Here is a 57,671-nt window from a genome sequence, read left to right as displayed (position 1 = left end):
CGAGATACTCGCCGATGATGCCGAGAAACAAAGCATTCAGCGTGATCGACATCAGCATCAATATCGTCGTCGTCGCAAAGCCGGCGGGCCAGGCCGCCCCGAAGGTGAGCCGCCACAGCAGATAGACGAAGATCAGCAGGAAAGTGATGCTGCCGACCAGAAGGCCGACCGCGGACGCGATGCGCAACGGTACCAGCGAATGATTGAGCAGGCCGTCGACCGCGAGTGCAATCATCGGCCTCAGCGAGAATTTGCTCATGCCCGCGATACGCTCGCCCCGATCATATTCGATGCCGACCTGGGAGAAACCGAGCGCGCTGATCAGGCCGCGTATATATGGGGTGGTATCCTGGACGAGCTTCAGCTCCTGCAGGATACGCGCATCGACCAGCCGGAACTCGCCGGCATCGATGGGCAGGTCATCATCGCTGAGCGCATTGATGAAACGATAGAAACCGCGCCGCGCCAGCGCCGTCGCCCAACTATCGCGCAACGACCGGCGAATGCCGTAGACCACCTGATGGCCTTCGCGCCACCGCGCCAGCATCTGTGGTATCAGTTCTGGCGGATCCTGCAGATCGCAATCGAGCTGGATGGCACAGGCGCCCGTCGCGCTCTGATAGCCCACCAGCACCGAACGCTGATAGCCATAGTTGCGCGAGAAACGGATGACGCGCACCCGCGGATCCGCCGCGGCGATCGTGCGCAGGATCGAAAAGGTACGATCGGTGGAATGATTGTCGGTGAAAATGATCTCGCACTCATAGTCCGGAAGCCCGGTGAAGACATCGACGATGGTCGCGTAGCAGCGCTGGACCGTCGCCTCCTCATTATAGGCGGGCACCACGATCGAAACGCGGGTCGGAACCGAGGTCAGGATGTTCATGCCGCCACCGTCATCATTCTGGGCCGGGCTTCTTCGATGAGCGCCGCCAGCCCTTCGCGCAGCGGAACGCGGGGACGCCATCCGGTCGCCCTGCGCAGCCGCTCGATCGACAAGCGCAACGTCACCGGCTCATAATCGTCGCCGCCGGCCAGCAATCGCAGACTGCATCCGGCGAGATCGGCAATGGTTTCGGCCAGCGCCTCGACGCTGACGTCGTAACCCGAGCCGATGTTGATGACCGGGCAATCCGCCGGCATCTCCCGAGCGAGGCCGGTCAAGACCTCGACGACATCGTCGACATGGATGAGATCCCGTCGATCCTTGGGACGCCTGAGCGATATCGGGCGATTGGCCACGCAGGCCTCGATGATCGACGGCACGAGAAAGTCCGACGCCTGACCGGGGCCGTAGACGAGCGCGAGACGCGCGGTGACCAGCGGAAAGGGAAGCCGCGGCGCGATCGCCTGGGCATAGTGGGTGGCCGCCACCAGCGAGGCCGCATAACCCGTTTCCGGGCGTTCGCGCTGCTCCTCGTAGAAAGGCAGCGCTGCCGCGCCATATTCAGCGATCGATCCGGTCCGCAGGAACAGACGCGGGGGTACCTCCATCCCGGCGGCCGCTTCGACCAAGCTCAGGAAATCGGTGAGGCTTTCCAGCGATTCCCTGCTCTGCGCGAGCGTCGGATCGTGGCGGCTGGCGGTGTTGCCGACGAGATGGAAGATCCCGGTCGGCCGCACCGCCGCGAGGCAGGCGCGGACCGCCGCCCCGTCCGACAGCGACAGCCGATGGAGCGTGACCGCAGAGCCTATCGGCTCCAGCCGGACGGCCGCGCTGGACGGGCGCAGAAGCACATGCACCTCATGCCCCTCCGCCACGCAGCGGCGGACGAGATGCGACCCGATGAAACCGGTGCCGCCGGTGATCAGGATGCGTGCCGCGCCGGCCATGTCACGCCACGGCGGCGCGCAGGAGGGGCCGTTCGGCCCACCGGTTCGCGAAGGCCCGGAAGGTGGCGTGCATATGATCGATCTGCGCATCGTCGAGACCGTGATGGCAGGCGAGCAGGATCCCGCCGCGCATCACAGCATCGGCAACCGGGCACCCCGCCTCCGGCTGGCGGAACGCTATGCCCTTCATCGCCGGCTGGCGCGCGATGTTGCCGGTGAAGACGGGACGTGTCTGGATGTCGTTGCTCTCCATCCAGATCTGCATTTCGCGCCGGGTGAAGGGTGCCGTATCCCGCAAGGTGAGCGGGAAGGCCAGCCAGCCGGTGCGCGCACCCTCCAATTCCCGCGGCAACAGGAACCAATCCTCATATTGCTCGAAAAAGTCGCGCTGGCGTGCGAAGTTCGCGATGCGACACTCTATGTTGGTCTGCAGCCTATCGAGCTGGACGAGTCCGAATGCCGCACCCATTTCCGATGGCTCGAGATTGTAACCGAGCGCCTCGAACATGAACTTGGCATCATATTCGATGCCGTCGATATCGACGTCGAACCGGGTTTCGATGGATTCGGATTCGACGAACAAGGACGAGGTCCGTCCCCAGGATCGCAACAGCCGTGCACGGCGGGCGAGCTCATCGTCGCGCACGCAGAGCATGCCGCCATTTCCCGCGGCATTGATCACGTGCGAACCATAGAAGCTGGTCGTGCTGATATCGGACCGGGAGCCGGTACTGCGGCCTCCGAGCGTCGCACCGAGCGTGTCGGCGCTGTCCTCGATCACCATCAGGCCGTGCGCGTCGGCGATCTGGCGGATGCGATCCCAATCGGGCAGATTGCCGATCAGCGAGGGGATCATCATCGCGCGCGTCTTCGGCCCGATCATCGCCTCGATCGCTTCGGCATCGATATTATAGGTCGCCTCCGCGGCATCGACGAAGGCCGGGACGAGCCCCTGCCGCACGATCGGCGCGACGGTGGTCGCGAAGGTGAGCGCCGGCGTGATCACCTCGCTGCCCGCGGGCAGGCCAAGCAGCTCCATCGCCAGATAATTGGCCGAGGACCCCGAATTGACCATGATGCCGTGCGTCTTGTCGAACAGCGCGGCGACGCGCTCCTCCATCGCACGGACATTCTTTCCCATCTGGGTGGAGCTGCGCAGGGCGGCGGTGACCGCCTCGATCTCCGCTTCTCCATGTACGCTCTGTCCGTAATTCACCCGCATTGAAGAAGCTCCCCCTGATTGGACGATTGCAGCGCCGAATAGGCGTTCAGCTGGTCTCGGCTGGCGGCACGCATGTCGGCATCGCCGCGCAAGTGGGCGGCATACCAGTCTGCGGTGAAACCGAGCATGGCGCGGCTCGATAACCGGGGCCGCCAGCCGAGTTCATGATGGGCCTTGCTGCTGTCGAGACGCAGCATGACCGCCTCGCGACAGTCATCCCCGCCCCCGCCGAAGCGGATCGGCAGATCGAGCGCCGGGGACGCCGCCATGATGGCCCTGGCCAGCGTCTCAACGTCGATCGCGCCGTCGCTCGAAGGCCCGAAATTCCAGGCGTCCGCGAACCGCGCGCCATCGTCCTGCATCAACCGCGCGGCGAGCAGCAAATAGCCGGAAAGCGGCTCGAGAACATGCTGCCACGGCCGGATGCTGCGCGGATTGCGCAGGATCAGCGCCGGGCCGCCGCTGGCGGCACGCACGATGTCCGGAACCAGCCGGTCCTCCGCCCAATCGCCGCCGCCGATGACATTACCCGCGCGCACCGTGGCGAGACGCGGCCCTGCCGGATCACGGAACCAGGTCCGCCTATAGCAATCCGCGACGATTTCCGTACAGGCCTTCGAGGCGCTGTACGGATCGCCGCCGCCGAGACGGTCCGTCTCGCGATAGGGCCAGTCCCACTCGCGATTGTCATAGCATTTGTCGCTCGTCACGACGATCACCGCGCGCAGCGAGGGCATTGCCCGGGCAATGTCGAGAATATGGGCGGTACCGGTCACGTTGGTGGCGAAGGTTTCGGCCGGAAAGCGGTGCGAGCGGCGCACGATCGGCTCGGCCGCGAGATGCAGCACGAGCTCCGCATCGATGCCGCGCGTCGCCTCCGCCAGCGCGCCGGCATCGCGGATATCGGCGAAGCGGCTGTCGACCAGCTCGCCAAGGCCGACCGCGTCGTAGAAGGTCAGCCCCGACGGCGGCGGCAGCGACACGCCGACGACCTCTGCACCGAGCGCCTCCAGCCAGAGGCAGAGCCATCCTCCCTTGAAGCCGCTATGTCCCGTCACCAGCACACGCTTGCCGGCCAGCGCATCCCCCAGGCGCGCGTCGTCCCAAGCCGCCTCAGGCATAGATCATCGGCCGGGCGGCGGCGACACTGGCCTCGCGCTCGAAGCTCAGCCAAGGCGGCGTACCGGCACAGAGCCGCTCGAGCTGCTCGCGATCGCGCACCGTATCCATCGGATGCCAGAAGCCGCGATGCTCATACGCGAAGAGTTGCCCGTCCTGCGCCAGGCGGGCGAGCGGCGCCTGCTCGAGCGGCTCATGATCGCCATCGAGATAGTCGAAGACGCCCGGTTCGAAGACGAAGAAGCCGCCATTGATCCAGGTCTCGTAGCTGGTGACCTTCTCCGCGAAACGGGCGACGCGGTTGCCCTCCAGCTCGAGGCTACCGAAACGGGCCGGTGGCTGCACCGCAGTAACCGTGGCGAGGCCGCCATGCGAGCGATGAAGATCGAGCAGCGCCTCGATATCGACATTGCCGACGCCATCGGCATAAGTGACCATGAAGGTCTGGTCCCCGATCCAGTCGCGCAGTCGCTTGAGGCGACCGCCGGTCATGGTGAGTTCGCCGGTATCGACCACCGATACGTTCCATTCGACGTTGCGGCTCGGCTTCAGCTCCACGCGGCCAGTATCGATCCGGATGGTGAAATCATTGTTGAGGAGATGCATGTTGTTGAAGAATGCCTTCATCGTCATGCATTTGTAGCCACAGGCGATGATGAAATCATTGTGCCCCCAATGGCTGTATATATCCATCACGTGGAGCATGATCGGTCTGCCGCTGACTTCGACCATCGGCTTCGGAATACGTACCGTCTCTTCGGAAAGGCGAGAGCCCAATCCACCCGCCAGCAGAACCGTTTTCATCGCTACTCCCCCCAATAATCTGGAGATTCCGGATTGTCGTGAATGATACCGAAACTCGGCGACGACCGGCGGGCGCAGTGGCATTAGACCAGCAGCCAATCGGGAGCGGCCACAACCCCATCGAGCGCAACACCTCTCTAAAGAATTAGACCTTCGTCGCCGTGAAAGGACACTTCTTTCCGCCTGTCAGGCGGCCGTCCTGGATGCCGGCCGGCTCGCCGCGACGAGCGGCCGGACGAAAAGCGAGGTCCTGGGATCGCCAGTGTCCACCTGGCGATAGCCGCGGGACCGGGCGAATTCGACGAACGCCGGATCGAGCGCGGGCTCGCGCCCGGTGATCACCGCGGCTGGCGGATCGGCATCGAGGAACCGGGCGAGATCGCTCGGCGACGTCGTCGTGAAATGACGCCGGTCGGCCTGCGAAAGATAGTCCGCCACACGATAGACGAACGGACCCGCGGCGAATTCGCGATAGATGGGCATGCCGCCTTCCACCACGACGATCGGCGCGAGCGTCGCCACCTTGCCGGTTGCCGCCGCGTCGGGAAGCAGGCTGCGAATATGCTTGCCCTGATTATGCAGTATGTTTCCCGTCCATACCGACGGCCGCACCGCATCCGGAATATTCGGCAGCACCCGCGGCACGATGATCAGCAGCGCCGCGGCTCCGGCCGCAGCCGCGATCAGGCGCACGGTGCGCCGGCCGCTTTCATCCAGCTGACGGAACATGAGGATGAACAGCAGGATCGCGAAAGGCAGCGGCGGCTCATAATATTGGGGGAAGGCGGGTGTCGGCGCGAAGGAACCGGCCGCCGCGAACAGCGCGATCAGGGCGACAAAAGGGATCGGCCACCAGCGCATCGCGGCCGGATTTGTCCGCCGCAGGATGAGCCCGACGCTGACGACGAGGACGGTGGTCAGCAGGCCGCCGCCGGCAAACCACACGCCCTCCGCCACCAGCATCTTCGCTGCCAGCGACATCGCCTTGGGATCAGTCGACTGCTGCCAATAAGCGAGATGCCCCCCGGTGAAATAGCGTACCGTGTGTGCGTAGAGGCCCGCCGGATCGCTGAAGAGCACAATGAAACCGGGCAGCCCGCCGATCAGTCCACCGACCGCAAGGGGCAACAGGATCTCGCGCAGACGGATAGGGACGCTCAGCCCCTCCTTCGCCACCAGCGCTGCCAGCAGGATCGGGGGCACGAGAAAAACGTAGCTGATCTTGAGGATCACTGCGAAGCCGATGGCGATGCCGGCCGAGAATATCAGCGACGGACGCACCCCATCGCCTTCGAGCGCGACGATCAACAGATGGATGCCGAGCAGCGCGAAGGGGATGGGAAGGAAATTATTGGTGACGAGCATGCCCGCCGGTCCGAGCAGCGCCCCTGCGGCAAGGAGCAGCACAGCCGCGACTCCGATGCGCCTGTCGCCCGTGTGATGCAAGGCGACGACCCAGGTGAGCAGCAAGGTCGCGAGCCAGCACAGGAAGATCAGCAGGCGGCCTGCCTGGAGGAAATGATCGGTCCCGCTCAACGCATAGAAACCCCCCAGCAGCAGCGGGAGCCCGGGGAGATGATTATATCCGAGCGCTTCGTAGAGCGGCTGGCGCAGGAACAGCCGGGCGGCCACGACATGGATCTGCTCGTCATGATTGAGCGGAAAGGTCATGATCCGGCCGAACAGGCCGATGACGAGGCTCAGCGCCGCGCAGCGCGCGATCGTCTGCACGAGAGCGGCGTTCGACGCCGGACGGGATGGCGACGTGCGAAGCACCGTCTCACTGGAAATGGCTGTCATTGACGTGGCTCCTTGCCGGCGACACTTGGCCACCATGAGAGTCTGCGGCGATCGCGCCGGCCAGCATGTCGGCGTAGACCGACATGATCGCTTCGGCATGCCGCGCCTCGCCGAAGCGCGATTGCGCGTCGGCGCGCGCGGCTACCGCAAGGCGGGACCATCGCGTCGGATTGGCGATGAGGGCGAGGCAGGCTGCCCCGAGCGCCTCCGCATTTTCGGCAGGCACGAGCAGGCCGGTGCGATCATGATCGATCGCCTCGATATTTCCGCCGGACGCGGTGGCGACGACCGGCGTTCCGACCAGCATCGCCTCGACCAGCGTGCGTCCGAACGGCTCGTCCACCGCCGGCACCATCAGGAGATCGCAGCCCGCCAGCCAGAAGGGCCCTGGGCTGCGATGGCCGAGGACATGCACGGCATCTCCGACTCCCAACGCCGCGGCGCGCTCCGCGACCCGCATTTCCATGCCGTCGAAGGATTGGCCGAAGATCACGCCGCGTACGTCCTCCGAAGGCGTGGCGCGGCGCATGGCAGCGATGGCGTCGACGAACAGCAGCGGGCGCTTGCGATCGATCAACGCACCGAAGAAACCGACGATGCGCGTGTCGGGCCGCACCCGCGGCAGGAGGCCGAGCAGCGCCTCGTGCGCTGAACGGCGGTCCATCTCGATCGCGGTATCGAATGGGCTGTGGATCACGCTGGTGCGCGGTGCGGCCGAATACCAGCCCGGGCGCGGGGCCGCGAATTTCGAGACGGTCACCACCTTGTCCGCGATCGCCGGCGCCAGCAGGCGCAGCCCCATCGCCCGCGGCGAGCCGCGATGATGCCAGAGCAGCTTCACGCCCGCGATACGCGCCGCCAGCGCCCAGGTCGCCAGCGTCCGCCCGTCGTTGCAATGGAGGATGTCTACCTTCCAATTGCGCAGAAAGCGCGCGAGGCGCGGTGCCGCGGTCATCAGCTTCAGCGCCGAAACCGGCCTGACGGGTTGGCCATGCACCAATTCGGCCGTGATCGGGGCGGCGCGATAGGCAATTCCGGCGTCATCGAACAATTCCGCGATCCGCCCGCGGCCATGCTGTAGAAGCACGATCGGCTCGAAGCGGGACGGATCGAGATGACGGATCAGGCCCGCTGCCGAGACGTGGCTTCCGCCGACATCCGAGCCGACGAAGGGAAAACAGACCCGGCTCGCCATCACGCCGCAGCCGCGGCCGGCGGCACGGGGGTCGACAGCACGAGCCGTTCGATTTCGGAACCGCCGGCGGATCGTTCGACGAGGACAAAGCGCCTTCCGTCCGGCGCCACGCGAAACAATGTCGACGCCGTGCCGCTGCGGCTCGTTCGCCCGACGAGCAGCCACGCGCCCGGCCCTGCCAGATAGCGCGCGACGTTGGTGAGCGCGAGCCGCAGCGCCGCTTCGTCGAAATAGCCGCGGTTGAGGATGTTCGCCGCCCGGATGAAATCGAACCGGCTCTCGAAATGCTCGGTGCGCTGAAAGATGTCGTTCTTTTCGATCGAGATATCCGGATGGCGGAGAAGCCGAGGGGTCAGCAGGCGCACCGCATGCCCCTCGCGGTCGCCACGTTCGAGTTGCCGGCGGATCGCGCCCCTCGTCGCCATACGCAGCAGGCCGTGGACCCCGATCATCCCGGTGAAATAATCCGCCCGGCGCGTCCAGGCGCGCAGCGCCCTGCCGAACATCTCATATTGCATCGGATTGCCCTGCTCGTCGACGAGCACCTGCATTCCGCCGCCGACAGGCAGCAGATAGGCGGTGAGCGACAGGTCCGTTCCCGTGATGCGCGGGTTCTGGCCGGCACGGTTCAGGCACTCGCTCAGCGCCAGGGTCGTGGCGCCGGACGAAATGCCGATGTCCAGCACTTCGCGGAGTACGGTGCCTGTCTTCCGGAAACGCTGCGCGCAGCGTTCGTCGAGTCTTTCGAAGCGATCGCTCGCCGTACGTTTGAACGTGTTGTTTCCGGTCTTCAGCGCAGTGAAGAACCGATCTTCCACTTCCGGGGTCAATTGACCGGGATCGGTGGAGAAAAATCTGCTTGCGGTGATGGTCATCAACGCCCCCTTGTCGAGGCCATCATACTGCCTGCACCGGGCCAAAAGGCGCGCTCTTCTGAGTTAAATCTTAAGAACGCGCGCCATTGGCGGAAAGACGGACCATCGATTTGGCAGGCAGAATTTCGTGAAGGACCACGATGCAAACCGAACAGCGAGGGGAGACCGCACCCCGCCATTTCATTGCGCGAGCGCTGCGGACGCTGCGGCATCGCCGGATGGCGGCGGTCTTCCATCTGCTCACCGGCACGTCGGCCTCGGTGGTGCTCAGCCTCGTCTCGATCGCGCTCGCCGCACGATCGCTGGGGCCGCAGGATTATGGCGTCCTGGCCCTCATCCTCACCCTAGGGCAGGCTTGCGAGCGGCTGCTGAGCTTCCAGTCCTGGCAGCCGATCATCCGCTATGGCGCGCCGCTTGACGAGATCGAGCGGCGGGACGACCTGCGCTCGCTCTACAAATATGGACTGGCGCTGGACTGCGCGGGAAGCAGCGCAGCCTGGGCCATGGCAAGCCTCCTGGCGATTCTCGGCCATTTCGTACTGAACATTTCCTGGCCGCACGTGGCACTGGCGCTGCTGTTCATGGTTTCGCTGCTTTTCAACTTCAACGGGACCGCTACCGCGGTCTTCCGGCTTTCGGATCGCTTCCGCGTCTATGCGCGACTGCAGATCATCACCTCGCTGGCCCGCCTGTTGGCCAGCGGACTGGCCTTCTATGCCGGCGCGGGACTGCTCGGCTGGATCCTCGTCTGGTTGCTCACCCAGATATTGGGATCGATGCTGAACATCCTCGTTTCGATCGCGATCCTGCATCGCCGCGGCTTGCGCCGCATCTGGTCGGCCAGGCTACGCGGCATCACCGCACGCTTCCCCGACATCTGGCGCTTCACCTGGGGCGCGAACGTCTCGCTCACCATCTGGAGCAGCGCGCAGCAGCTCGATACGCTCGTCGTCGGCTGGCTGGTGGATCCGGCGGCAGCGGGCATGTACCAGCTCACCAAGAAAGTGAGCCGTGTCGTCCAGCAGGTCGGCAGCCAGGTGGAAGCAGTGGTCTATCCGGATCTGAGCCGGATGTGGGCAGCGGGGCAGCGTTCGAAATTCATCGGGCTGATCCTGCGGATGGAGCTGGTGCTCGCGAGTTTCGGCGGCCTGTGTTGCGTCGGGGCGTTCCTGCTGGGCCATTATGCGATCAGTGCGACCGCCGGCGCCAAATTCGTCGCGGCCGCGCCGTTGCTGACGGTCCAGATCTTCGCCGTTTCGCTGACCATCAGCGGCGCCGCCAGCCGGGCCGGGCTGCTCTCCATGGGCCTGCAGCCGGCCGTGCTACGGACCGTGCTGGCCTCGACGCTGGCCTTCTACCTGATGGTCGCGCCGCTCATCGAGCTGTTCGGGGCGATGGGCGCGAACATCGCCCAGGTGATGTTCGGCATGATCTGGCTCGGCGGCCTCTCACTCGCCCTGCGGCGCGGGCTGAAGCAGGCGCGGCCGGCGCCGGCGCCGGCGCTCGCAGTAGCCGACGCCTGACGCGGAGTCAGGCGGGAATGCTGAGCGGCATCGCGACCCTCTCCCGACGGTAATCGCGATACCAATCGACGAAGGCGCGGACGCCAGCCGTCACCGGCGTGCCTGGAACATAGCCGGTAAGCGCTTTCAGCAGGGCCGGATCCGCGAAGGTCCGCGGCACGTCGCCCGGCTGCATCTCCATCATGTTGAGCGCGGCCTTGCGGCCCAGGCACGCCTCGATCGCGGCGATGAAATCCATGAGCGGCGTGGGGTGGCCGCCGGCAATGTTCACCACCCGATAGGGCGCGTTGCGCGAGAGCGTGTCGGCGACGGCCGTCTGCCGATTGGCCTCGTCCGGCACGATGCCGATCAGGCGTACGATCGACTCGATGAGATCGCCGATGAAGGTGAAATCGCGCGCCATCCTGCCGTGGCCGTAGACGTCGATGGGACGGCCGGCCGATATGGCGTCGACGAACTTGAACAACGCCATGTCGGGCCGGCCCCACGGCCCGTAGACGGTGAAGAAGCGGAACATGGTGCTGGGAATGGCGAACAGATGCGCATAGCTGTGCGCCATCGCCTCCATGCCTTTCTTGGTCGCAGCATAGAGGCTCAGCGGCTCGTCGGCGCGGTCGCATTCGCCGAAGGGGATATGCGCGTTCGCTCCATAGACGGACGATGTGGAGGCCATCAGCAGATGCCGTGGCGCGATCTCGCGGGCCAGCTCGAGCACAGACCAGGAGCCCATCAGATTGCTCTCGATATAGGTCTGAGGCGCCTCGATCGAATAGCGCACCCCGGCCTGGGCGCCGAGATGGACGATCACCTCGGGTTCCCGCAGCCGGGCAGCACCGGCCAGCGCCGCGCGATCTTCCAGCATGCCCTGGACGAACCGGAAATCGGCCGAGCGCTCGAGCAGGGCGAGGCGATCCTGCTTGAGCGCGACATCGTAATAGCTGGTCATGCCATCGAAGCCGGTTACGGAGTGCCCGTCATCGAGCAGACGTCGCGCCAGATGGAAACCGATGAAACCGGCCGATCCGGTCACCAAGACATGCATCTATTCGTCCTTTCCCGATAGTCTGCCCGACCGGAGCCCGGCATCAGGGCCTCACCCAGCCGAACGCCGCCGGCAACACACCGGCGGCGCCCATCGGATCAGCAGCGAGCCTCGTTCATGAGAGCAGCGGATTCGCGACAGAGCGGCTTTCGAGGCGGTTCACGCCGGCTTCTCGACCAGCTCCTCCGCGGGCTTGCGGAAACGCCGCAGCCGCTCCGCAAGCCTTGCCAGCAGGCCCATCGGCCTCGCGTCCGGATCATATTCGCTGGCCGACATGGCGACATAATGGATCGCATCGCCATAGTGCCGGTTGGCATGAGTGGCATAATCCACCCGGTTGAGCACCGCGCCCGTCATCGGGTGGCCGAAGATCTCCAGCGCGGTCGCAGCCGCTTCCGGGCTCGTCCTCCCCCAGCGCAGCACCAGCACCGAGGCGTCCGCATGTTCGGCGAGCGTCTTGGCATCGCGCACCGGCAGGATCGGCGGAGCGTTGAGGATCACGAGATCGAACCGCTCTCGAAGCTGAGCCAGCAGCTCCGGCAGACGGGGCGAGACGATCAGGCCGCCCGGATCGTCCGCATTTTCTTCGACGCCGATGACGGTAAGCCGGCTGTCCTGGGTCGCCATGAGATCGTCCATGCCGGCGCGATCGGCCAGATAGGCAACGATGCCGGGACGTGAGGGCGATCCATCCGAGATGCCGGGCCGGCGCAGATCGAAATCGACCACGACGACGCTGCGGCCGATCAGCCATCCCGCCGCGGCCAGGCTGCTCGTCACGGTGGACTTTCCCTCGCCTTTCAGCGGCGAGGTGACGAGGACCACGCGCGAGCCGTCCCCCGGCGTGCGCGTTTCGATCTCGATCAACAGGTTGCGCATTGATTCGGCGAAACGCCCACGCGGATGGCGCATGATCGCCGCCTTGGACGGGCCGTCCTCATCCGTCACTTCCGGGATCATCGCCAGCGTGGGCAATCCGAGGGCGCGGCCCACCTGCTTTGCCGTGCGCAGCTTCGTGTCCATCGTCTCGACGACGAAGGCGATCAGCGTGCCGATGGCGAGCGCCGCGAACAGCACCACCGCGAGCACGCGCTTAGGCAACGGATAGCTGGGCGAATCCGGCACGGGCGCGCGCGAGATGCGGGAGATGTCGGGATCGTCGTCGATCGGGGAGCCGAGCTTGGTGTTCAGCTGGTTGAGCAACGTCGTGTAGAAGGTGTTGATGGCATCGACATTGCGCTCCAGCGCGCGCAGCGTGACCGCGGACTGTCCCTCGCCAAAAGACTGCGCACGAACCCGGGCGAGCGCCGCGCCGATCGTTCCGCTCTTGGCGCTGCTGGCCGAAGCCTGGGACGCCAGATCCGCCTTGATGCGCGAATTTTCCTGCGCGATCCGGGTGCGAAGCGCCGACAGTTCCGCCGAGGTCTGGACGACGTCCGGATAGCCGGGCCCGTAGAAACTCGAAAGCTGGCTCTGCTTGCGCGCGAGGATGCTTTCCTGCTGTTGCAGCTCGGTCAACAGCGTCGATGTTGCGGATATCCCGCCGCTGGGCATCGCGATGGGTGCAGCGCGGCGGTTGTCGGCCGCACTCTCGCTCTGCGCCAGAGTGAGCATCCCGATCAGTTCGTTCGCCTGGGACGCTCCGGTCGCCTCGGGCTGCGAACTCAACAGTCCGTGATTGCGGCGAAAGGCTACCGCAGCCGAATCCGCTTCCTGCAGATGATCCCGGATATTCACGACACGTTTCGAAAGATCCGCGATCTCCTGATTGCGATTGTCGCGCATTTCCTGGAGTTGATTGCGAATATACATGTCGACCAGGCGATTGGCGATGCGCGCCGATTTGACCGGATCGGTCGACGAGGCGGTGACGCTGATCACGCGTGACCGGGCCACCCGTTCCACGCTGACATGATCGATCAGATTGTCGACGATCGCTTCCTCCCGGGCACGCCGCTCGGTCTCGGCAAGCTCCTTGGGATCGGTCATGGCCGGCGCGCTCGGGCTGAACAGGTTGAAGATGCGATCGGTCAGGCCGGGGCCGCCCTTGCCGGGTGCGAATTCGGGATCCTTGTCGAGCTGCAGGGAAAAAGCCACGTCGCGAGCCAGCGGACGGGACTGGAACAGTTCCACCTTGGTCTGGATCGATGCCTCTTCGCTCTCGCTCGGGACCGCCGTCGGTGCCACGCTCTGGGCACCCCCCGGGCTTTCGTTGGTGGGCAACGCCATCACGGTGGTGGTCGTGCTGTAGACCGGCTGATAACGCAGCAGGAAGATCAGCGCGGCGATGATCGAACCGAGCACGACCGAAAAGATCAGCCAGCGCCGTCTGCGGATAATCCTCGCCGCCTCGGAAAGCCCTATATAGGCGCCCTTCCCCCGCGCGTCCTGATAAGCCGCAGCCGGCAATGCGAGGCTCGTCTCCCGAGACTGTCCGACGGTGACGAGCGCATTTACATCTGACATGATCGTCCCCTGCATATTTGTGGCCGCAGACCCGGCCCGCCATCTCGGCGCGGACAGTTCGACCTTCGGTCGCAGTGCTTTTCCGACGTGCGCGGACTATCCGGCGCTATCGGCCCGATGGCAGACAGCTAGACATGCCCTGCCGTCTGGCCGAGGCCCCGTGCCACCCCCCAGATGGCAGCCTGCGTCCGGTTCGCGACGGCAAGCTTCCTTAAAATGGATTTCACGTGAACTTTGACGGTCGCTTCGGTGATCGACATATCACGCGAGATTATCTTGTTCGCGTCACCCCGGATCAGCCGCTGCAGGATCTGGACTTCCCGATCGGAGAGATTTGCTTCGCCGATGCTGGCCTTGGCGTCGGAAGGCTGGCTCACCGTCTTCGGCACCGAGAGGTCGAAGAATACCTGGGACGGTATGATCTTCTCGCCGAGGGCGACCAGCTTCAGCATCTCGGTCAGGCTGTCGACGGAAATATGCTTTCCCACATAGCCGTGAACGCCCGCCTGAAAGGCGTCGTAGACGGCCTTGCCCTGGCAGTTCGCCGCGAAGACCACCACTCGATAATGCGGCCAGCTTTGTCGCAGATATCGGCAGGTTTCGAGGCTTTCCTCCTCATTTGCAGCGTCGACGAGGACGAGCACCACGCTTTCCGGATCATCGATCGCGCCAAGATCGAGCTCATGATGGTCGCGATGCACGCTCACCACGGCGAAAGACTGCTCGGCAAGGACCCTGCGAAGCCCCTCCCGTTCAATCTCGTTCTGGCTCACTATCGCGATATTCAACTGCTTCCTCAAGGTTCCCCCCTGTCAGCGGCTTGAACTTTCGCGACCCATATTTCGGGCTATTATGGATAACTTCGTGTTAATGATCAAGATTGTACAATGGTGTATAAAATCTCCGATCCGGCGGGGATTCACGTTCCGCCATTCACCCCGTCATGGTGCATGCCCTTTACAGTATTGTAGAGTCATAAAAAGGTTAATGTTGGTAGCCCTTAAGGATAAACCGCAATAAACAGCATAACTTACATCCCTGTAGGCCGTTTTATTTGCTATCATATGTTAGGAATTCTGATGATTTATCCACTTTAGGATATCTCGACATGAAGAGGATTCCACCCACATCTGACAGACAGCCCAATTAGAATAAATCTGTTAAATTTCAGTATGATATACAGATATTTCTCGCAAAGCGAGACATATTCCGGTGATGAATCCGCCACCCGCCGTTAACCAAATTCGGCTGTGCAATCATCCCATCCGTTCGCCGTCGTTTCGGAGCATCCTGGCGCTTGCGCCTCACTCGAATTGATGAGCTGAATTTCCTTGTCCGGCCGCCTCGCTCATGCAGCCGACATCCCCCTTACCAGCATGAAACCGGTCCGCTCATGGCGCAATTTCATCGAGAGTTTCTATTTCAGCATCCGCCGATTCGGCGAAAGATTCGATGCGGGTATGCAGACGACCGGGGCGTTTGATCTGGAGCGTGCGCCACCCCAACCGGCGCGGCGCATGGAAATCCTTGTTGGGATTATCCGCAACATAGACAAGCGCTTGGGGCGGCACGCCGAATATAGCCTGGACGTGGCGGAACGCCCGTTCCGAAGGCTTCCAATCAGCCCGTCCCCAGCGATCGGTGCAAATGCCCAGGGACAGGCCCTGGGCATGGAGCCGCAGCGCACGCATCTTACGCTTCTGCGCGTCGATATAGCCGTCAGTGATGAGCGCGAACGCCACGCGATCCGGGCGGCGAGCGAACAAACGCTTTGCATCCGCAGTCAAATCGATCTGGGGCCTGTGCTGCCGATAGACCTGCACCATGCGGGCAATGAGGTCCGGTCGCCCGGCAAGGCCAGCCTCCGCCAAGGCAAGATCGAAGATATTGCCACGAATGCCTTGCCGGAAAAGATCGATCATCAGCGAACCGAGTGCCGGCCGGGCCAATTGCGATTCCACCCAGCAGCCAACCGCATTCAAGCCGCTTTCGACATAATCGCGCTCCAGATACAGCGTATCGTCCAGATCCAGAACGACGACGAAATCCGGACTCTGTCTACCGTTCGGCACAAATATCACACAAATACGGCATCGTCGTAGCGCAGCATCACGACCGAATCCTCCCAGCCATCATTGGCGGTAGAGGCCAGATCCAACTGCTGTTCGATCAGCCAGCGTGTGAAGGTCGCCCCGGCACGATGGGCCAGCGGATAGCCGCCACCGAATCGGGCGTTGATCTCGAACAGGGAAGCCTTGCCGTCCTTCGACTTGATGGCCTGGAAGCACATCGCGCCGAACGGTCGGTCAAGCGCGCGGGCCAGCTTGCGCGCAAAGCCGCATAGTTCGGGGTCACGGGTCGTAACCCCTTTCTCGACTTCCCCGGCACGGACCTTGAGGCGTTCGTGGGGAACCGCGCTCTTGAGCGTACCGGTCCTGTCGAAAAAGAGGTTCACCGTGAATTCACGGCCGTAGAGCATTTCCTGGACGACGTATGGTTCGCGGTTACCGAGACGAGCGACGGCGGAACGGTCCTCGACGACATGGATGCCGCGGCTGGAACTACCGTGGCGCGGCTTCGCGAGCAGCGGCCAGGCCCAGCTGTCATTGCCATACAGCACCTCTTCGGCCGTCGCGGTGCGCGGAGACGGGATGCCGGCGGCGGCAAGGAACTGAGCCGTCATCAGCTTGTCGCGGGCCATCTCCACGATGAGCGGACTGCCCACGACGACCGTCGTCCCTACCTGCGCGAACCGCTCACGCGCGAGGCTGAGCGTGATCAGCTCGGTATCGATCGTCGGCACGATGAAAGCGATCTGATGCAGCCCGCAATATTCGACCAACTGCTCGATGAATTCCGGCGATGTAGCCGGAGGTACGGCAATCGCATAATCGGATTCGAGACATGCCGGACTCCATTCCGGACTGACATCGCACGCGAATATTTCGAGATCGACGCCAAGCATGCTCGCCGAGGATCGGAACGCGCGCAGCAGGCCGACCCGGCGACCCGCCGAGCTCAACATGATCCTGAGATGGGGGCGGCCACCACGCCGCGGCTCGGTCGAGGGGACCAGATTCTCGCCGGTTGAGCCGGCCACGATGGTTCCGTGCATGGTCAACTTACCTCTCTGATCAGCATGAACGCCTCCGCCGCTTCTCGCGTAACGGTCGATCCGCGTACTGCCGCGAGTGCGCTGAGCGTCTCGATCGATCGTTCATCGGGAAATGGCTGACATTGTGAAACGAAGCAGGCGAACGCATTCAGCTTGGCGTCGAGAAAATCGGTGATTTCGACGAAGACATTGGGATGAAAGGCCGGGGCCAGCGTGGGCGCGGACCAGTTGGTTTCCGATACGGTTTCATAGGCGAGGATACGCTGCGGATAGCTCCCCCCCCGCGGTCGCGCGGCGACCATGGCGGCTTCGAATACCAGGCGATGATCCATGTGGAGATCGCCGACGAACGGCACGAACAACGTATCTGGCCGCACGTCCTTCACCACACCGGCGATCGCGGCATTGAGATCGGCATGCGGCAGCCGGTCGAGCTCGGCCGCGGGCAGGCCCAGGAAATGGGTTTCCGCTATGCCGAGATGCTGGTGCGCCCGTTTCGCCTCCCGATAGACCTGCTCGGCCTGGGCCACGTCGAAGCGCGGCTGCTGCCCACGTGTGACGATGACGACATGGACTTCCCCTCCGCCCGCGACGATCGCAGCCATGGTGCCGCCACAGCCCAGGATCTCGTCATCCGGATGCGGTGCTATCACGAGGGCGCGGCGGATGCGGCTCAGCATCGTCATAAACCGCCCCCCAGGCCGCCGCCGAGCCTGGCATGCATCGGCGGCAGGCCGGGCTTGGTCCTGCGCCATTCGGAGACGCGCAGCCCGCCGTCGCCGCACCGTACGACGAAGGAGGCACCGTCCCGCTCGACGATCTGACCCGGCAGCGCCGCCGCATGATGGAGCAGGGGCACCGGCTCCGCCTTTGCCACGATGATCAATTCGTCGCCCAATGTCGTCCTCGCTCCGGGATAGGGATCGCCGCACGCGCGCACGAGCCGCCAGGCAGCCTCCGCGGACCCCGTCCAGTCTATCTCGCCGTCCTCGGGACGCCTGCGCGCGGCCCATGTTGCATGGCGCGTGTCCTGCACGCGCGGCACGGCGGTTCCCGCGGCGAAGCCGGCAAGCAGGGGCGGCATCATGTGGCCGAGCGCCTCCATATGCTGCGCATAGAGCTCTGCCGCGGTCGCATCGGCCGCAACATGGAAATAATGCTGCGCGAGGATCGGGCCGCTGTCGGTGCCGGCATCGATGAAGAAAAGCGAGCCGGCAGTGATCGGCTCGCCCAGCAGGATCGTCCATGGAATGACGCCGCGGCCGCGCAGGCGGGGCAGCGCTGCGGGATGATAGCCGACCGTGCGGCCCGGCGCGATCGCCATCAACCGCTCGCCGCAGAGCTGGGACCAGCCGATCACGAAGAGATAGTCGGGACGCAGTTCGGTGATCGCGGCGATCGCCTCTTCCGAATTGGCGTTGGCAAAGCGCAGCAACGCGCATCCTGCCGCATCCGCATCCTGCGCCAGATCGAGAAAGTCCGAATGACGGCCCCCGAGCTCGAGCGGCAGCGTGACGAGCGCAGCCAGATCCCAATCCGGCGCCGCGGCGAGGCAGCGGGCCGCAACCCGCGTGCTCTCAACCGCGCCGATCAGTACCGCGCGCATACGCCCTCCCTATGGCAGTGGTATCGATCTGCTCGCCGTTGAGAATGACCAGCACGGTGCGGACGATGATCGTCCAATCCAGGCGATGGGACCGGTTCTCGACATACCAGAGATCGAGCGCGAACTTGTCCTCGTCGCTGAGCAGCGCATTGCCGTTGACCTGCGCCCACCCGGTGAGACCCGGCCGCACCCTCCCCCGCGCCACACCGCGCTCGCCGGCCTGCGTCACCGTCGCGGGAAGCAGCGGGCGCGGCCCGACGATGCTCATGTCGCCGACCAGCACGTGCCAGAGCTGGGGCAGCTCGTCGAGGCGGGTGGCGCGCAGGATCCGGCCGAGCGGCGTGATGCGCATGCTGTCGGCCAGCGCCTCGGTTCCCGCTGTCATGGAGCGCAGCTTCATCAGACGGAAGCTGCGTCCGTTAAGACCGCTCCGCATCTGGAAGAAGAAGACGGGGCGGCCATCGATCAGCCCGACCGCGGCGATGCTGAGCAGCAGCAACGGAAGCAGCAGGGGCAACGCCGCGACGGCGATCGCGATATCGCGGGCGCGGGCTCCCTTCATTGCACCGCCTCAGCGATCGGGACGTCTTGCCGGCGCGGCTCGGCCGGCGCCTGCGGCGTACCGAGCGCCATGGTGGAGAGCAGAATGCCGTTGACGCGCTCGACCGAGAAACGCGTCCTCGCCGTCTCCAGCGCCCGTGCGCCCATCGCCACCGCCAGCCCGGGATCGTCGACGAAGCGCCATAACGCGGCCGTGAGGCCATCGACGTCGCGCGGTTCGACCAGGAAACCGTTCACGCCGGTATCGATCGGTTCGCGGCAGCCGGGCATGTCGGTGGTGATCACCGCGCGGCCGGTCGCCATCGCCTCGAGGATCGTCCGCGGCAATCCTTCGCGATACCAGCTCGGCAGCACGAAGACGCTCGCCGCGGCAAGATGCGGCCGCACGTCCCGCGTCTCGCCGAGATAATCGATCACGCCCTCGGCCTGCCAGGCGGCGACCTGCGCGGCATCGATGCCGGCCGGATTGGGATCGAGCGGTCCGAGCAAGGCGAAGCGGACATCAGGACGGTCGCGCCGGATCCGGCGGGCCGCCTCGACATAATCGAACAGTCCCTTGCTCTTCAGCAGACGCGCGATCATCAGGAAGCGGGGGCCGTCCGCCGGAACCGGCGCAGCCGCATAATGGCTGAGATCGACGCCGGTGCCGGGCACCTGCACGACGCGCGCCTCCGGCCGGATCATGCGATGCTTGAGCATCTCGCCGCGATCGTCGGCATTGAACACGAACACCGCCGAGGCACGGGCCAGCGCCGGGCGGTAAAGCGCGGCGACGAGGCGGCGCAGCCAGGGCCGCGCTTCCTCGCCAAAGGCATGGCCGAGGCCGCTGACCATCGCATAGAAAAGCGGCCCCTTTGCCAGGCGGCAGGCCAAGCCCGCATAGATGATCGGCTTTTGCGTATAGGCGAGGACGAGGTCCGGTCGCTCCTCGACGAAACAGCGCCGCAGCCAGCGCACCGTCTTCAGATCCTCGAACGGATCGAGGCCCGTGCGAGCCATCGGCATCATCCGATAGGCGACACCGATCGCCGCGAGTCTGGCGGCGATCTCGGCATCCTCCTCGGGCGCGCAGGCAAGCACCTCATGGCCGTTGGCGACCATATCGGTCAGCAGGCGTCCCCTGAAGTTGACGAGAGAATAAGCCAGGCTCGCCACCACGACGATCTTCACAGCGCCGCCCCCCTCGTCCGCTCCGCCGTCGGCGATGCCGACGGCGGCGTTGCGAGCCCATGCTCGCGGAAGAGCGCCGCATAACGGTGCACCACCGCTTCCAGCGCGAAACGCTGCGTCACCCGGGCCGCCGCAATCTGGCCGAGCGCCCGGCGTTCCTGGGCACCCAGGCCGAGGAGCTCGACGAGCGCTTCGGCCAGCGCCTCGGCATCCGCCGGCGGAACGATCCGGCCGCCATCGGCCACCACCCAAGCCGAGTCTCCGACGTCTGTGGCTACGCACGGTACGCCGCATGCCATCGCTTCTCCGACGATGTTTGGAAAACCCTCTCCCCATGCCGAGGGCAGGGCCAATATGTCGAGGCCGGACAACCAGTCCGCGACATCGGTACGGTGGCCGGCAAGCGTCCAGCTCCCGCTCGGCAGGGATCGCAGCATCCGCGCATCGGCGGCGGACGGCTCGTCCATCCCCTGCCCCACCACCAGCAGATGCGCCTCCGGGCGACGCTCGCGCACGGCGAGGAAGGCCCGGATCAGGTTGCCCACGTCCTTCATCGGATGATTGCGCGCGACCATGCCGATCACCTCCGCGCCCTCCGGCAGGCAGAAGCTCTTGAGCAAGCTCCGTCGGCCGGGTTCCCGCGGCGCGAAGACGTGGCGATCGAAGCCGTTGGGAATGACGAGATCGCATTTCGGCCGATAGCCGAAGGCGCGATATTGTTCGCAGGCCGTGCGCGAATTGTAGACGATCGCCGCCGGACGCGCCGACAGCCATGCTCCCATTCGCAGCGTGAGCCGGCTGAGCGGCTTTTCCCGCCTGTAGCCGCTGAGCGAATGCCGGACGTTCCAGATCACGGGCGGCGCCTCGGGCATCGCCGCCGCCGCCCAACTGGCGGCGATCGCGCCATGATGCATCCAGCCCATGATCAGATCCGGCCGCTCCTCGCGCGCCAGCCTGGCGAGCCGCAGGGCGGCGGCCAGCGACGGCAGGCCGCCCCGCATACCGAGGCTGTGGATCGTCGTGCCGGTTGCAGCGATGCGCCTGCCGACGGTACCGGGTGCGATCAGCGAGACGATGCAGGAATCGAGGTCCGGAACGAGCGACGCGCTTTCCATCAGGCGCGCGAGCATCGTCTCCGCGCCGCCCACGTTGAGCCCGGTGATGACGTGCATGACTTTCACCGGCTGCTGCCGGCGATCGCATCGCCCCTCATTCTCTTGTCCCCTCGCGCTTTCCGGATCGTCCCGACGGAAAACTAATCGGAAGCCGCGCCTGAGAGCGCGTCGATTCCGGCCATCATCCTTCTGTGACCGAAGGGGTAACAACCGAAGGCTTCCCAATACTCTTTGGAGATAGACTATTGTCGTACCGGACAATTCCGACGGCATGGCTACCTCTTGGCGGTATCCTCCCGATGCGCGAGTTCACGCTGCAGCGCAGCGCCTTATCGTTCGCCCCAGCCGACATGGGTTTGGCGACCTGAGCCGCTTTAGAAAAAAGGAGTCGCAGCGGCGCCAAGGGGGAGTGTTGCGTCATGACTGCGCCGTTCACGCCAATTGCCGGCCGTCGCTCCTGGCGGCGGAGAGCCTTTCTGCTCTACGACTCGATCGCCATCTGCCTCGCTCTGACGATTGCCGTCTTGCTGCGCATGAATGGGCAGATTCCCCAGCCGATGCTGCTCGGCATGATCTGCAGCCTGCCGATATTCCTGGCGTGCGGGCTCGTCATCTTCCATCTCTGCGGCGTCTACGAGCGGGTCTGGAGGCTCGGCTCGCTCAATGACCTGATCGCGCTCGTCGGAGCCGCCGCCATCTCCGTCATCGTTCCGGTCGCGGCGATCACACTGGCCGGCGCACGCTGGCTGCCGACTTCGGTGCCGTTCATCCAGTGGTTCGTGCTCGTCGCCATCCTCGCCGGGGGCAGGCTGTGGCGCCGGATCCTTGCCGACCAGCTCCGCTCGATGCGGCGGCTGCACGCCACCGACCAGTCTCCTGCCGAACCGGAGCGCCAGCGAGCGCTGATCGTCGGCTCGCCCGAAAATGTCGAGATGGTGCTGCGTCAGCTCGAAGCGGCCGACGATCCCGATTATGTCGCCGTCGGCATCCTCGATCTCGGCGAGCAGGACGTCGCCTTGCGGCTTCGCCGGGTGCCGATCCTGGGCAGCATCGATGCCGTCGCCGAAGTGGTGAGCACGCTTGCCGCGATGCATTTGCGGCCGCACTGCCTGATCCTGGCCGAGGGGACGACCCGTCTCGCCGGCCCCATCAAGCTCAAGCTGGTAACCGCTGCCGAAACGCTGGGCCTTGCCGTGATGCGCGCGCCCAAGCCGACCGCGATGGGCGAGCCGCTGGGGCTCAAGGCGGTCAACCATGCCGAACTGCTCGGCCGGCCGCAGACGACGTTGGATCCCACCGTGGTCTCGCGCGCCCTGGAAGGCTGCCGCGTGCTCGTGACCGGCGCTGGCGGCACGATCGGCCGCGAGCTCGTCCGACAGATCGCCGCCTTCGGGCCGGCGGAGCTGATCCTGCTCGATGCCGGCGAATTCAACCTCTATTCGGTCGAGCTCGAGATGCGGGAGAATTTTCCCGGCATCCCGTGCAGCCCGGTGCTCTGCTCGATCCGCCAGCGCCAGCACATCATGGACGTGTTCAGCCGCTACAGGCCGGAATTCGTACTCCACGCCGCCGCATTGAAGCATGTGCCGCTGGTCGAGACCAACATCTGCGCCGGGGTGATGACCAATGTGCTCGGCACGCGCAACGTGGCAGACGCAGCCCTGCGCTTCGGCGCGCGCGCCATGGTGCAGGTCTCCACCGACAAGGCGGTCAACCCGGTCGGCATCATGGGTGCCACCAAACGCCTCGGCGAACTCTATTGCCAGGCGCTCGACCTCGCGGGCAGCAACCAGCCTTCGGCACCGCGCTTCATGACCGTGCGCTTCGGCAATGTGCTCGGATCCAGCGGATCGTTGATCCCGCTGTTCGAGCACCAGCTCAAGCGCCGCGCACCGCTGACCGTAACGCATCCGGAAATCACGCGCTTCTTCATGACCGTGCACGAGGCCGTCCAGCTCGTCCTGCACAGCATGGCACGGACGCTGGGCTGCGACGTGAAGCGCGGCCGTATCATCGTGCTCGACATGGGCGAGCCGGTGAAGATCATCGACATCGCGCGCCGCATGATCCGCCTCTCGGGTCTCGAGCCCGACGTGGACGTGCAGATCAAGATCGTCGGCCTGCGGCCCGGCGAGAAGCTGTACGAGGAACTGTTCGACGAACGCGAGGAAAGACTGCCTTCTGCCCTTCCGGGCGTGTTCGAGGCGGAGCCGGTTCCCGTTCCGGTCGCCGTTCTCAACAAGCGCTTCGATGCCTTCGCCAGGGCCATCGCCGACCATGACGAGCAGGCGGTCCACGACCTGCTCTTCCAGGCGATGGAGAGCGAACATCGCGGCGACGTCGTCCCCCTTCAGATCATCCGCAGCCCCCAGCCCGTGTCTCAACCGGTCCGGACCATGGCGATGCCTGCCGCTGCGGCAATGGAGTAGCACATGGCCACACTCAGCCTCGCCCAGACCGTCAGCCCCGCATCACTGCCTTCCCGTATCGCATCGCGCTGGCCGGTCTTCGCGGACGACGAGATCGCCGCGGTCGAAGCGGTGCTTCGATCTGGCCGGGTCAATGCCCTTCATCACGGCGATCGATGCACCGCGCTGGAGCAGGGTTTCGCCGAATTGTGCGCCATGCCGCATGCGATCGCGCTGGCCAACGGCACGCTGGCGCTCGAAGTCGCGCTGCGTGCGCTCGGCGTCGGGCCGGGTGACGAAGTGATCGTGCCTGCCCGCAGCTTCGTCGCCTCGGCGAGCTGCGTAATGGCGTGCGGGGCCAAGCCGGTGTTCGCAGATATCGATCCGGAATCCCAGGGTCTGAATGCCCGGCACGTCGCGGCGTGCGTCACCGGGCGCACAAGAGCGATCATCGCCGTGCACATCGGCGGCTATCCCGCCGCCGTCGGAGAGATCGCGCTGCTCGCCGCCGAGATGGGGGTGAAGCTGATCGAGGATTGCGCGCAGGCGCATGGCGCGACGCTCGATGGGCGGCCGATCGGCAGCTTCGGCGATGCCGCCGCCTTCTCCTTCTGCACGGACAAGATCATGTCGACTGGCGGCGAAGGCGGCATGCTCGTGCTGCGGGAAGAAGCAGCGGCGCGTCGTGCCTGGTCGCTGAAGGATCATGGCAAGGATCAGAATGTGGCGCGTGCCCACGTCATCGGCCACTCATTCCGTTGGCTGCATGACGATTTCGGCAGCAACTACCGGCTGACCGAGATGCAGGCGGCCATCGGCCTGGTGCAGCTCGACAAGCTACCCGATTGGCTGCGCATCCGTCGGCGCAATGCGGCGGCGATCCTGGCCGAATTGACCGGCAGCGCGGCCCTGCGCCTGATCGGACCGCGGGACGGCATCGGCAACGCCTATTATAAATTCTACGCCTTCGTGCGGCCGGAACGGCTGAAGACCGGCTGGAGCCGCGATCGCATCGTGCAGGAGGCGTGGGCGGCCGGCATCCCTTGCCAGGTGGGCATCTGCCCCGAAATCTATCGCGAGCGCGCCTTCGTCGAGGCGGGCCTCGCGCCCGCAGCACCACTGCCGATCGCGCGCGAACTCGGCGAAACGAGTCTGATGCTGCCGGTGGATCCGACGCTGGACGAGGAGAGCTGCGCAGCGATGGGCCGCGTGCTGCGGACAATCGTCGACGAGGCCGCGCAATGACCTCACCTGGCCAAGATCTTCCCTCATTCCTGATCATCGGCGCGGTGAAGGCCGCCACGACATGGATCTCGCACCAGCTGCGCGCCCATCCGGCGCTCTGGCTGCCCGACTCGGAACCGCATTTCTTCAGCACGGACTATTACCGCGGGCTCGACTGGTACCGCTCGCTGTTCGCCGCGGCACCAGCAGGACGCATCGTCGGGGAGAAGTCCGCCGACTATCTCGCCCATCCCGAAGCGGCGCAGCGCATCGCTGCACATCTGCCGGGCGTGCCGCTGATCATCCAGCTTCGCGATCCAGTCGAACGGGCCTATTCCGACTATTGCATGCTCTATCGGCGCGGCACGGTAGGCGGCGATCCGCGCCGCTATCTGGATGCGGCCCAGACGAGCTTTCCGCGCTTCCTCGAAGGCGGCCGCTACGCCAAGCACCTCCGGCGCCTGCTGGACCATGTGCCGGCCAATACGGTGAAGATCATCCTCTACGAAGATATCCACCGGGATCCGGATCGGATGATAGAGGAAGTCTGCCATCATATCGGCGTGGACAGCCATATCGCGGAAGAGGCTGTCTCCGAACGCCGCAACGACAGCACGGCGCCGATGCTACCGCTGCCGCTGCGTCGCCTGCTGCGGCCCGCCCGGCCGCTGCTCGATCCGCTCCGCACCAATTCGTGGCTGGCCGGCATGAGGGCGGCAATGGCGCGCCCCGTTCGTTACCCGCCGCTGACAGAAGAACTGAAGTCCATGCTCCGCGAATATTATCGGGCGGACATCATCGCGCTCCAGGGTCTGATGGATCGCGACTTGAGCGGCTGGCTTCAGGACGAGCGGGTTCCGGCGTGAACCCATGAATGCACGGTCTCAGCGACCGTAGGACAGGCGCGGCAGCGTCGCGCATGCCCACGATCGCAGGGGGATGAAATCGTGGAGGTGCAAGATGATGATACGATGGATCGTCGCAGCGGCGATGGCGACTTCGGCATGGGCGGCCCAGGCGGGCAATACGCCCATGCTGCCTGCGGTTGGCACGAGCGCCTACCAGCTCGGCCCGGGTGACGAACTGCGCATCCATGTCTCCGGCCTGGATGCGCTGAACAATACCTATTTCGTCGACGATACCGGCAGGATCGCGGTGCCGATGCTGCCGCCGGTGACGGTATCGGGCAAGACCGTCCGCGAGGCTGAAGCCGCCATCGCAGATCAGATCCGATCCCGTCAGCTCGTCCTCAATCCTGAGGTGAGCGCGCAGGTCCAGGCCTATCGTCCCTTCTTCATCGCGGGCGAAGTCCAGCGCCCCGGGCAATATCCCTATGTTCCGGGGATGTCGCTGATGACGGCGGTGTCGATAGCCGGCGGCTACACGTTCCGCGCCAATACGAAGACAGCGACGATCACGCGTGCCAACGTGAAAGGCCGCGCTTCGCAGGAAACCCAGATCCAGCCCGGGGACGTGATCGTGATCCGGGAAAGCTGGTTCTGAGCGAGTGAAACGCTCATGGATGCGATCGGGGACCCTGCTCGCGCGCGGCCTCTCGCTCCCCCTCTTCGCCTTGGCGGCCGGCCTCTGTCCGATGCCGCTCGAGGCGCAGAATGCGGAGCAACGCGACCCCACGATCGCCAACCTGCCGCGCCCGGGCTACGAGCCGAGGACGATCATCCTCGGCGGCACGGTGATCGCCCCGACACTGGACATGGGCGTCACCTACGACAACAACATCCTTGCGGTACCCGACCGAACGATCAGCGACGCGATTTTCACGGCCAGCCCCAAAGTGCTGATCTCGCACAAGGGGCCGACCTTCGATCTCAGAGCGGATCTCCATGGATCGATCATTCGATACATGGATCATCCGACCGAGAATGTGAACACGTTCGGCGCGACGATCGATGCCACGAAAGGAGTGGCGAGAAACCAGACGATCACGGCCGAACTGGCCTTCGACCGGACCTTCGAACGGCGCAGCGATCCGGAAGCGTCGATCAACCGGACGCGTTCTCCGGCGCTGATCAACCTTGCGACCGCGCTGCTGCGCTACAATTACGCCGGGCCGCGCGTGGGCCTGACCGCCGAAGCCGCCATTTCGAAGCTCGATTATCTGCCGCTGGTGGACGCCGATCGCGACATGCTGACCTATCGGGCATCGGTCCGGGGATCGGTGAACGTCGGAAGGAGAGTGGCCGTATTCGTCCAGCCGTTCGTCAATCGGCGCGATTTCCGGCTGAAGCCGGTACGCGGCGCGATCTTCGGAGATGCCACGACGATGGGCGTGCTCGGCGGCATATCCTTCGATCTGGCCGACAAGCTGCAGGGCGACATCGGCCTGGGCGCATTCCGGTCCAATCCGGATGCGCCGGGCGTCAAGTCCTTCACCGGCCTTGCAGCGAACGGCCGTATCGTCTGGCGGCCGAGAGTTCGGACGGCGGTGATCTTCGAAGTCTTCCGAGGGGACGTCGCAACCATACGCGCGGGATCGCTCGGCAGGATCGATACGCGGATCGGTCTCGCGATCGATCAGGAAGTGCGTCACAATCTTCAGCTGCACGGATCAGTGGGTTTGCGCGACATCCACTATCGCGGAGCGGCCGACAATGATCAGCGCTACGTCAACGGCGAAATCGAGATGCGCTATCTCTTCAGCCGCCACTGGTCGCTCTCGCTGGGGACGGCTTATACGAAACGCACCAGCCCCGAGACCAGCAACCGTTTCGACCGCTGGCAGACGACACTCGGCCTGCGTCTGGTCTATTAGGACAAACACGATGATGCGTCACGCTATCAAGGCTGGCAGGAACGCGCATTGCAAGACGATACGACATCCAGTGCTGGCAGCGCTCGCCGCGACAGGCCTGGCCATCGGCAGCATGGCCGCAACAGCCGCGCCGCCATCGGTCAGGCCACCGGCACCCGACGCGACGGACGCCTTCCCGGGCGCCCAGGGCTATGGCCGCACCGCGCGGGGCGGCCGCGGCGGGCGGATCATCCCGGTGACGACATTGGCAGATTCGGGACCGGGATCGCTGAGGGCGTGCATCGATGCAGTCGGCCCCCGAGTGTGTATCTTCCGGGTCGGGGGCGTGATCCGATACACGACCAAGCGCCCGATGATCACCAATCCCTATATCACGATCGCCGGCCAGACCGCACCGGGCGGCGGAATATTGCTCACCCACAATGGCGGCCCCGACGGCTTCACGCCACTGGTCATCAAGAATACCCATGACGTGATCATCCGCTTCGTAAGGGTACGTCCCGACAAGCGGGGCGAGCAGCGCGAGGCGAATAGCGCGATCACGATCGAGAACAGCAAACGCGTGATCCTGGATCATGTCAGCACATCCTGGTCTCTCGATGAGAATATCGGCGGCTATGCCGGCAATGACCAAATCACCATATCCAACTCGATCATGGCCGAGGGCATTCCGCGGCACGACAAATGCACGCTGATGGCGAGCGATCCGCCTCGCCCCCAGCATGTCAGCTACATTCGCAATCTCTGCGCGCACAATGGCGACCGCAATCCGGACATCAATTTCCCGCCGGGATCCTGCGTCGAAGTGATCAACAACATACTCTATGACGGCGTCGTCGAATTCGCCGAGATCTGGGAAAGCTATGGCGGGACGCCGGTCAGCATCGTCGGAAATTATTTCCGAGCGGGACCGAGCACCAAACGCGGCTTTGCCCATGGGCTCGTCTACCAGTCGGTCGGCAGCACAGGCCATGCGAGGCTTTACCAGACGGGGAACGTCTTCGACGGCCTCCTTCCGGCCAATGCCGGCGTCGCCGCCATTCTCGTGCCCAAGCCGCCCTGCCCGCTGACCATCAAGCCGACCAGCGCGGCCAAGGCCTATGGGCAGGTGCTCGCCCAGTCCGGCGCCTTTCCACGCGACGCGGTTGACCGGCGGATCGTGAACGAGGTGCGATCGCGCACCGGCCATATCGTCTCCGATTTCGGCACCCTGCCACCGATCGCCAACGGCACGCCCTACCCCGATCGCGACGGGGACGGCATGTCGGATGCATGGGAGGCTGCCCACGGCACCGATCCCGACCGGTTCGACGCCTGGGATGACAAGGATGGCGACGGCTGGTCGAACCTAGACGACTTCCTCGACGCGCTGGCCATAGGGCTGGTCTCTGCCGTCCCCACGCCATTCGCGAAAGGGGCAGGCAGACCGACCAACACTGCACGGTGACCTACCTCTAAAGGCTTAGTCCAGAATATCGGTGCGATCTGCCGGGCTGCATCCTTACCATCTGCACTGGGAGTTCGGCGCCGCACGCGTTGGACGGGGGTGCAGCCGCCGGCTCCGGCAAAGGGGGAGCGACATGAAGCGTCTGAAAGGCTTGTGGTGCCTTCTGAACGGCCACCTCCGCTCGCGCCGGCACGTCGTGGACCGCGGCAAGATGCGCTATTCCCGCTGCAAGCGCTGCGGCGCGGACATGGTCCAGACGCGTGACCGCAAATGGCTCACTCTTGCCGCCTATGACAAGGTCCAGGGGATTTCCGGGATATAGGCGGACCGGCCAGGACACGCCCGGTCAGAGGCCGCCGATCATGTCGCGAACGCGGGTGGCGAGCGCCTCCATGGCGAAGGGCTTTGTCATCATCGCCATGCCATGTTCGAGGAAACCTGAAGCAAGCGCGGCATTTTCGGCATAGCCGGTCATGAACAGCACCTTGAGATCCGGCCTGTGCTCCCGCCCCGCATCGGCCATCTGCCGTCCATTCATTCCCGGCAGGCCGATATCGGTGACGAGCAGGTCGATCCGCCGGTCCGACCGGAGAACCTCAAGCCCAGCCAGCCCATCGGCCGCCTCGATCGCCCGGTAGCCGAGCTCGCTCAGCACTTCGACGATCAGGCCGCGCACGATCGGCTCATCCTCCACCACCAGCACGGTTTCGCCCGCTTCCGCGGCATGCTCGTCGGACAGCTGCGGCAGGGCGCCATCCTCGGTAGCCTCGCCGTGATAGCGCGGCAGATAGAGTTTTACCGTCGTACCGATGCCGACCTCGCTGTAGATGCGCGCATGACCTTCGGACTGGCGCGCGAAGCCGTAGATCATCGACAGGCCGAGGCCGGTGCCCTGGCCGATCGGCTTGGTGGTGAAGAAAGGTTCGAAGGCGCGAGCCATGGTCGCCGCATCCATGCCGACGCCAGTATCGGTGACGCAGATGCAGACATATTGGCCGGGCCGCACCTCACGCTGGCTGGCGGCATAATGGCTGTCGAGATGGGCGTTGCAGGTCTCGATCACCAGCGTGCCACCTTCCGGCATCGCATCGCGCGCGTTGATCGCCAGATTGAGCAGCGCGCTTTCGAGCTGGTTGGCATCGCATTTGGTGAGCCAGAGGCCACCGGCCAGCACCAGCTCGAGCCGGACCGTTTCGCCGAGCGTCCGGCGGAGCAGGTCCTCCATCGAGGCGACCAGCGGATTGGCGCGCACCGGCCGCGGATCGAGTGGCTGGCGCCGCGAGAAGGCGAGTAGCCGATGGGTGAGCGCGGAGGCGCGGCTGGCCGAATTGGCAGCCCCCTTGATGAAGCGGTCCAGCCCATCCATCCGACCTTGATCGAGACGATGCTGCAGCAGTTCGAGATTGCCGGTCACGCCTTGCAGCAGATTGTTGAAATCATGCGCTATGCCGCCTGTCAGCTGCCCGACTGCCTCCATCTTCTGGCTCTGGCGCAATGCATCCTCGGCACTGCGCTGATCGGTGACGTCCCGTCCGAAGCCGTAGATCGAGCCACCCTCCGCGACGAAATTCCAGGCGACCTGCCTTTTGCTCTCCTCGCGCGTGCGCATCGAGAATTCACCGTCGCTGCGGTGCGCGCCGAGCAGCAACCGCTCCAGCGTGATGCTCGCCGCCTCGCGATCGTTTTCGGCGACGAATTCGAGCAGCATATGGCCGGTACTTTCACTGCCCTGCCACTGCAGCACGCCGCTCCACGCCGGATTGACCTTGAGCAGCCTACCCTCCAGCGTCGCGACGATCTTGAGTACGGGGGAGAGCGTCCAGATGCGTTCCTGATCCCGTGCGATCGAGCGGCTTTCGGTGATGTCGCGACCGACGCTGTGGATCCGGTCCGCGTCCGGCACTGCCGTCCAGTCGAGCAGCCGATAGTCGCCATCCTTGCGCAGGAAGCGGTTCTCGAACGCATGGGCCGCAGCACCTTCCGCGATCCGCTCCAGTTCCGCCGCAGTGGCTTCGCGATCCGCCGGATGGATGAAGTCGCCGACCGGGCGGCCCACCATCTCCTCCGCCGCCCAACCCAGCAGGCGTGTGGCGGACGGATTGACCGCGGTGATGACACCGCCGCGATCGCTCACCAGCAGTAGATCCTGGGACATGACCCAAAGCCGATCCCGGTCGCGGGCATTTTCCGCCTCGGCCAGCTTCTGCTCGTGAATGTCGGTGTTGGTGCCGACCCAGCGGATGATCCGGCCCTCCGCGGTGCGCACGGGAATGGCGCGGACCAGATGCCAGCGATAATCGCCATCCGCCCGCCGCATGCGAAGCTCGACCTCGAACACCTTCCCGGTGCGGATCGATTCAGCCCAGCGCCCATTGGAGTTGTCCAGATCGTCGGGATGCACGATCGATGCCCAGCCTTCATTCTCGAGGCTGCTGGGGTCGAGACCGGTATAGGCCCATACCTGCGCGCTGCACCAGTCGATCAGGCCGGCGGCGGGCGCCGTCCATACCTGATTGGGCATGGATTCCGCGAAGGTGCGGAACTGGGCCTCGCTTTCCTCAAGCGCCTGCTGCACGCGCCGCCGTTCGGTAACGTCCTGCACCACGCCGACCAGCCGGATGGGACGGCCGGCCTCGTCTCGCTCATATTCAGCCGTGCGTGCGATGACGCGAATCTCGCCCGTATCCGGCCGGCGGATACGATATTCGACATCGAGCAGCGCCGCGCCGTTGCGACGGCTCTCATCGTTCGAGATCAGCCGCGAATCCTCCGGGATCACGAGACGTTCGATATCGATCGCTTTCAGATTCTCGCAGGGGGCAATACCGAAGATGCGGCAGAATTCCGCGGTGCCGTCGATCCCGCCATCGAGGATGTCGATCGAGAAGATGCCGACGCCGCCCGCTTCCTGTGCGCGTCGCAGCCGATCCTCTGACTCGCGCAGTGCCAGCTGCGCCCGGAATTCGGCGGTGTGATCGCGCACCACCTTCACGAAGCCGACCGGCTGGCCGCTATCGTCGCGGATCGGCCGCATCTCGCCGGTGGCGAAGAAGCGCTCGCCACTGGCGCGCAGGAGCCAGCGTTCCTCCTGCGCGCAACCGGTCGCAAGGGCGATCGCGGTTTCGGCATCGGCACCGCCGGCCGCATGATCGCCAGGCGGGAAAAGCCGGGCCAGCGTCTGCCCGAGCATCTCGGCCTCGCTCCAACCCAAGATCCGTTCGGCCCCGGCATTCCAGCGCGTCACCCGCCCTTCGGGATCGAGCGCGACGATCGCATAGTCGATCGCGCTGTCCAGAATCTGGCGATGGCGCGCCTCGCTCTGCCGGACCTCGCGCTCCGCAAGGACGCGATCCGTGACATCGGATCCCTCGACGAAGATACCCACCACTTCGCCGTCCGGATCGCGAACCGGCTGGCAGACGAAATCTATATAGCGCTCCTCGGGCGGCGAGCCGGGTGTCCGCTGCAGCATGATCGGCCGCCCCGTGCCGGCCCATGCCTCGCCTGAGACATAGATACGGTCCAGCATCTCGAAGAAGCCCTGCCCCCGCCCTTCCGGCAGCGCCTCGCGGACCGGCTTGCCGACGACGTCGCGATACCCGACCAACTGGGCATAGGCGGGATTGATATAATCGAGGATGTGATCCGGCCCGCTGAGCATCGCCATATAGGCGGGCGCTTGTTCGAACATGCGCTGAAGCCGCTGCTGCTGATCACGCGTCCAGGCCTCTGCCTTCACCCGCGAGGTGGTCTCGACGACGATTCCCAGAACGCCGACCGCCCGGCCCGCCTCGTCCAGCAAGGGCGAATAATCGAGGTCGATCCACACCTGCTCGGGCCCGCCGATGCGTTCGAGCGTGAGAGAATGATCCTTGAACGACAGGCTGTCGCCGCCGAGGCAGACCCGCATCACCTCCGCATTGAACGCTGCATGCTCCGGCCAGCCGACCCGCACCTCCGCGCCCAGCAGCCCTGCCTCGCGGGTCCCCGCCAATGCGGCATAGCCGTCATTGTAGATCATCACGCCGGCGGTGCCCCATAAGATGAGCATGGGCACATGCGAGCGCAGCATCAATGCGACCGCGGTGCGCAGGCTCGGCGGCCAGCCATCGATCGGGCCGACGGCGGTGCGGGACCAGTCGAACACGGCGATGCGGTCGGCGATCGCGCCTCCGCCCTTCAGGAAGGGATAATCGCTCGCGTCAGGCGAAGCCTTGCCCATCCGGTACCCCTCGAACCCCCGTCGCGTCGCAAACCGGCGGACGCCCCCTTATTTTCCATTTTCGGGCAAAGGCCTATAACCCATGCGAAAGCCTAGACACAATCGGACAAGACCACGCGACCGGGGGCGCCAAGGGAAAATGGCGGATGGCACCGTCTTCCTTTCGAAACCGGAATGCTGCGCGGAAGCCACAGCGCCGAGATATGCGTCGAACCGAAGCGTATCGCCGTTGCGGGGCTGCAGAACCGGTTTTAGCGTGCTTCCCGTGGCGCGCCGCGGGGGCGTCGTGCGCCATGAGTGAACAGGGACGACCGGATCATGGAGATCGTGTTTGCGTATAGCGGCGGCGCCGCCGCCGCCATCGAGCTGGAAGGCCAAGCCACTGTCCTTTGGGCCAATCTCGCTTTCGACGATGCGGCAAAGGCCTCGTTGCGGCGTGACGGCCTCGCCGTCGAGGGGCTGCGGCTGACCGGCCCCTGCCCGTTCCGGCTGCGCATGGTCGATTCGGAGCATCTCGCCGTATCGGCACCTGCCCGGGGCGACAGGGCCGCGCTGCTCGATCTGTGGCAGGTTCACTTCCAGCGCCGGATCGGCCCGATCGGCGGACGCGAAGCCGCCTGAGCTCAGCGGGCGCCCGCGCGCCCGGCGCTCACCTCCGCCAGCACGCCGTCCCAAAGCGTGGTCACCCTCCGGGGATGGCAGCGCTCCGCGACGTCGCGCGCGGCGACGCCGAGCCGGTCGCGTAACGCCGCATCCCCCATCAGCCGGTCCAGTCCCTCCGCCAGTGCGGCGACATCCTCGACGGGCACCAGCAGCCCGTCCTCGCCGGAATGGATGAGATCAGCGGGGCCATATGCGCAGTTGCAGGACAGGACCGGCAGACCCGCGGCCATCGCTTCGCCGAGCGCATTGGGAAAGCCCTCATAGCGGGACGACAGCACGAAGGCATCGGCCTGACCGACCCATTCGCCGGGAGACCGGCTGTTGCCGGCCAAGGATATGCGATGGCCGAGACCATAGCCGGCGATGCGCCGTTCCAGTTCGGGCCGATCGGGCCCTTCACCCCATATACGAAGCATCCAGCGCGGATGGCGATCGGCCACGCGGGCGAAGGCGTCGATCAGCATGTCGAAACCCTTTTGCCGGGTGAGCCGTCCGGTCGCGGCGAGGATGAGGCCGTCCCGCGGCGGCCCCGGGAGCGGCTCGATCACGATGGGATTGGGGATGACATGCGCCCGCCGCCGTGCGGTAGCGCCGAGGCATTCCAGGCTGGCCCGTGTCTGCATCACGATCCCGTCGGCGCGCCGGTGCAGCCGGGAGAGCAGCATCGTCCAGCCGCGGCTTGCCTGCTGGAGCCGGGGATTGTTTCGTTCCGAGATGATCACCCGACGCCGGGTGCCGAGACTGGCGAGCAGAGTCAGGACGTTGATCTTGGTCAGGAAGGAGATGGTGACATCCGGCGCCAGCCGATCCAGCGTCCGGCGCAGCATGCAGGCGCGCCGCAGCGTCGCGAGCAGCCCGCCCAGCCGGCGATCGCTGGCGATGCCCAGCCGCTCTAGGCGGACCCGCGGATCGAGCCCGTGGAAGATCGGTGCGGCCGCGCTATCGAAAGAGATCAGCGTTACGCGGTGACCGCGCCCCACCCAGTCCGCGCTGAGCAGGCTGACGACGCGTTCCGCACCTCCCGCCCCGAGGCCGGCGATGACGAGCGCGATGTGGAGAGGAGCCACGGCCCGGCCCTGCGCCGGTGCCAATGTGCGAGGCTGCTCGTTCACCGGCGTTCTCAGGCGCGCGCGAGTTTCATCATTTTGCGTCTGCGCGTCGCCGGGCCGCTATCCTTTGCCGCCTCGACCGACGCGGCAATCGCCAGCAGGACCGGAACCGACCAGAGCCGCGCATACATGTGCGGGCTCGCATTGGATGCCAGGATGAAGGTGACCGACACGGACAGGGTATAGGCCGCGGCAATGCGGTCGCGTCCATAGGCCATGACGCCAGCGCAGATGATCACCGAAAGCATCAACAACCAGCCGAAAAGCGAAAGGAGACCGCCTTCCGCCCATAACAGCAGATACATGTTGTGCACCGGCGCCTTATATTCGCTGATCACGCGATATTGATCGGCGCCGACGCCGACGAGCATATGATCCTCGACGATGCGCCACGCCTCGATCATCAGCTTCAGACGCCCTTCGAACGTGCCGGCCTCCGAAATATCGCCATTGCCGATCGCATTGCCGACGCGCTCGACGAAGATCGACGGCAGACCTACGCCGCGGGCGATCAATATGCCTGCGATTACGGCGCTGCCGGCGGCCGCGATCAGGCCGGTGCGCAGCCGGAAGCGGATTCCGCCGGCGACCACGAACATGGCGATGGCCAGCGACGCGCTGCTGAAGGCCGTGAAGGACGCGGTGAGCACGATGCCGAGGATCAGCACCGCCAACCAGCCGAGCATCAGCAGATCGCCGACGCGCTGCTTGGCATGCAGGAACAGCACCGCCGGGATAGCCATGGCCAGCACGGCGCCATTCCAGTTCGCATCGCTGGCAAACGCGCCGAGCCGTCGGCCACCGGAGAGGAAATCCAGGCCGAACAGCGCCCGCGCATCGTTGAATGTGCCCGTATAGGTGAAATAGACGATCGCGCCGAACAGGTTCATCGCGAAGACGCCCCAGACAAATGCCTTGATAAGCGTCGCGGTTTGATCCGGCCCGCGACGCAGGAGGATCATCGGCAGGACGATCCACGCGAAGAGATACTGCGCCGCGACGATCAGCCAGCGCGACGGCGTCGGACACACGATCGAGCCGATCAGCAGGCCACCGACGAGCATGATGAAGCCGGCGAACCAGAAGCGGGTCAGGAACCGGAACGGCTCCAGCGGCATGCGATGGGCAAGGACGAGTTGGCCGAAGCCGAGCAGGAACAGCGCGTCGCTGGCGGTGAACATGATGTCCTGCGACGGCCGCCACGTCAGATAGCAGGAAAGGAAGATCGCAGCGAGGATCGACAGCGGCATGGCGCTGCCTGCCTGGACCCGGCCGGAATACTGCGTCAGCATGAGCCTACCTGCGTCGTGGCACCCTTCTCACGATAGATGCGCTGGTGGAAGATCGCCTGATAGGGGCCACGCTCGAGAAATCTGTAGATGAAGTGCGTCATCGCGAAGGAGGCCGCGAACACGGCGATGGCAAAAGCCGTCATCGACAAGGCGATATTGTCCGTGAACCAGCCGCAGCGCACGAACAGCATCCGCAACAGATAATAAGCGAAGGGATGCACCAGATAGAGGCTGTAGCTGACATCGCCGGCATAGCGGAAGAAGCGGCCGCCGAGAAGATGGGCGGTGGCGCTGCCCGGCCGCAGCGCAAGATAGAAATAGAGCGTGATCGCGGCCAGCGTGAGCGGCACGACCGGATTGAGAAACTGCCGCCAGGAGGAATAGTCGAAATGCGCGCGGCTCGCGAAATAGGCGAGAAATCCGAAGCAGACGATTTCGGCCACGCGGCTCGTCGCGGTCGGCCGCGAAGCGGCCGGCATCGCCAAGCGCATGGCGATACCGACGAGGAAATAGACCGTGATGGGAAAGGCGATCAGGAAGGCCGCCGCCGCCAGCAGGGAGAGGCCACCGAGCAGCTTGTCGCGCCGCCGCACGCCGAAGGCGATAACGAGCCCGGTGAGTACGTAAAAGCACGCCTCGTAACTGAGGCTCCAGGCGTTGGGCGTGAGTTGTTCGGTGCCCGTGAAAAGATTGAGGAACAGCAGCCCAGCGACGATGCTCTCGACATTGTTGAGATGCGCGTAGGCATTGGTCGTGTAGTTCAGCCCGACGAACAGGATCGAGAGCACGAAGAACAACGGATAGATGCGTACGAACCGGCGCAGGGCGAATTCGCGCAGATCATAGCGTGTCGCGCTCTGGAGGATAACGAAGCCACTGATGACGAAGAAGATTTCGACGCCGAACGTACCGAAATTCCACGGATGCTCGATAATGCGAACATAATCGGCGTGATCCGGATAGATATGCCGTGCGGTGCCGCCGAAGATGTGGGCGGCGAGCACGAAGATCGACGCGATGCCGCGCAGGCCATGTGCTGCGACATTGAACTCGCCGCTCTTGCTGCCGACAGGCCGCGCCCTATGCGAGGATATCAAAACCTCGCCCGGCACGCCATGCCCGATGGAACCAGAAGTCACCCCGTCGCCCCCAAAAGCCGCTCGACAGACGTTCGCGGGCAAGACTAGGCGATGGCTCTGTGGCGACATAACGCTCTTGCGAGGCGAAGGGGGCCAAGAGAGGCAGATCGCCGGCGCCGGCGGCGATTGCGATCTACCTCTCCCGGATTAGCCGGGCGCCTTGCGGCGCCACCGCGTCAGGCGAACAGGAAGTCCGTCGCCGAGAAGCTGGCGGCACTCAGCACATGGCTGGGATCGGCCACCGTGATGCTGAAATGCTGGCCGGCGGACGTCACCACATTGAGGGAAACGTCGCCATTCGCGAGATCCGTGGCGAAGACGGTACCTAGACCGCCGCCGGCATGATAGCTGGTGACGCCCAGCTTCTCGAGCACGATCTTGTCGATGCCACGTTCGAAATCCTCGATCGTATCGCCGCCATCCAGCGCACCCGCGCCCTTGAAGCTGAACCAGTCCGCCCCGGCGCCGCCCCACAGCTTGTCGCTGCCGAGTTCGCCCATGATCCGATCGAAACCGGCATCGCCGTGAATCTCGTCATTGCCGGCGCCGCCGATCATGATGTCGTTGCCGCTGCCGCCATACATGACGTCATTGTCGCCCTCGCCATTCATCGAGTCCGCGCCGTTGCCGCCATAGAGATGATCATTGCCGAGGCCGGCCTGGATATTGTCGTTTCCATCGCCGCCGTAGAGCTGGTCGACACCATATTCGACCGACAATATATCATCGCCAGAACCGCCTTCGAGATGGTTGTTGCCGTCGCCGCCATCGACACGGTCGTTGCCGGCGCCGCCGTAGAGATGATCGTCGCCGGCCTGCCCCTTCAGCTTGTCGGCGCCATCTTCGCCATAAATCCAGTCATTACCGGCACCGCCGCCCACAGCCTGGGTAGTCAACTTGCCTGTTGCCGGATTGACCTCATTGAGGAAGCCGTCATCGCCGGCACCCGCGTAGATGATGTCGTCACCATAACCGCCGTCGATATAGTCGCGGCCGTCGCCGGCATAGATGACGTCGTTGCCGGCATCCCCCAATATCTGGTCATGACCGTCACCGGCATCGATGATATCATTATCGTCTCCACCCGAGAAGATATCGTTGCCGAGTCCTCCGATCAGATGATCGCGACCGGCAGCACCATCGAGAAGATCATTGCCATCACCGCCATAGAGCGTGTCGTCACCGGGGTTTCCACGCAGGAAATCGTTGCCGGCGTCCCCGTAGACGGTGTCATTCCCATCTCCGCCCTCGACATGATCGTCGCCGAGTCCGGCGTAGACCAGATCATTGCCCCCCATTCCATTGATGTCGTCGGCGACCGACGTGCCGATGATCGTTTCCGCAGCAGCAACACCAACAAATTTCATTTTTTTCTCCTGAAGCGCGACCTCATGCCCCCGCCCAATCGACGGCGGCAATAAGCCGCTGACGAAAAAGACTAAGGCTTTCCATTTTGATGAGATCAGTTGCGCTTCAGGTGCGACGACCACAAATGACGTTGATTCGTCATAGTTAATATGACTTCAACTCTCTAAATCAGTCTTGGATTTATTCTGTTATTTTTCAAAGCATGGCGAAATTATTCTGATAGCTACTGGAAAGAATGGGCGCTAACTTATGTTATCGATCCAGCCTAATCGTTGCGTGGCCGATATTCAAGCCGTCGAATCAATCGGCCGCATGCGCCCGGCATGCGATCTCGCAGACACATGGGTCGAGCGTGGGGTGCCCGCTCAATTCTGCGCGTCGAGGCTCAGAATCTGCTTTCCCCGATTGCGGCCTTCGAATAGCCGCAACAAAGCCGCCGGCGCTTGATCCAGGCCATGCACGACGTCCTCAGGTGCCTTGAGCCTGCCCTCGGCCAGCCACTTCGCCAACCGCTTATAGGCCCAGGGGAACTCCTCCTTGTAATCGAATACGATCAGGCCCTCCATCCGCGCGCGCCGGAACACGAGATTCATGTAGTGGGAAGGTCCGGGCGGCAGGCTCGATTCCGAATAGATGGCGATGGCACCACACACGACCACGCGCGCGTGGGTTGCGATGAGCGGCAACAGATTGTCGAATGTCGGGCCGCCCACATTGTCCCACAGCACGTCGATCCCGTTGGGCACGAGCGGACGTATCTGCTTGCGGATCGGCCCGGCGCGATAATCGACGGCGGCGTCGAATCCGATCTCCTCGACCAGCCAGCGGCATTTATCCTCACCGCCTGCAATGCCGACGACATGGCAACCGGCCAGCTTGGCGAGCTGCCCGGCGACGAGGCCGACCGCGCCCGCGGCGCCGGTGATCACGACGGTATCACCGGGAAAAGGTTTGGCGATCCTGTTCAAGCCGAAAAAGGCAGTGTAGCCGGTCAGGCCGAGAATGCCGAGATGGGCCAGCAACGGGCCATCGCCATCGATCCGTTCCAGCTCGGCGGCAGGCTGGACCGCATAATCCTGCCAGCCGAGGTAGCCGAGCACCATGTCGCCAACCCCCATACCCGCGGCGCGCGAGACAACCACCTGGCCGATGCCATAAGCCCGCATCACCTCGCCCAGCGCCGTCGGCGCTACATAATCGGCGACATTTTCCATCCAGCCCTTCTGGGCGGGATCGACGCTGAGATGCAGCACGCGGACCAACACCTCGCCCTCCTCGAGAGCGGCGGCGTCGACGTCCCCCTCGTCCCAGCGGAAATCGGAGTGCAATATGGGGCGTCCGAGCGGACGCTCGGCCAGCAACCAGCGGCGATTGCGGATCCTCATGCCATTCCGCCGCTTCAGGCCGCGACGTCTTCGCTCGGCGCCCGGACGCCGAGCGATCGGGCAATCTCGGCGAGACGCGCCTCCTTCTCCGCCAAAGTCAGCGGGCCGCCCTGCGGCCAGACATGCGGCCCCCAGAGCACGATATTGCCAAAACCCTCCGCCCGGAACTGATCGACGAGTTCAGGGTCCGGATGTTCGGGGCGTAGATAATAAGTGAGCGCGCCGGTCTTGCCCGCCTTGCTCCGCTCTGCCTCGATCCGATCACGTAGCGCCAGCGCCTCGGGGAGCGAAACCATCGCCGAATTCATCCAGGCATCGGCGACGCGAACCACCCGGCGCAGCGCCGGGCCCGTGTTGCCGCCGCAGACCAGCGGCACCGGCGTCGGATCGCGCGTGACCTGCTGCTCCACCGGATAGGCGAAATGGGCGCCCTCGTGCCGGAAATAGCCGCCCGCCCAGGCTTTTTGCAATATCTCGATCGTCTCGTCCAGGCGGCTGCCGCGCTCGGCGAAGGGGATGCCGAGAATGTCGAACTCCTCTTCCAACCAGCCCGCGCCGGTGCCGAGCCGAAAGCGGCCGCCGGAGACGTGCCAGGCCGTCGCCGTCGCGCGGGCGAGCAGCAGCGGCGGCATCAGCGGCACGATGGTGATCGCGGTGCCGAGCTTGAGCCGGCGCGTCGCCCCCGCCACCGCGCCGAGCAGGAACCAGGGATCCTGCAAGGTGACATGGGGTCCGAGAATATCGTCCTCCTTCACCTCCGAGCTGCCATGCGTTCCGGGATGCGCGCTACGATAGCTGGCCGGATTGACGTAATGCTCGCCCAGCCAGAGGCCCTCGAAGCCCAGTCGTTCGGCCGCCTGCGCAAGCGCGAGCAGCTCTTCGGGCGGATAATTGTAGGTCTGGATACCGACGGTGCCCGTCATGCTGCTTTCTCCTCTGCCGGCTGCCATTGCGGCAGGACGACGTCCTGTCCCTTATCTTCGAACCACACGCGCATCGCCTGGCCGATTTCCAACGCGGGCGTACCGGGTATCATTCCGGTCAGCCGAACGTCTGGCGCATCGTCGAGCGCGACCAGCACGACCGTGTAGGGCGCCGGAAAGGCCGGATGGACCTGGTGTGCGACGGTGGTGAAGCCGTAGAGCGTGCCGCGTCCGCTCGCCTGCCGCCAGGTGACGGGCTCTCCGGCGTCGCAGGACGGACAATAGGGCAGCGGCGGATGCACCGCCCGCTCGCAGGACGGGCAGGCGGCATAGACCAGCCGCCCCTCGCGTGCTGCAACGAAGAAAGGGGCAGTGTCGCGATCGTCAGTCACCGGGAGCATCAGGCGGCCTTTCTGAGGATCGCGCCCGATCCCACCGGGAACAGGCCGCTGGTGCAGAGCGCGGTCTCCACACCGGCGATCTGGTTCGCCGCCTCACCACGCAGCTGGCGGACCGCCTCGACGATGTGGTTCATGCCGTGGACATAGCCTTCCGACATGTTGCCGCCCGCGGTGTTGATCGGGATGCTGCCGTCACGCCGGATCGCACCGGACGCGGCAAAGGCGCCGCCTTCGCCTCTGCCGCAGAAGCCGAACGCCTCGAGCTGCAGGAGAACGCTGATCGTGAAACAATCGTAAAATTGCGCCACGTCGATATCGGACGGCCCCAAGCCGGCGCGGCGGTAGAGCTCACCTGCCGCGGCGCGCCCGCCAATATCACCGAGATCATGGCGGGTGAGCGCCGAGAACATCATGCCCGCGCGAAAGTCCTCGGGTCCGCCGCCGGCAACCGCACGGATCGTCACGGGAGGCTGGCGCAGATCGCGTGCCCGATCGGCCCGCGTCAGCACCACGGCGCACGCACCGTCGCTCTCCAGGCAGAAATCGAACAGGCGCAATGGCGATGCGATGATCCGGGAGGCGAGATATTGCTCCATGCTCAGCGGGCGATCGTGCATCTGCGCATGCGGCGTTCGATTTGCGTTTTCGCGGCAGGCGAGCGCGATCGCGCCGAGCTGCTCCGCGGTCGAGCCATAGTCGTACATGTGCCGCTGTGCGAGGATCGCGAAGAACTGGCCCGGCGTCATCATGCCATAGGGCAGATAATATTCGTCATAGCTACCGCGCCCGCCGACCCGCATGTCCGCCGCGGCCGGCGCGCCAACGCCGAAGCGTGCCTCCGACCGACCGTTGAGCGAGCGGAAGCAGATCACGGCATTGGCTTGGCCGGAGAGCAGCGCGGCGACGGCGATGCCCAGTTGCATGCAAGGCGCCGTTCCGCCCGGGCCGGTGTCTGCCCAGAAGGAAAGCCTGTCGAGACCGAGCGAGGCGGCGAGGCCGGCCGTCGTCACCACATCCATGTCGCAGCGCACGATGCCGTCGATATCCGCAGCCGTCAGCCCCGCATCGGCGATCGCCGCCCGTGCCGCCTCGGTCGCGAGCGCAAGCACGCTGCGTCCCGAGTCCTTCGAAAATTCGGTGCTGCCGATGCCGACGATGGCCGTCCTGTCACGCGCGGCGACGGCGAGATCGTCCGCTGCCATATGCCCTCTCTCCCGCTGCGTCATTGCTCGCCACTAGCGGTAGCCTTTTCGCGCGGCGCCTCCACCTAGCGCTTTTGTCCGGTGACGAACGAGGGTGGTGCCACCTCCCGCAAGCGCGAGGGAAAACGCATCCGGCCGGCCACATGTGATGGTGCCGACCGACGCTGCCGAAAATCAGCTGTTGAGGCCGATATAGCCGAGCTGTGCAGCCTTGAAGACGGTCTGGCTGCGGTTGACCGCATCCAGCTTCATCGCCGCATTGTGAATGTGGAACCGGACGGTGGCGCGGCTGCGCGACATGATCATGCCGATCTCGAGATCGGTCTTGCCGACTGCCGCCCAGCGCAGGCACTCCACTTCGCGCTTGGAGAGCATGGTGCCGACCGGTACCCGCTCCGGCGAGACCATCACCCGGCAATAGCTGGTCACGAACGCGCGCAGGCACAGCCCCAATATGTCGCCATAGGCCGCGAAGATGTCGGAAAGATCGACGAGGCTGCGATCGCGCGGGGTGATGCTGGCTGCACCGATCACGCCGAACGGCATGTGCACCGGGACGAGGATCGCGGCATGAGTGAGTGCCCGCCGCTCGAAATCCTGCAGGCCGATGCCGGCAAGCTGCGGATTGGGAAGCAGTGTGTGGAAACCACCGGCATTGCACCAGAAGGGCTCGCTCTCGTAGCGGCAGGCAGTGGGCAGCGGGGAATCGAGCGCGAGGCGCGGCAGGCGCCACCAGCGATCCTCCTCTTCCTCCGTCCATCCGAATACGCTCGTCGCGAGCATCGCGCCGTCGGCATCGCGCATAGGCCGATTGCTTGCGATATTGTGACAGATGGCGATCCGCCACGCACCCATCGAATCCACCAGTGCCTTCAGCGCAATAGCCGCGCGCCGCACGTCCTGCGGCGACGTGATCCGCATCGCCGCCACATCCTTCAGGTCGCTCATCCTCTCAGGGCCCTTCTCCGGGTTCGCTCTGCCTATCGAAGCTATCCGAAAGCGCAGGGGATGACAAGTTTCTTATCATATTTATCCTAGGTTGCGCTTAGCACTGGAAATCCTTGTCATTCTGTGAGTTTCGAACGGCCCGAAGTCGCGATAGACTGAAGGCATGGACCAGGATTCGACCTTGATGGGGCGCCGCGCCGATCGGCCGATTCTCGATTTTCCGCTGAACCCACATTATGGCCACGGCATCGCACGCCGACGCATCCGGCTGGTAGGCAGCCCTGGGATGGTGCAGTCCGTGCTAGCCGATATCTTTCACGAGATGCGCTGCACGATCACCCATGACGGCGATCGGGTTACGGCCATTCACGGCGAGACGATTCGTATCCCGACCAGCGCCTGTCCAGCGGCGGCCGCCATGCTGGAAGAGCTGAAGGGGATGCCGATCGACATCACCGCCGCCGATCTCTTTGCCGGCGGGCGGGCGCAGCGGAACTGCACCCATTTGTTCGATCTCGCCGCCCTGACCCTCGCCCATGCACGACGCGGCAGCGTGACCCGGATCTACGAGGCGACGGTTCCCGACGAGACGGACGATCCGGTCGACATCGAGGTGCGTCGCGACGAGGTGCCGGTGCATCGCTGGCGCGTGCGCGACGGCGCGATCATCGCGCCAGAGGAGCTGGCCGGGCATCCCGTCGGGCGCGGCTTCACCGGCTGGGCTGCCAAGCGTTTCGAGGGCGATGCGCTGGAGGCCGCCACCGTCCTCTCCCGCACCTATTTCCTCGCTTATGGCCGTGGCTTCTTGCCCGATGCGTCGGATGGCCTACCGGTCGCCACCCAATCCGCGCGTATCGGCGTATGCTACGCCTATGCGCCCGAACGCGCCGCGCTTGCCACTTTTCGGGCTGGGAACGGGCGGGATTTCACCGACGGCGTCGTCGAAACGCCTTGGCATGGCGGGCCGGGACAGTAACCCCGCACATGGACGCCGCCGTCCTTCGCCGCTGGATGCCGGAGCCGATCGTCGAGCATTATGATGCGCGCCGGACGATCCTTTATGCGCTCGGCATCGGCGCCGGGCGTGACGATGCCGATCTGCCCTATGTCTATGAGGCCGGGTTGAAGGCGCTGCCCACTCTGGCGACGGTACTGGCCAGCGAAGGCTTCTGGATGGAGGATCCGCGTTTCGCGCTCGACGCCGCACAGGTCTTTCATGTCGCCGAGGCGCTGGATATTCATCGGCCGCTTCCTGCCGCCGGCGCGGTCGTCGGCCGGATGCGGATCGAGGTGCTGCACCATCGCGGTGCCGGCCGCGGATCCCTGCTGGTGACGGCCCGCACGCTCACCGACGCGGAGACCGGCGCCGTGCTCGCCGTATCGCGCTCGACCATGCTGCTGCGCGGCGACGACGGCGAAGGCACAGGCGATGCGCCACCCCGGCTCGAGCCACCGCTCACCCGCGATGCACCCGACCGGGTCGTGGAGATCGCGACCCGCCCGGAACAGGCCGCCCTCTATCGCCTGTCGGGCGATCTCAACCCGCTGCACCTGCTGCCCGCCGCCGCCGCCGAAGCGGGCTTCGAACGCCCGATTCTTCACGGGCTCTGCACCTTCGGCCTTGCGGGCCGTGCCATAGTGGTGGATCTGGCCGGGGACGAGCCGGAACGGCTGACCCATCTTTCCTGCCGTTTCACGGCACCGGTCTTCCCCGGCGAAACCATCGCGATCGAGACATGGCGGCAGGACGATGGGGCGGCCCGCTTCCGCGCTCGCGTTCCGGAACGCCGGGCGATCGTGCTCGACGGCGGGGCGGTGCGATGGCGATGAGCCGGCCGCGCCGGCCTATCCCTGTTCGTACCGGGCGGAGCCGCCTATGATGAGGAAATTTGCCCGCCCCTCCGCGAAAGACGACAAGGAGAATAGATCCATGGGGAGGAACCGGAGGGAAGATGCGCCGCGCGAGGGGGGCAGGAACACCCGCCCGCCGATCGCAGCGGATAGCGATGGCGGCCTGTCGGGGCGTTCTTTCAAGACCGCCGAACTCGTCGCCTTCGATATCGTGCGCGAGATCGTCGATAAGCAGATGGCACCGGGCAGCCGCCTGCCCCACGAAGCCGAGATGCTGAGCCACTATCGCGTCAGTCGGGCATCGCTGCGCGAGGCGTTGCGCCTGCTCGAGGTGCAGGGTCTCATCCGATTGCAGCCGGGGATCGGAGTGACCGTCGGCCATGCCTCGCCGCGCAATCTCGGCCGCACCATGACTTTGTTCTACCAGATGAACGGCGCGAGCTACGAGGAGCTGCTGGTCGCCTGGACGCTGACCGAGCCGTTGCTCGCCGAACTCGCCGCGCGCAATCCGGATACGGCGAAACGCGAGGCCATGCTGCGTCCCTTCTTGGCCGCAACAACACAGGAAAACGGCCCGCAGGCGATCAACGACGGCCTCGCCTTCCACGACGCCATCGCCGAGCTCGCCGAGAATCGTGCGCTGGCGATCACCTACCGCGGGATCGGCTTCATCGTTTCCGACCATATGCTGATGAGCAAGGACCGCACCCAGCTCGAAACCTTCATAACCGAGGAGCATGCCGAGATCTCGGCCGCGGTGATCGCCGGCGACGGCAAGACCGCTCAAGCGCTGATGGCCAAGCATGTCGAACATGTCGTCGAGGATTTCCGAGCTTATTGGCCGGCCAAGCTTGGCGAGCGGGTGCGGTGGCGGTAAGTGGCCCGCCATGCTGAAGCAAGTTCAGCATGATGGAAATGCAACGGACGGTTCCCCCGAGACCGGGCGAGACCGGCTTTCGCCGGGATCGCGTCTTTGGAGTGGCGCTACTGCGCCGACATGCCACCGTCGATCACCAGCTCGGCGCCTGTCACGAACTGCGCTTCGTCCGAGCAGAGATAGACGGCCGCCCAGGCGACATCGTCCGGCTTGCCGACCCTCCCGACCGGCACCTGGCGCGCCAGCTTGGCGAGCATCGCCTCTCGCTCCACACCGCCGGCAAGGCCGTCGATCAGCGGCGTATCGATGAAGGTGGGGTGGAGCGAATTGCACGTCACCGCATAACCCTGCTTCGCGCAGTGCAGCGCGACCGACTTGCTGAGATGACGCACCGCTGCCTTGGAGCTGTTGTAGCTCGCCATATTGGCGCCCGCGACCATCGCGGAGATGGAAGAAATGTTGAGGATGCTGCCGCGCTCACCTTGCGCCGCCGTGCTGCGCGCGATCAGCGGCAGGGCGATGTGGCAGCCGAGGTACACCGCGTCCAGATTGACGGCGTGAGTCCGGCGCCAGGCAGCGAGGTCGGTTTCCTCAATCGTACCCGGTATGCAGATGCCGGCGTTGTTGACGAGGATGTGAAGCCCGCCCCATGCCTGTTCGGCCGCATTGATCGCCTCAGTCCAGTCCGCTTCGAGGGTGACGTCGTGATGCGCGAAGGGCATGCCCAGCGCGTCCGCCCGATCGCACACCGCCGCCGCGTCGCGATCGGTGAGCAGCACCCGCGCACCCTCGCGCACGAACCGCGTAGCGATCGCGAGGCCGAGACCGGACGCAGCGCCGGTCACCAGCGCCGTCTTGCCGGCAAGCCGCCCGCTCTGCGCTGCCTCGCTCGGTCTGTCCGTCATACTGCCTCCTCCTGTCATGCCCGCGTCAGCGCACACCGATATCACGCATAGCCATGGCGTGCGTGCGAAGGCGCCGCACCCCACCAATCGGACAGGTGCCCCGCCGGACGATTTCTGCTGAATACGGCGCTCGGAACCCTATCTCCACGGCATGGCGCCTGGCCCGCGAAAGGACGAAGATTGAACGACGTTGCCGAGCAGAAAGCGCCGAACGCCTATCTCGGCGCGTCCGGCGAGATGCTGTCGGGTTTCGAGATCGATCCCGCTGCGCTCGCCGGCTTTCTGCGCGAGCGCGATGTGGATGGGGGCGAGGGGATCGTCATCCGCCAGTTTCAGGGCGGCCAATCCAACCCCACCTATCTGGTCCGCACCGACGCCGCCGCCTATGTGCTGCGGCGCCGCCCGCCCGGCGTGCTGCTCGCCTCCGCCCACGCCATCGATCGCGAATATCGCATCATCAGCGCGCTGCACGCCGCCGGCTTGCCCGTTCCCCGGCCCATCGCCTATTGCGACGACACTGCCGTCATCGGCAGCGCCTTCTACCTCATGGCTCATGTCGAGGGCCGCATCTTCTTCGACAACAGCCTGCCCGACCTCGCGCCAGAGGAGCGCGCCGCGGTCTATGATTCCGCCAACGCCACCCTCGCCCGCCTCCACGCCCTCGATCCCGCTGCGCTCGGCCTCGAGGATTTCGGCCGGCCGGGCAATTATCTCGCCCGCCAGGTCGCCCGCTGGTCGCGTCAGTACGAAGCCTCGAAGACCATCGAGGTTCCGGCGATGGACAAGGTCATAGCCTGGCTCGCCGCCAACGTGCCGCCCGAGGTGCCGGCGCGCATCGTCCATGGCGACTATTCGCTCCACAACCTGATCTTCCGTCCCGACCGGCCCGAGGTCGCCGCGATCATCGACTGGGAGCTCGCTACGCTGGGCGATCCGATCGCCGACCTCACCTATCATGCGATGGAATGGTATCGCCCGCCCGGCATCGATCCGCGCGGCTCGCTGGCCGCCGCCGATCTCGATCGCCTGGGCATCCCCCCGCTCGACGCCTATGTCGCGCGCTACTGCGCCCGCATCGGCCGCGGCCCCATCGCCGATCTCGGCTATTACAAGGCCTTCAACCTGTTCCGCGTCGCCGCCATCATCCAGGGTGTCGTCGCCCGCCAGCAGGGCGGCAATGCGGTCGATCCCCAGGCGGTCGAGCAGGCCGCGCGCGTCGCGCCACTGGCCGAAGCTGCCTGGGCCGCGGCCTGCGAAGCCGGCGCAACCGACACTCACGCGAAAATGGACAGCAGCATATGATCAAGCCGGGAAGTCGCTGGAAGAGCCGGGTCTGCACAGCGGAAGCGGTGCTCATCCGCCCACCCAAGAGCGAGGGCCTGCCCCAGTGCGGCGGCGTCGACATGGCGCCGGTCGGCGAGGAGGCCGCGCCGGCCGATATGCAGCCCGGCCTCGACCAGGGCTGCGTGGTCGGCAAGCGCTACCGATCCGAGGCGACCGGCATCGAGCTGCTCTGCACCAAGGCCGGCCAGGGATCGCTCGGCTTTGCCGGCGCCGCGCTGGACCCGGTCGAAGCCAAGAAGCTCCCCTCCTCCGACTGAGGCCGTCATGCGCATCCCTCTCCTGCTCGAGCTTGCCGCCGAGGCCGTTCCCGACCGCATCGCCATCGACGGTAGCGAGGGCGCGCTGAGCTATGCCGCGCTTCAGGCCCGGGCGCAGGCCTTCGCCGCCTCGCTGGCCGGATCGCCGGCCGCCCATATCGGCTATCTCGGGGTCAATGCGCCCGCGCTGCCGGTGGCGCTCTTCGGCGCCGCGCTCGCCGGTTTGCCCTTCTGCCCGCTGAACTATCGCTTGCCGGACGAGACTCTGCGCCGCCTTGCCGCGCGGCTCGCCCCCGCGCTGATCGTCGCCGACGAGGCGATGGCCGATCGCCTTGCCGGCATCCACGGCATCGAGATCCTGCCCCGCGATGCGCTGTGGCGGCTGACGGAGACGCCGGCCGACGGATTCGTCCCCGTCGAAGGCTCCGACATCGCCGTGCTGCTGTTCACCAGCGGTACCTCGGGCGAGCCCAAGGCGGCGCTGCTGCGCCACGAGAATCTCACCTCCTATGTTTTCCAGACGGTCGAGTTCCTCGGCGCGGACGAGGATGAGGCTGCGCTGGTCAGCGTGCCGCCCTATCATGTCGCGGCCGTCTCGGCGCTGCTCACCTCGGTCTATAACGGGCGCCGTATCGTCCAGCTCGAAAGCTTCCAGCCGGAGGCCTGGGTCGACAGCGCCCGCCGCTTCGCTGTCACCCATGCGATGCTCGTGCCGACCATGCTCGGGCGCGTGCTCGACGTGCTCGAAACGGCCCAGGCGACCTTGCCCAGCCTGCGGGCGCTGGCTTATGGCGGCGGGCGCATGCCGTTGCCGGTGATCCGTCGCGCGCTCGACCTGCTGCCCGGCGTCGCCTTCACCAACGCCTATGGGCTGACCGAGACCAGCTCCACCCTTTCCATCCTCGGGCCCGAAGACCATGACGCCGCCCGCTCGGGCGAGGAGGAGTCGCTGCGCCGGCTCGGCTCGGTCGGCCGGCCGGTGCCGGGCGTCGCGGTCGAGATACGTGATCCCGACGGCCGCGTACTCGCTGCTGGCGAGCCCGGCGAGATCTGGGTGCGCGGCGAACAGGTGTCGGGCGAATATGTCGGCCGCAAGGCCACCGACGACGCCGGCTGGTTCCCGACCCGCGACCTGGGCTGGTTCGACGAGGCGGGCTATCTCTTCATCGACGGCCGGCTCGACGACGTCATCGTGCGCGGCGGCGAGAACATCTCGCCCGGCGAGATCGAGGACGTGCTGCGCCAGCATCCTGCCGTCGCCGACGTCGCGGTGATCGGTGCGCCCGACCAGGAATGGGGCGAGCGCATCGTCGCCTTCGCGGTCGCGCAAGGGACAATTCCGGCCGAGGCCGAGTTGCAGGACTGGGTCCGCACCCGCTTGCGCTCCACCAAGGCGCCCCAGCAGATCTTCTTCCGCGACATGCTGCCCTATAACGAGACCGGCAAGCTGTTGCGCCGTACGTTGCGCGACGAACTCGCGGCGGGCTGATAAGAGACGGTATATCTCCCGCTCGTGCTGAGCTTGTCGAAGCACTCCCTTTCTTCTTCCTGCTCGAGTCGCCGATAAGGAAGAAGGAAATGGGCTTCGACAAGCTCAGCCCAAACGGAGCGAGTGGCTTTTTGTCAGATGCCCCCCGCCCGCTCCAGCGCCTCGGCGTAACGCGCCGCCTCATGATGCGCGTCGCCGAACAGCGATGCGAGCAGCATCAGTCGCTTATGGCCGTGACCGATCGCCAGCTCGTCAGAAACGCCCATGCCGCCATGGAACTGGATGCATTCCTCGCCCAGGCGTATGGCGCGCCGGGCGATGAAGCTCTTCGCCCCCGCAATCGCGGCGGCGCGCTCCGTTCCCTCGGCCAGCGCTGCACGATAGAGCTGCGAGCGTGACAGTTCCAGCGCGGCATATTGATCGGCGAGGCGATGCTGGATCGCTTGAAAGCTGCCGATCGCCACGCCGAACTGCTTGCGATTGCGCACATAATCGAGCGTCTCGTCGAAGATGCGGCTCATGATGCCGACCATCTCCGCCATCGCGCCGATCCGGCCGCTGTCGAGCAGCCCCTCAATCGCCGCGAGATCGCCGATCCGCGTGGCAGCGACCGCGTCGAAAACGAGTTCGCTCGCCACCGATCCGTCAATCAGCCGATAGTCGCGCGTCGCAACGCCGGTCGCATCCGCGCGCACCAGATAGAGGCTGTCGCCCCGCTCGTCCCGCGCCGTTACGATCCACAGATCGGCGCCGGCCGCCACCATCGTCTTTCCGCCGCTGAGACGCCCCGCCTGCGCGCGCGTACCGCCGCCGGTGAGCGCAAAGCGCGCGCCATGCTCGGCAAAGGCAAAGGCGACACGGCGGCGTCCATGCAGCACTGCCTCCAGCCATTCGCCCCGCAGCTCCGCAGGGCAGAGCCGCGCGAGCATTGCACCGGCCACGAACACCGTCTCCAGTACCGGCTCGACCGCCAGGCCGCGGCCCAGCGCCTCCATTACCGTCATGATCTCGATCGGGCCGCCTTCAAGCCCGCCCTCCGATTCCGGCCAAGCGAGCGCGAACAGCCCCATTTCGGCCAGCATCTGCATATTCCGGGCCGAATAGCCGCAGGCAGTCGCGCGATAGACGGCACGCGCACCGGCATCATAACGATCGGCCACGAAGCGCTCGACCAGCGTCTTCAACATCTGCTGGTCGTCCGTAAGAGTGAAATCCACGCCTTTTCCCCGATCGAAGTCCCCGGGCGAAGCGCCCGCCATGATCAGCCAGCTTAGAAAGCCACACGCCCCCGACCACTCTGCTAAGCGCCAGTTTCCGCCATCCTCACCTAGCTTTTTTGAGAGAGGCCGATCGGCAGCGGGCATTTCTACAGTGGCGCCATGAACTTGACGCTCAATGCCGAGGAAACCGCGTTTCGCGACGAAGTCCGCGCTTTCCTGTCCGCCCATCTGCCCGAGCGGCTGCGCCGCGGCGCGCGGCTGACGCCGACCGTGTTCGCGGAGCCGGACATCGGGCGCGAATGGCATCGCATCCTCTACGAGAAAGGCTGGATCGGCCATAGCTGGCCGGCGCGGTTCGGCGGCACCGGCTGGGATCCGGTGCGGCGCTACATCTTCGAGAAGGAATGCGCGCTCGCCGACGCGCCGCGCCTGCCGGTGCTGAGCCTGCGCCTGCTCGCACCGGTGCTCCAGCATTTCGGCAGCGCGGCGCAGCAGCAGCGCTATCTACCGCGCATCCTCTCCGGCGAACATTATTGGTGCCAGGGCTTCTCGGAGCCGCAGTCCGGCTCCGACCTCGCCAGCCTGCGCACCCGCGCGGCGCATGACGGCACGCAGTGGGTGCTCAACGGATCGAAGCTGTGGACCACCCATGCCCAGTTCGCCGACCATATCTTCTGCCTGGCCCGCACCGACGCCACGGTGAAGCCGCAGGCCGGCATCAGCTTCTTCCTGGTCGACATGAACCAGCCCGGCGTCGAGGTGCGTCCGATCATCGGCCTCGCCGGCGACCATGAGGTCAACGCCATCTTCCTCGACGATGTGAAGGTGCCCGACGAAGACCTCGTCGGCGAGCCGGGCCAAGGCTGGACGATCGCCAAATTCCTGCTCGAGAATGAGCGGGGCGGCTCCTGCCACGCCCCCGCCCTTCTCGCCCGCCTCGCCCGGCTGCGCGCCGCGGCGGCGGCCTTGCCCGGAGACGATGCGCGGCCGATCGGGGCGGACGCGGCGTTCCAGGCGGCGCTTTGCGACGCGGAGTGCGAGGCGCAGGCGCTGGAAATCACCGAGCTGCGCATCCTCGCGGATATCGCGCAGGGATTGCCGCCCGGCCCGCAGACCTCGCTGGTCAAGATGGTCGCCTCGACCCTGGAGCAGACGATCAGCACGATAGAGATGCGCATGTACGGCTATGCCGGTTTGCAGCTCGCCACCGAACGCCCGCTCTATGGCGAGGCAGCACCCGATCCGGTGCTGAGCATCGACGCGCAGATGGCCGCGCCACGCTATCTCAACAACCGCGCCTGGACGATTTTCGGCGGCTCCAACGAGATTCAGCGGACGATCATCGCGAAGACGGTGCTGGGTCTTTGACCTGAGGACGCCGAATTTCCGTCATCCCAGCGAAAGCTGGGATCGCTCTCAAACTATGACCGGCTCGCGGTAGAGAGTGATCCCAGCTTTCGCTGGGATGACGTAGATCAGAAACGAAATCGTCTCGTCTCACACCCCTTCCAGCTCATCCTCGCGCAGGTCGGCGAGCAGCGCGCCATATTTCTCCTCCGCCTGCTCGCGCAGGGTCAGCAGGCTGTAGGGCGGGAACAGCGTGTCATAGGGCTCATGCTCGCGCAGCACCTGCTTGGCGACCGTCACCTTATGGACCTCGGTCGGCCCATCGGCGATGCCCATGACGAAGGAGGTCGTGATCTGCAGGATGAACGGCATCTCCGTCGAGATGCCGAGCGCCCCATGGATCTGGATCGCGCGCGTGGCGATATCGTTGAGCACCTTCGGCATCGCGACCTTCACCGCGGCGATGTCGCGCCGGACCTTCTTGTAATCCTGATGCTTGTCGATCAGCCAGGCGGTGCGCAGCACGAGCAGGCGGAACTGCTCGAGCTCGATCCAGCTGTCCGCGATCTTCTCCTGCACCATCTGCTTGTCGGCAAGCAGCGAGCCGGCGGTGTGGCGCGAGAGAGCGCGGCGGCACATGAGGTCGAGCGCCTTGCGCGCCTCGCCGATCGTCCGCATCGCATGGTGGATGCGGCCGCCGCCGAGGCGGGTCTGGGCGACGGCGAAACCCTTGCCGCGCTCGCCGAGCAGATGATCGCGCGGCACGCGGACGTCGGTGTAGCGGACATAGCCGTGGTCGAACACCGCCTCGCCGTGGAAGCCGACATTACGCACGATCTCGATGCCCGGCGTGTCCGAAGGCACGATGAACATCGACATCTTATCGTGCGGCCTGGCATCCGGATCGGTGACCGCGAGGACGATCAGGAAATCCGCCCAGCGGGCGTTGGACGAGAACCATTTCTCGCCGTTGATCACCCATTCGTCGCCGTCGAGCTCGGCATGGGTGCGGAACTGCAGCGGATCGGCGCCGCCCTGCGGCTCGGTCATCGAGAAGCAGGAGACGATCTCATTCTCGAGCAGCGGCTGCAGATATTTCCGCTTCTGCTCCGCCGTGCCGTAATGGGCGAGGATCTCGGCATTGCCGGTATCGGGCGCTTGGGTGCCGAACACCACCGGGCCGAAGCGCGAGCGGCCGAGCAACTCGTTGAGCAAGGCGAGGCGGACATTGCCCCAGCCCTGGCCGCCCTGCGCCGGCGTCAGATGACAGGCCCACAGGCCCTTTTCACGCACCTTCTGCTGCAAAGGGCGGACGAGCCGGACATTGCGCGGATCCTTGACCGCATAGGGGCTGCCCAGCAACTCGTCGAGCGGCTCGACCTCGTCGCGGACGAACGCGTCCACCCAGTCGAGCTGCGCCTGGAATTCGGGGTCCGTCTCAAAATCCCATGCCATGCCTTGATCCCATGTTTTGGCGGGCGCCCCGGGGCCCCGCAGTCGAAGTTTCAATATCCGGCGAAAACAGTCATTCAGAAGCGCGCGTCGCCATTTCTCGGCCGATATGGTGGGATGCGCGCCAGAAGAGCAGGCCCGCCGCGATCGCGACGAACATCGACACACCCATCGCATAGCGCAGCGAATCCTCGACCATGCCGAACCGCGCGACGAGCAGATCGCTGAGCGCGCCGGTGACGAGCGGGCCGAGTCCCATGCCGATCAGGTTGATGATCAGAACCAGCATCGCCGAGGTGAAGGCGCGCATGCGCGGCGAGACCAGCGTGTGCGAGATGGCGACCGTCGGCGCATAATAGATCAGTGTCGCGGCGGCGGGCACGATGCCGAGCAGTAGCGAGAGCGAGGAGGATGCGACGAAATATTGTCCGAGCGCGAACGGAACGATCAGGAAGGCGGCGACCGCGGGCACCAGGGGCGACAGACGTCGGTCGCGCCGGCCCACCCAGTCCGACAGGGTGCCGCCGAGATAGAGGCCGACGCCCCCGCCGAGCCCATTGAGCAGCGCGAGGTAGAAGGCGACGTCGCCCAGCGCCATATGATGGACGCGCACGTAGAAAGGCGCGTTCCAGGTCAGCATCACATATTGGACATAGGCGGTAAGCGCCGCGCCGAGCACGATCATGCGAAAGGAGCGCAGCCCCGCCAGAATGCGTAACGCCTCGCCGGTCGAGATCGTCTCGGCGGCGGCCGCGGCCGGCGGATCGTAGCGGCCGCGCTGCGGCTCGGCCAGCGTCAGCAGCAGCAACGGGACCAGCACGAGCCCGGCGATACCCACCACCGCGAACGCCTCGCGCCAGCCGATCGAATGGGTCAGCCAGCCCGCCGAGATGAAACCGATCATCGTGCCGACCGGCATCGAAAGGCCCCAGGTCGACAGCGCATTGCCGCGCCGCTCGCTGCTGAACAGGTCGGACAGGATCGAATGGGTGGCCGGCACGCTGCCCGCCTCGCCGATCGCCACGCCGACGCGCAGGAAGAGCAGCGAGAGGAAGCCGCCGGCCAGCCCGGTGAGCGCAGTCATCAGGCTCCACACGCCGAGCGAGACGGCGATGACCACCTTGCGCCGGCTGCGATCCGCCAGCCGCGCGATCGGCACGCCGAAGAAGGTGTAGAACAGGGCGAAGGCCATGCCGGTGAGCGTGCCGATCTCCGAATCCGACAAATGGAGGTCGGCCTTGATCGGCACCTGCAGGATCGAGAGGATCGTACGATCGATATAGTTGAACAGCGCGACGATGAAGAGGATGCCGAGACCGGCCCAGCGATTGCGCAAGCCGATCGTCCGGCGGGCAGCCGGCTGCGCCGCCGAAGGGCTCCACGCTTTCGCGACGGTGGAAGCGCCATCGCGCCCCCCATCACCCACCGCGCTGGCGGACCGAACCGCCTCCGACTCTTCGATCTTCACAGCCACCGTCTCCACCGCCGCCAGTCCCGCCGCGCGCCGGAGCACCGACGCGAACGAGCGCAAACCGCCGATTCGAACCCTGTCGTAGCGGCCCAGCTGCGGCAGTTCGACTAGCCATTTTGATACTGGTAAGCGAGCTTCTTACAAATATGATCATATTGTGATTGGCCGCGATGCCCGTGCCGGGCAAAGTGGCGGAAGATAGCGCCTATCGGAGGATGGCTGACATGAATGTGCACACCAACCAGTACAGGATCATCGACGTCGACACGCATGTCGTCGAACCCTATGACCTGTGGACGTCGCGCGTATCCAGTAAATATGGCGACGCCGTGCCGCACGTGAAGCAGGACGCAGAAACCGGCACCGACTATTGGTATTTCGGCGACAAGCGGGCGGGCGGCGCCGGCTCGCCGGCCATGGCCGGCTGGCACGAGCATCCGCCCTTCCATCCCAAGACGCTGGGCGAGGCCGAGCGCTATACCTGGGATGCCGTCGAGCGGCTGAAGGTGATGGACGATTACGGCATCCAGGCGCAGGTGCTGTTCCCCAACGTCATCTTCTTCGACGCCAAGACGCTGCTGAAGCTCGACAGCGCCAACCTGATGCTCGACTGCATCAAGGCGTATAACGACTGGCAGACCGACTATGCCAGCATCGCGCCGGACCGTTTCCTGCCGCAGACCATCCTGCCTTTCTGGGATCTGGACGAGACGCTGAAGGAACTGGAGCGCGGCAAGCGCATGGGCCATCGCGGCCTCGTCTTCACCTCGGAGCCGCATTTCTTCGCTCAGCCGAAGCTTACCAGCCCGCATTGGGACCGCCTCTGGGCCGCCGCTCAGGAGATGGGCATGCCCGTCAACTTCCACATCGGCTCGGGCGACCATGAGGTCAACAAGCTGATGGACGACAGCGTGCCCAGCCATGCCGACTATGCCTCGATGGGCGTTCTCTTCTTCATGGGCAATGCCTCCGCAGTCACCCAGATCATCTGCGGCGGCATCTGCCAGCGCTTCCCCAAGCTCAACTTCGTCTCGGTCGAGAGCGGCGTGGGGTGGCTGCCCTTCGCCGTCGCCTCGCTCGATTGGCAGTGGATCAATTGCGGCGTGCCGAAGGAGCATGCCGATACCTACGACCTGCTGCCGAGCGAATATTTCCGCCGCCAGATCTACGGCAGCTTCTGGTTCGAGGACAATCCGCTGGTGAAGTTCGCGATCGACCGGATCGGCGCGGACAACATCCTCTACGAGACCGACTTCCCACATCCGACCAGCATGAGCCCGGGGCCGGCCACCTCGGCCAAGCGCCCGCCCGACTATCTTGAAGAGGTGTTCGCCGGCGTACCGCAGGATCAGGTGCAGAAGATCCTGCACGACAATGCCGCACGGCTTTACGGGCTGGACTAGTATCGAGCCTGGATGACCACAATTCGTCGCTCCTGCGGAGGCAGGAGCCTATGTCTCCCAACATCTGCGATGACATCGCGTTTGGGATAGAGACATGGGCCCCTG

The 57,671-nt window shown here is 65.3% G+C and carries 49 protein-coding genes (1 of these 49 cut by a window edge); 17 read left to right on the top strand and 32 right to left on the bottom strand.

The window, feature by feature from the left end:
* From GQY20_RS18050 to GQY20_RS18015, 8 genes are all read right to left on the bottom strand, one after another.
* Positions 1-886: the 5' portion of a glycosyltransferase family 2 protein gene (locus GQY20_RS18050; protein ID WP_157218516.1), read on the bottom strand. The gene continues 125 nt to the left of window position 1, outside the view; 886 of the gene's 1,011 nt are visible here — the first part of the coding sequence; the start codon lies at positions 884-886; its stop codon lies off the left edge, out of view.
* The gene (locus tag GQY20_RS18045) at positions 883-1,833 is read right to left on the bottom strand and encodes an NAD-dependent epimerase/dehydratase family protein (RefSeq protein ID WP_157218515.1); all 951 of its coding nucleotides are present in this window, start codon (positions 1,831-1,833) and stop codon (positions 883-885) included. Before GQY20_RS18045 ends, GQY20_RS18050 begins: the two co-directional genes overlap by 4 nt.
* Before the next feature lies 1 nt (position 1,834).
* Positions 1,835-3,055 (bottom strand): DegT/DnrJ/EryC1/StrS family aminotransferase, encoded by a 1,221-nt coding sequence (locus GQY20_RS18040; RefSeq protein WP_157218514.1) that lies wholly within the window; start codon positions 3,053-3,055, stop codon positions 1,835-1,837.
* A complete protein-coding gene (gene rfbG / locus GQY20_RS18035) occupies positions 3,046-4,176 on the bottom strand; it encodes a CDP-glucose 4,6-dehydratase (RefSeq protein ID WP_198351044.1) in 1,131 nt (376 codons plus the stop codon). The genes GQY20_RS18040 and rfbG overlap by 10 nt, the downstream gene beginning before the upstream one ends.
* Complete coding sequence (gene rfbF / locus GQY20_RS18030; protein ID WP_157218513.1) at positions 4,169-4,978, bottom strand: glucose-1-phosphate cytidylyltransferase; 810 nt, start codon at positions 4,976-4,978, stop codon at positions 4,169-4,171. The genes rfbG and rfbF overlap by 8 nt, the downstream gene beginning before the upstream one ends.
* Before the next feature lie 186 nt (positions 4,979-5,164).
* A complete protein-coding gene (locus GQY20_RS18025; RefSeq protein WP_157218512.1) occupies positions 5,165-6,778 on the bottom strand; it encodes a glycosyltransferase family 39 protein in 1,614 nt (537 codons plus the stop codon).
* Positions 6,759-7,973, bottom strand: a complete 1,215-nt coding sequence (locus GQY20_RS18020; RefSeq protein WP_157218511.1) for a glycosyltransferase family 4 protein — start codon at positions 7,971-7,973, stop codon at positions 6,759-6,761. Before GQY20_RS18020 ends, GQY20_RS18025 begins: the two co-directional genes overlap by 20 nt.
* Complete coding sequence (locus GQY20_RS18015; RefSeq protein ID WP_157218510.1) at positions 7,973-8,848, bottom strand: hypothetical protein; 876 nt, start codon at positions 8,846-8,848, stop codon at positions 7,973-7,975. The genes GQY20_RS18020 and GQY20_RS18015 overlap by 1 nt, the downstream gene beginning before the upstream one ends.
* Positions 8,849-9,066: 218 nt before the next feature.
* Between GQY20_RS18015 and GQY20_RS18010 the strand changes: the two genes are divergently transcribed.
* Entirely contained in the window at positions 9,067-10,371 is a 1,305-nt protein-coding gene (locus tag GQY20_RS18010; protein ID WP_232476136.1) for a lipopolysaccharide biosynthesis protein, read from the top strand.
* A gap of 7 nt (positions 10,372-10,378) precedes the next feature.
* Here GQY20_RS18010 and GQY20_RS18005 read toward each other — a convergent pair whose 3' ends face one another.
* The 10 genes from GQY20_RS18005 to GQY20_RS17960 all read right to left on the bottom strand — a co-directional run bounded on the left by GQY20_RS18005 (position 10,379) and on the right by GQY20_RS17960 (position 21,503).
* Positions 10,379-11,413: an NAD-dependent epimerase/dehydratase family protein gene (locus GQY20_RS18005; protein WP_157218508.1), complete on the bottom strand. Its 1,035-nt coding sequence runs from the start codon at positions 11,411-11,413 to the stop codon at positions 10,379-10,381.
* A gap of 159 nt (positions 11,414-11,572) precedes the next feature.
* Positions 11,573-13,879 (bottom strand): GumC family protein, encoded by a 2,307-nt coding sequence (locus GQY20_RS18000; RefSeq protein ID WP_157218507.1) that lies wholly within the window; start codon positions 13,877-13,879, stop codon positions 11,573-11,575.
* Positions 13,880-14,007: 128 nt separating this feature from the next.
* A complete protein-coding gene (locus GQY20_RS17995; RefSeq protein WP_232476135.1) occupies positions 14,008-14,652 on the bottom strand; it encodes a response regulator transcription factor in 645 nt (214 codons plus the stop codon).
* 618 nt (positions 14,653-15,270) lie between these two features.
* Positions 15,271-15,960, bottom strand: coding sequence for an HAD family hydrolase (locus GQY20_RS17990; RefSeq protein WP_232476134.1), 690 nt, complete (start codon positions 15,958-15,960; stop codon positions 15,271-15,273).
* Positions 15,957-16,904 carry an ATP-grasp domain-containing protein gene (locus GQY20_RS17985; protein WP_332836098.1) on the bottom strand — a complete coding sequence of 316 codons (948 nt, stop codon included), beginning with the start codon at positions 16,902-16,904 and terminating at the stop codon, positions 15,957-15,959. Before GQY20_RS17985 ends, GQY20_RS17990 begins: the two co-directional genes overlap by 4 nt.
* Positions 16,905-16,996: 92 nt before the next feature.
* Complete coding sequence (locus GQY20_RS17980; RefSeq protein WP_157218504.1) at positions 16,997-17,680, bottom strand: PIG-L deacetylase family protein; 684 nt, start codon at positions 17,678-17,680, stop codon at positions 16,997-16,999.
* The gene (locus GQY20_RS17975) at positions 17,677-18,600 is read right to left on the bottom strand and encodes a methionyl-tRNA formyltransferase (protein WP_157218503.1); all 924 of its coding nucleotides are present in this window, start codon (positions 18,598-18,600) and stop codon (positions 17,677-17,679) included. Before GQY20_RS17975 ends, GQY20_RS17980 begins: the two co-directional genes overlap by 4 nt.
* Positions 18,572-19,162, bottom strand: coding sequence for a sugar transferase (locus GQY20_RS17970; protein WP_157218502.1), 591 nt, complete (start codon positions 19,160-19,162; stop codon positions 18,572-18,574). Before GQY20_RS17970 ends, GQY20_RS17975 begins: the two co-directional genes overlap by 29 nt.
* Positions 19,159-20,331, bottom strand: coding sequence for a glycosyltransferase family 4 protein (locus GQY20_RS17965; RefSeq protein WP_232476132.1), 1,173 nt, complete (start codon positions 20,329-20,331; stop codon positions 19,159-19,161). The genes GQY20_RS17970 and GQY20_RS17965 overlap by 4 nt, the downstream gene beginning before the upstream one ends.
* Positions 20,328-21,503, bottom strand: a complete 1,176-nt coding sequence (locus tag GQY20_RS17960) for a glycosyltransferase (protein ID WP_198351043.1) — start codon at positions 21,501-21,503, stop codon at positions 20,328-20,330. Before GQY20_RS17960 ends, GQY20_RS17965 begins: the two co-directional genes overlap by 4 nt.
* A gap of 362 nt (positions 21,504-21,865) precedes the next feature.
* Between GQY20_RS17960 and GQY20_RS17955 the strand changes: the two genes are divergently transcribed.
* From GQY20_RS17955 to GQY20_RS17925, 7 genes are all read left to right on the top strand, one after another.
* The gene (locus tag GQY20_RS17955) at positions 21,866-23,875 is read left to right on the top strand and encodes a polysaccharide biosynthesis protein (RefSeq protein WP_157218500.1); all 2,010 of its coding nucleotides are present in this window, start codon (positions 21,866-21,868) and stop codon (positions 23,873-23,875) included.
* Positions 23,876-23,878: 3 nt separating this feature from the next.
* Positions 23,879-25,099 carry a DegT/DnrJ/EryC1/StrS family aminotransferase gene (locus GQY20_RS17950; protein ID WP_157218499.1) on the top strand — a complete coding sequence of 407 codons (1,221 nt, stop codon included), beginning with the start codon at positions 23,879-23,881 and terminating at the stop codon, positions 25,097-25,099.
* Positions 25,096-25,944, top strand: coding sequence for a sulfotransferase family protein (locus GQY20_RS17945; RefSeq protein ID WP_157218498.1), 849 nt, complete (start codon positions 25,096-25,098; stop codon positions 25,942-25,944). The genes GQY20_RS17950 and GQY20_RS17945 overlap by 4 nt, the downstream gene beginning before the upstream one ends.
* Before the next feature lie 94 nt (positions 25,945-26,038).
* Entirely contained in the window at positions 26,039-26,581 is a 543-nt protein-coding gene (locus GQY20_RS17940) for a polysaccharide biosynthesis/export family protein (protein WP_157218497.1), read from the top strand.
* Between the two features lie 19 nt (positions 26,582-26,600).
* Complete coding sequence (locus tag GQY20_RS17935; RefSeq protein ID WP_157218496.1) at positions 26,601-27,851, top strand: outer membrane beta-barrel protein; 1,251 nt, start codon at positions 26,601-26,603, stop codon at positions 27,849-27,851.
* A 10-nt stretch (positions 27,852-27,861) separates the two neighbouring features.
* Positions 27,862-29,298, top strand: coding sequence for a pectate lyase (locus GQY20_RS17930; RefSeq protein WP_198351042.1), 1,437 nt, complete (start codon positions 27,862-27,864; stop codon positions 29,296-29,298).
* 133 nt (positions 29,299-29,431) lie between these two features.
* Positions 29,432-29,620, top strand: coding sequence for a hypothetical protein (locus GQY20_RS17925; RefSeq protein WP_157218495.1), 189 nt, complete (start codon positions 29,432-29,434; stop codon positions 29,618-29,620).
* Positions 29,621-29,644: 24 nt separating this feature from the next.
* Here GQY20_RS17925 and GQY20_RS17920 read toward each other — a convergent pair whose 3' ends face one another.
* Positions 29,645-33,520 (bottom strand): PAS domain-containing hybrid sensor histidine kinase/response regulator, encoded by a 3,876-nt coding sequence (locus GQY20_RS17920; protein WP_157218494.1) that lies wholly within the window; start codon positions 33,518-33,520, stop codon positions 29,645-29,647.
* A 318-nt stretch (positions 33,521-33,838) separates the two neighbouring features.
* Between GQY20_RS17920 and GQY20_RS17915 the strand changes: the two genes are divergently transcribed.
* Positions 33,839-34,141, top strand: coding sequence for a hypothetical protein (locus GQY20_RS17915; protein ID WP_157218493.1), 303 nt, complete (start codon positions 33,839-33,841; stop codon positions 34,139-34,141).
* A 2-nt stretch (positions 34,142-34,143) separates the two neighbouring features.
* Here the strand turns inward: GQY20_RS17915 and GQY20_RS17910 are convergent, their stop codons facing one another.
* The 9 genes from GQY20_RS17910 to GQY20_RS17870 form a co-directional block, all read right to left on the bottom strand.
* Positions 34,144-35,295: a glycosyltransferase family 4 protein gene (locus GQY20_RS17910; protein ID WP_157218492.1), complete on the bottom strand. Its 1,152-nt coding sequence runs from the start codon at positions 35,293-35,295 to the stop codon at positions 34,144-34,146.
* An 8-nt stretch (positions 35,296-35,303) separates the two neighbouring features.
* Positions 35,304-36,584 (bottom strand): O-antigen ligase family protein, encoded by a 1,281-nt coding sequence (locus GQY20_RS17905; RefSeq protein ID WP_157218491.1) that lies wholly within the window; start codon positions 36,582-36,584, stop codon positions 35,304-35,306.
* Complete coding sequence (locus GQY20_RS17900) at positions 36,578-37,723, bottom strand: acyltransferase family protein (RefSeq protein ID WP_157218490.1); 1,146 nt, start codon at positions 37,721-37,723, stop codon at positions 36,578-36,580. The genes GQY20_RS17905 and GQY20_RS17900 overlap by 7 nt, the downstream gene beginning before the upstream one ends.
* A gap of 176 nt (positions 37,724-37,899) precedes the next feature.
* The gene (locus tag GQY20_RS17895) at positions 37,900-39,090 is read right to left on the bottom strand and encodes a calcium-binding protein (protein ID WP_157218489.1); all 1,191 of its coding nucleotides are present in this window, start codon (positions 39,088-39,090) and stop codon (positions 37,900-37,902) included.
* A 366-nt stretch (positions 39,091-39,456) separates the two neighbouring features.
* Positions 39,457-40,476, bottom strand: coding sequence for an NADP-dependent oxidoreductase (locus GQY20_RS17890; protein ID WP_157218488.1), 1,020 nt, complete (start codon positions 40,474-40,476; stop codon positions 39,457-39,459).
* A 14-nt stretch (positions 40,477-40,490) separates the two neighbouring features.
* Positions 40,491-41,399, bottom strand: coding sequence for a TIGR03619 family F420-dependent LLM class oxidoreductase (locus GQY20_RS17885; RefSeq protein WP_157218487.1), 909 nt, complete (start codon positions 41,397-41,399; stop codon positions 40,491-40,493).
* A complete protein-coding gene (locus GQY20_RS17880; RefSeq protein ID WP_198351041.1) occupies positions 41,396-41,791 on the bottom strand; it encodes a Zn-ribbon domain-containing OB-fold protein in 396 nt (131 codons plus the stop codon). The genes GQY20_RS17885 and GQY20_RS17880 overlap by 4 nt, the downstream gene beginning before the upstream one ends.
* 8 nt (positions 41,792-41,799) lie before the next feature.
* On the bottom strand, positions 41,800-43,002 hold the full coding sequence (locus GQY20_RS17875; protein WP_157218485.1) for a thiolase C-terminal domain-containing protein: 1,203 nt from the start codon (positions 43,000-43,002) through the stop codon (positions 41,800-41,802).
* Positions 43,003-43,176: 174 nt separating this feature from the next.
* Positions 43,177-43,950: a helix-turn-helix transcriptional regulator gene (locus GQY20_RS17870; RefSeq protein WP_157218484.1), complete on the bottom strand. Its 774-nt coding sequence runs from the start codon at positions 43,948-43,950 to the stop codon at positions 43,177-43,179.
* A gap of 163 nt (positions 43,951-44,113) precedes the next feature.
* Here GQY20_RS17870 and GQY20_RS17865 point away from each other — a divergent pair, with 163 nt between their 5' ends.
* From GQY20_RS17865 to GQY20_RS17855, 3 genes are all read left to right on the top strand, one after another.
* The gene (locus tag GQY20_RS17865; protein WP_157218483.1) at positions 44,114-44,926 is read left to right on the top strand and encodes a DUF2889 domain-containing protein; all 813 of its coding nucleotides are present in this window, start codon (positions 44,114-44,116) and stop codon (positions 44,924-44,926) included.
* Positions 44,927-44,934: 8 nt separating this feature from the next.
* The gene (locus GQY20_RS17860) at positions 44,935-45,780 is read left to right on the top strand and encodes a MaoC/PaaZ C-terminal domain-containing protein (protein ID WP_157218482.1); all 846 of its coding nucleotides are present in this window, start codon (positions 44,935-44,937) and stop codon (positions 45,778-45,780) included.
* A 100-nt stretch (positions 45,781-45,880) separates the two neighbouring features.
* A complete protein-coding gene (locus GQY20_RS17855) occupies positions 45,881-46,678 on the top strand; it encodes a FadR/GntR family transcriptional regulator (protein WP_198351040.1) in 798 nt (265 codons plus the stop codon).
* Positions 46,679-46,785: 107 nt separating this feature from the next.
* On the opposite strand, the gene GQY20_RS17850 is transcribed toward GQY20_RS17855, so the two are convergent.
* A complete protein-coding gene (locus tag GQY20_RS17850; protein WP_157218480.1) occupies positions 46,786-47,583 on the bottom strand; it encodes a glucose 1-dehydrogenase in 798 nt (265 codons plus the stop codon).
* A 180-nt stretch (positions 47,584-47,763) separates the two neighbouring features.
* Between GQY20_RS17850 and GQY20_RS17845 the strand changes: the two genes are divergently transcribed.
* From GQY20_RS17845 to GQY20_RS17835, 3 genes are read left to right on the top strand one after another with little or no spacing between them, the layout of a single operon-like run.
* The gene (locus GQY20_RS17845) at positions 47,764-48,885 is read left to right on the top strand and encodes a phosphotransferase family protein (RefSeq protein WP_232476131.1); all 1,122 of its coding nucleotides are present in this window, start codon (positions 47,764-47,766) and stop codon (positions 48,883-48,885) included.
* Complete coding sequence (locus tag GQY20_RS17840) at positions 48,882-49,184, top strand: hypothetical protein (RefSeq protein WP_198351039.1); 303 nt, start codon at positions 48,882-48,884, stop codon at positions 49,182-49,184. The genes GQY20_RS17845 and GQY20_RS17840 overlap by 4 nt, the downstream gene beginning before the upstream one ends.
* 7 nt (positions 49,185-49,191) lie before the next feature.
* Complete coding sequence (locus GQY20_RS17835) at positions 49,192-50,673, top strand: class I adenylate-forming enzyme family protein (RefSeq protein WP_157218479.1); 1,482 nt, start codon at positions 49,192-49,194, stop codon at positions 50,671-50,673.
* A gap of 134 nt (positions 50,674-50,807) precedes the next feature.
* Here the strand turns inward: GQY20_RS17835 and GQY20_RS17830 are convergent, their stop codons facing one another.
* Positions 50,808-51,890 (bottom strand): acyl-CoA dehydrogenase family protein, encoded by a 1,083-nt coding sequence (locus tag GQY20_RS17830; protein ID WP_198351038.1) that lies wholly within the window; start codon positions 51,888-51,890, stop codon positions 50,808-50,810.
* Positions 51,891-52,052: 162 nt separating this feature from the next.
* Here GQY20_RS17830 and GQY20_RS17825 point away from each other — a divergent pair, with 162 nt between their 5' ends.
* Complete coding sequence (locus GQY20_RS17825; protein WP_157218477.1) at positions 52,053-53,261, top strand: acyl-CoA dehydrogenase family protein; 1,209 nt, start codon at positions 52,053-52,055, stop codon at positions 53,259-53,261.
* Positions 53,262-53,390: 129 nt separating this feature from the next.
* Here GQY20_RS17825 and GQY20_RS17820 read toward each other — a convergent pair whose 3' ends face one another.
* Together GQY20_RS17820 and GQY20_RS17815 are read right to left on the bottom strand one after the other, a co-directional pair.
* Positions 53,391-54,695, bottom strand: coding sequence for an acyl-CoA dehydrogenase family protein (locus tag GQY20_RS17820; RefSeq protein ID WP_157218476.1), 1,305 nt, complete (start codon positions 54,693-54,695; stop codon positions 53,391-53,393).
* Positions 54,696-54,765: 70 nt separating this feature from the next.
* Complete coding sequence (locus GQY20_RS17815) at positions 54,766-56,160, bottom strand: spinster family MFS transporter (RefSeq protein ID WP_232476130.1); 1,395 nt, start codon at positions 56,158-56,160, stop codon at positions 54,766-54,768.
* A 227-nt stretch (positions 56,161-56,387) separates the two neighbouring features.
* Here GQY20_RS17815 and GQY20_RS17810 point away from each other — a divergent pair, with 227 nt between their 5' ends.
* Positions 56,388-57,566 (top strand): amidohydrolase family protein, encoded by a 1,179-nt coding sequence (locus GQY20_RS17810; RefSeq protein ID WP_157218475.1) that lies wholly within the window; start codon positions 56,388-56,390, stop codon positions 57,564-57,566.
* The last annotated feature ends 105 nt before the right edge of the window (positions 57,567-57,671 follow it).

This window comes from Flavisphingomonas formosensis (assembly GCF_009755815.1).
Classification (GTDB): domain Bacteria; phylum Pseudomonadota; class Alphaproteobacteria; order Sphingomonadales; family Sphingomonadaceae; genus Flavisphingomonas; species Flavisphingomonas formosensis.
This window is presented reverse-complemented; position numbering and strand designations above follow the sequence as displayed.

Coding starts and splice junctions, on each gene's coding strand:
- GQY20_RS17955 (WP_157218500.1), top strand. CDS start 21,866: ATGACTGCGCCGTTCACGCCAATTGCCGGCCGTCGCTCCTGGCGGCGG.
- GQY20_RS17865 (WP_157218483.1), top strand. CDS start 44,114: ATGGACCAGGATTCGACCTTGATGGGGCGCCGCGCCGATCGGCCGATT.
- GQY20_RS17895 (WP_157218489.1), bottom strand. CDS start 39,090: ATGAAATTTGTTGGTGTTGCTGCTGCGGAAACGATCATCGGCACGTCG.
- GQY20_RS18025 (WP_157218512.1), bottom strand. CDS start 6,778: ATGACAGCCATTTCCAGTGAGACGGTGCTTCGCACGTCGCCATCCCGT.
- GQY20_RS17850 (WP_157218480.1), bottom strand. CDS start 47,583: ATGACGGACAGACCGAGCGAGGCAGCGCAGAGCGGGCGGCTTGCCGGC.
- GQY20_RS17925 (WP_157218495.1), top strand. CDS start 29,432: ATGAAGCGTCTGAAAGGCTTGTGGTGCCTTCTGAACGGCCACCTCCGC.
- GQY20_RS18040 (WP_157218514.1), bottom strand. CDS start 3,055: ATGCGGGTGAATTACGGACAGAGCGTACATGGAGAAGCGGAGATCGAG.
- GQY20_RS17835 (WP_157218479.1), top strand. CDS start 49,192: ATGCGCATCCCTCTCCTGCTCGAGCTTGCCGCCGAGGCCGTTCCCGAC.
- GQY20_RS17935 (WP_157218496.1), top strand. CDS start 26,601: ATGCGATCGGGGACCCTGCTCGCGCGCGGCCTCTCGCTCCCCCTCTTC.
- GQY20_RS17885 (WP_157218487.1), bottom strand. CDS start 41,399: ATGACGGGCACCGTCGGTATCCAGACCTACAATTATCCGCCCGAAGAG.
- GQY20_RS17950 (WP_157218499.1), top strand. CDS start 23,879: ATGGCCACACTCAGCCTCGCCCAGACCGTCAGCCCCGCATCACTGCCT.
- GQY20_RS17985 (WP_332836098.1), bottom strand. CDS start 16,904: ATGTTGAGCTCGGCGGGTCGCCGGGTCGGCCTGCTGCGCGCGTTCCGA.
- GQY20_RS17810 (WP_157218475.1), top strand. CDS start 56,388: ATGAATGTGCACACCAACCAGTACAGGATCATCGACGTCGACACGCAT.
- GQY20_RS18045 (WP_157218515.1), bottom strand. CDS start 1,833: ATGGCCGGCGCGGCACGCATCCTGATCACCGGCGGCACCGGTTTCATC.
- GQY20_RS17825 (WP_157218477.1), top strand. CDS start 52,053: ATGAACTTGACGCTCAATGCCGAGGAAACCGCGTTTCGCGACGAAGTC.
- GQY20_RS18000 (WP_157218507.1), bottom strand. CDS start 13,879: ATGTCAGATGTAAATGCGCTCGTCACCGTCGGACAGTCTCGGGAGACG.
- GQY20_RS17915 (WP_157218493.1), top strand. CDS start 33,839: ATGGAGATCGTGTTTGCGTATAGCGGCGGCGCCGCCGCCGCCATCGAG.
- GQY20_RS17930 (WP_198351042.1), top strand. CDS start 27,862: ATGATGCGTCACGCTATCAAGGCTGGCAGGAACGCGCATTGCAAGACG.
- GQY20_RS17820 (WP_157218476.1), bottom strand. CDS start 54,695: ATGGCATGGGATTTTGAGACGGACCCCGAATTCCAGGCGCAGCTCGAC.
- GQY20_RS17860 (WP_157218482.1), top strand. CDS start 44,935: ATGGACGCCGCCGTCCTTCGCCGCTGGATGCCGGAGCCGATCGTCGAG.
- GQY20_RS17970 (WP_157218502.1), bottom strand. CDS start 19,162: ATGAAGGGAGCCCGCGCCCGCGATATCGCGATCGCCGTCGCGGCGTTG.
- GQY20_RS17945 (WP_157218498.1), top strand. CDS start 25,096: ATGACCTCACCTGGCCAAGATCTTCCCTCATTCCTGATCATCGGCGCG.
- GQY20_RS18015 (WP_157218510.1), bottom strand. CDS start 8,848: ATGACCATCACCGCAAGCAGATTTTTCTCCACCGATCCCGGTCAATTG.
- GQY20_RS17960 (WP_198351043.1), bottom strand. CDS start 21,503: ATGCACGTCATCACCGGGCTCAACGTGGGCGGCGCGGAGACGATGCTC.
- GQY20_RS17975 (WP_157218503.1), bottom strand. CDS start 18,600: ATGCGCGCGGTACTGATCGGCGCGGTTGAGAGCACGCGGGTTGCGGCC.
- GQY20_RS18010 (WP_232476136.1), top strand. CDS start 9,067: ATGGCGGCGGTCTTCCATCTGCTCACCGGCACGTCGGCCTCGGTGGTG.
- rfbG (WP_198351044.1), bottom strand. CDS start 4,176: ATGCCTGAGGCGGCTTGGGACGACGCGCGCCTGGGGGATGCGCTGGCC.
- GQY20_RS17940 (WP_157218497.1), top strand. CDS start 26,039: ATGATGATACGATGGATCGTCGCAGCGGCGATGGCGACTTCGGCATGG.
- GQY20_RS17980 (WP_157218504.1), bottom strand. CDS start 17,680: ATGACGATGCTGAGCCGCATCCGCCGCGCCCTCGTGATAGCACCGCAT.
- rfbF (WP_157218513.1), bottom strand. CDS start 4,978: ATGAAAACGGTTCTGCTGGCGGGTGGATTGGGCTCTCGCCTTTCCGAA.
- GQY20_RS17905 (WP_157218491.1), bottom strand. CDS start 36,584: ATGCTGACGCAGTATTCCGGCCGGGTCCAGGCAGGCAGCGCCATGCCG.
- GQY20_RS17840 (WP_198351039.1), top strand. CDS start 48,882: ATGATCAAGCCGGGAAGTCGCTGGAAGAGCCGGGTCTGCACAGCGGAA.
- GQY20_RS17890 (WP_157218488.1), bottom strand. CDS start 40,476: ATGAGGATCCGCAATCGCCGCTGGTTGCTGGCCGAGCGTCCGCTCGGA.
- GQY20_RS17875 (WP_157218485.1), bottom strand. CDS start 43,002: ATGGCAGCGGACGATCTCGCCGTCGCCGCGCGTGACAGGACGGCCATC.
- GQY20_RS17920 (WP_157218494.1), bottom strand. CDS start 33,520: ATGGGCAAGGCTTCGCCTGACGCGAGCGATTATCCCTTCCTGAAGGGC.
- GQY20_RS18005 (WP_157218508.1), bottom strand. CDS start 11,413: ATGCATGTCTTGGTGACCGGATCGGCCGGTTTCATCGGTTTCCATCTG.
- GQY20_RS17870 (WP_157218484.1), bottom strand. CDS start 43,950: ATGAGCGACCTGAAGGATGTGGCGGCGATGCGGATCACGTCGCCGCAG.
- GQY20_RS17855 (WP_198351040.1), top strand. CDS start 45,881: ATGGGGAGGAACCGGAGGGAAGATGCGCCGCGCGAGGGGGGCAGGAAC.
- GQY20_RS18020 (WP_157218511.1), bottom strand. CDS start 7,973: ATGGCGAGCCGGGTCTGTTTTCCCTTCGTCGGCTCGGATGTCGGCGGA.